The organism is Stenotrophomonas sp. CFBP8994 (assembly GCF_034044835.1).
Classification (GTDB): Bacteria; Pseudomonadota; Gammaproteobacteria; order Xanthomonadales; family Xanthomonadaceae; genus Stenotrophomonas; species Stenotrophomonas rhizophila_A.
This window is the reverse complement of sequence record NZ_JAXCWT010000004.1, coordinates 225,290-282,960: the sequence shown is the minus strand read 5'-3', so window position 1 is coordinate 282,960 and position 57,671 is coordinate 225,290. Positions and strand designations below refer to the sequence as shown.

Annotated in this window: 49 protein-coding genes (1 of these 49 cut by a window edge); 15 read left to right on the top strand and 34 right to left on the bottom strand. The window is 67.4% G+C overall.

Going from position 1 to position 57,671, the window contains the following annotated elements; genetic code table 11:
- Positions 1–69: 69 nt before the first annotated feature.
- From SOM39_RS13320 to SOM39_RS13310, 3 genes are read right to left on the bottom strand one after another with little or no spacing between them, the layout of a single operon-like run.
- Positions 70–324 (bottom strand): DUF6587 family protein, encoded by a 255-nt coding sequence (locus tag SOM39_RS13320; protein WP_320458589.1) that lies wholly within the window; start codon positions 322–324, stop codon positions 70–72.
- Positions 324–2,180, bottom strand: coding sequence for a ferrous iron transporter B (gene feoB / locus SOM39_RS13315; RefSeq protein ID WP_320458588.1), 1,857 nt, complete (start codon positions 2,178–2,180; stop codon positions 324–326). The genes SOM39_RS13320 and feoB overlap by 1 nt, the downstream gene beginning before the upstream one ends.
- Positions 2,177–2,431, bottom strand: a complete 255-nt coding sequence (locus SOM39_RS13310; RefSeq protein WP_068851506.1) for a FeoA family protein — start codon at positions 2,429–2,431, stop codon at positions 2,177–2,179. The genes feoB and SOM39_RS13310 overlap by 4 nt, the downstream gene beginning before the upstream one ends.
- Before the next feature lie 117 nt (positions 2,432–2,548).
- On the opposite strand from SOM39_RS13310, the gene SOM39_RS13305 reads away from it, so the two are divergent.
- The 5 genes from SOM39_RS13305 (at position 2,549) to yeiP (ending at position 8,419) form a co-directional block, all read left to right on the top strand.
- The gene (locus SOM39_RS13305) at positions 2,549–3,337 is read left to right on the top strand and encodes an enoyl-CoA hydratase-related protein (RefSeq protein ID WP_320458587.1); all 789 of its coding nucleotides are present in this window, start codon (positions 2,549–2,551) and stop codon (positions 3,335–3,337) included.
- 172 nt (positions 3,338–3,509) lie between these two features.
- Complete coding sequence (locus SOM39_RS13300; RefSeq protein WP_320458586.1) at positions 3,510–4,403, top strand: hydroxymethylglutaryl-CoA lyase; 894 nt, start codon at positions 3,510–3,512, stop codon at positions 4,401–4,403.
- The gene (locus SOM39_RS13295; protein WP_320458585.1) at positions 4,400–6,964 is read left to right on the top strand and encodes a sensor domain-containing protein; all 2,565 of its coding nucleotides are present in this window, start codon (positions 4,400–4,402) and stop codon (positions 6,962–6,964) included. Before SOM39_RS13300 ends, SOM39_RS13295 begins: the two co-directional genes overlap by 4 nt.
- 79 nt (positions 6,965–7,043) lie before the next feature.
- Positions 7,044–7,814, top strand: a complete 771-nt coding sequence (locus SOM39_RS13290) for an SDR family NAD(P)-dependent oxidoreductase (RefSeq protein ID WP_184123753.1) — start codon at positions 7,044–7,046, stop codon at positions 7,812–7,814.
- Positions 7,815–7,852: 38 nt separating this feature from the next.
- Positions 7,853–8,419 (top strand): elongation factor P-like protein YeiP, encoded by a 567-nt coding sequence (gene yeiP, locus SOM39_RS13285; RefSeq protein ID WP_068851495.1) that lies wholly within the window; start codon positions 7,853–7,855, stop codon positions 8,417–8,419.
- A gap of 14 nt (positions 8,420–8,433) precedes the next feature.
- On the opposite strand, the gene SOM39_RS13280 is transcribed toward yeiP, so the two are convergent.
- The 4 genes from SOM39_RS13280 to SOM39_RS13265 all read right to left on the bottom strand — a co-directional run bounded on the left by SOM39_RS13280 (position 8,434) and on the right by SOM39_RS13265 (position 12,791).
- Entirely contained in the window at positions 8,434–9,171 is a 738-nt protein-coding gene (locus tag SOM39_RS13280; RefSeq protein ID WP_320458584.1) for an MliC family protein, read from the bottom strand.
- A 79-nt stretch (positions 9,172–9,250) separates the two neighbouring features.
- The gene (locus SOM39_RS13275; protein WP_320458583.1) at positions 9,251–11,044 is read right to left on the bottom strand and encodes a DUF4105 domain-containing protein; all 1,794 of its coding nucleotides are present in this window, start codon (positions 11,042–11,044) and stop codon (positions 9,251–9,253) included.
- Positions 11,044–11,340 carry a DUF2388 domain-containing protein gene (locus tag SOM39_RS13270; protein WP_068851491.1) on the bottom strand — a complete coding sequence of 99 codons (297 nt, stop codon included), beginning with the start codon at positions 11,338–11,340 and terminating at the stop codon, positions 11,044–11,046. Before SOM39_RS13270 ends, SOM39_RS13275 begins: the two co-directional genes overlap by 1 nt.
- 62 nt (positions 11,341–11,402) lie before the next feature.
- Complete coding sequence (locus SOM39_RS13265) at positions 11,403–12,791, bottom strand: FAD-binding oxidoreductase (protein WP_320458582.1); 1,389 nt, start codon at positions 12,789–12,791, stop codon at positions 11,403–11,405.
- 173 nt (positions 12,792–12,964) lie between these two features.
- On the opposite strand from SOM39_RS13265, the gene serA reads away from it, so the two are divergent.
- The gene (gene serA / locus SOM39_RS13260) at positions 12,965–14,206 is read left to right on the top strand and encodes a phosphoglycerate dehydrogenase (RefSeq protein ID WP_095363846.1); all 1,242 of its coding nucleotides are present in this window, start codon (positions 12,965–12,967) and stop codon (positions 14,204–14,206) included.
- Between the two features lie 177 nt (positions 14,207–14,383).
- Here the strand turns inward: serA and SOM39_RS13255 are convergent, their stop codons facing one another.
- Positions 14,384–14,683: a hypothetical protein gene (locus SOM39_RS13255; protein ID WP_184123758.1), complete on the bottom strand. Its 300-nt coding sequence runs from the start codon at positions 14,681–14,683 to the stop codon at positions 14,384–14,386.
- Between the two features lie 175 nt (positions 14,684–14,858).
- On the opposite strand from SOM39_RS13255, the gene SOM39_RS13250 reads away from it, so the two are divergent.
- Positions 14,859–14,999 carry a hypothetical protein gene (locus SOM39_RS13250; RefSeq protein WP_320458581.1) on the top strand — a complete coding sequence of 47 codons (141 nt, stop codon included), beginning with the start codon at positions 14,859–14,861 and terminating at the stop codon, positions 14,997–14,999.
- Between the two features lie 732 nt (positions 15,000–15,731).
- On the opposite strand, the gene SOM39_RS13245 is transcribed toward SOM39_RS13250, so the two are convergent.
- Positions 15,732–16,361 (bottom strand): NUDIX hydrolase, encoded by a 630-nt coding sequence (locus SOM39_RS13245; RefSeq protein ID WP_320458580.1) that lies wholly within the window; start codon positions 16,359–16,361, stop codon positions 15,732–15,734.
- A gap of 163 nt (positions 16,362–16,524) precedes the next feature.
- Here SOM39_RS13245 and SOM39_RS13240 point away from each other — a divergent pair, with 163 nt between their 5' ends.
- From SOM39_RS13240 to mtnC, 5 genes are all read left to right on the top strand, one after another.
- Positions 16,525–18,000, top strand: coding sequence for an amino acid permease (locus SOM39_RS13240; protein ID WP_320458579.1), 1,476 nt, complete (start codon positions 16,525–16,527; stop codon positions 17,998–18,000).
- 4 nt (positions 18,001–18,004) lie between these two features.
- Positions 18,005–19,429 carry an amino acid permease gene (locus tag SOM39_RS13235; protein ID WP_093536223.1) on the top strand — a complete coding sequence of 475 codons (1,425 nt, stop codon included), beginning with the start codon at positions 18,005–18,007 and terminating at the stop codon, positions 19,427–19,429.
- A gap of 281 nt (positions 19,430–19,710) precedes the next feature.
- Positions 19,711–20,349: a methylthioribulose 1-phosphate dehydratase gene (locus tag SOM39_RS13230; protein WP_320458578.1), complete on the top strand. Its 639-nt coding sequence runs from the start codon at positions 19,711–19,713 to the stop codon at positions 20,347–20,349.
- 91 nt (positions 20,350–20,440) lie between these two features.
- Positions 20,441–20,998 (top strand): acireductone dioxygenase, encoded by a 558-nt coding sequence (locus SOM39_RS13225; protein ID WP_320458577.1) that lies wholly within the window; start codon positions 20,441–20,443, stop codon positions 20,996–20,998.
- A gap of 3 nt (positions 20,999–21,001) precedes the next feature.
- Positions 21,002–21,700 (top strand): acireductone synthase, encoded by a 699-nt coding sequence (mtnC, locus tag SOM39_RS13220; RefSeq protein WP_249834203.1) that lies wholly within the window; start codon positions 21,002–21,004, stop codon positions 21,698–21,700.
- A 240-nt stretch (positions 21,701–21,940) separates the two neighbouring features.
- On the opposite strand, the gene SOM39_RS13215 is transcribed toward mtnC, so the two are convergent.
- From SOM39_RS13215 to SOM39_RS13190, 6 genes are all read right to left on the bottom strand, one after another.
- The gene (locus SOM39_RS13215) at positions 21,941–24,568 is read right to left on the bottom strand and encodes a beta-mannosidase (RefSeq protein WP_320458576.1); all 2,628 of its coding nucleotides are present in this window, start codon (positions 24,566–24,568) and stop codon (positions 21,941–21,943) included.
- 24 nt (positions 24,569–24,592) lie between these two features.
- On the bottom strand, positions 24,593–25,786 hold the full coding sequence (locus SOM39_RS13210; RefSeq protein ID WP_320458575.1) for an AGE family epimerase/isomerase: 1,194 nt from the start codon (positions 25,784–25,786) through the stop codon (positions 24,593–24,595).
- On the bottom strand, positions 25,783–26,781 hold the full coding sequence (locus SOM39_RS13205) for a carbohydrate kinase family protein (RefSeq protein WP_093534499.1): 999 nt from the start codon (positions 26,779–26,781) through the stop codon (positions 25,783–25,785). The genes SOM39_RS13210 and SOM39_RS13205 overlap by 4 nt, the downstream gene beginning before the upstream one ends.
- 7 nt (positions 26,782–26,788) lie before the next feature.
- Positions 26,789–28,099: an L-fucose:H+ symporter permease gene (fucP, locus tag SOM39_RS13200; protein ID WP_068851456.1), complete on the bottom strand. Its 1,311-nt coding sequence runs from the start codon at positions 28,097–28,099 to the stop codon at positions 26,789–26,791.
- A gap of 43 nt (positions 28,100–28,142) precedes the next feature.
- Positions 28,143–29,210, bottom strand: coding sequence for a LacI family DNA-binding transcriptional regulator (locus SOM39_RS13195; protein WP_093534539.1), 1,068 nt, complete (start codon positions 29,208–29,210; stop codon positions 28,143–28,145).
- A gap of 72 nt (positions 29,211–29,282) precedes the next feature.
- Positions 29,283–31,745 carry a GH92 family glycosyl hydrolase gene (locus SOM39_RS13190; RefSeq protein ID WP_320458574.1) on the bottom strand — a complete coding sequence of 821 codons (2,463 nt, stop codon included), beginning with the start codon at positions 31,743–31,745 and terminating at the stop codon, positions 29,283–29,285.
- 353 nt (positions 31,746–32,098) lie between these two features.
- Here SOM39_RS13190 and SOM39_RS13185 point away from each other — a divergent pair, with 353 nt between their 5' ends.
- Positions 32,099–35,179 carry a TonB-dependent receptor gene (locus tag SOM39_RS13185; RefSeq protein ID WP_320458573.1) on the top strand — a complete coding sequence of 1,027 codons (3,081 nt, stop codon included), beginning with the start codon at positions 32,099–32,101 and terminating at the stop codon, positions 35,177–35,179.
- Between the two features lie 385 nt (positions 35,180–35,564).
- Here SOM39_RS13185 and SOM39_RS13180 read toward each other — a convergent pair whose 3' ends face one another.
- From SOM39_RS13180 to hisS, 14 genes are all read right to left on the bottom strand, one after another.
- Entirely contained in the window at positions 35,565–36,302 is a 738-nt protein-coding gene (locus tag SOM39_RS13180) for a copper homeostasis protein CutC (RefSeq protein ID WP_320458572.1), read from the bottom strand.
- A 2-nt stretch (positions 36,303–36,304) separates the two neighbouring features.
- On the bottom strand, positions 36,305–37,303 hold the full coding sequence (locus tag SOM39_RS13175) for a N(4)-(beta-N-acetylglucosaminyl)-L-asparaginase (RefSeq protein WP_320458571.1): 999 nt from the start codon (positions 37,301–37,303) through the stop codon (positions 36,305–36,307).
- A 50-nt stretch (positions 37,304–37,353) separates the two neighbouring features.
- Positions 37,354–38,370 (bottom strand): glucokinase, encoded by a 1,017-nt coding sequence (locus tag SOM39_RS13170; protein WP_320458696.1) that lies wholly within the window; start codon positions 38,368–38,370, stop codon positions 37,354–37,356.
- Between the two features lie 125 nt (positions 38,371–38,495).
- Positions 38,496–40,094, bottom strand: coding sequence for a calcineurin-like phosphoesterase family protein (locus SOM39_RS13165; protein ID WP_320458570.1), 1,599 nt, complete (start codon positions 40,092–40,094; stop codon positions 38,496–38,498).
- Between the two features lie 89 nt (positions 40,095–40,183).
- Complete coding sequence (hisIE, locus tag SOM39_RS13160) at positions 40,184–40,807, bottom strand: bifunctional phosphoribosyl-AMP cyclohydrolase/phosphoribosyl-ATP diphosphatase HisIE (RefSeq protein ID WP_320458569.1); 624 nt, start codon at positions 40,805–40,807, stop codon at positions 40,184–40,186.
- Entirely contained in the window at positions 40,797–41,573 is a 777-nt protein-coding gene (hisF, locus tag SOM39_RS13155) for an imidazole glycerol phosphate synthase subunit HisF (RefSeq protein WP_093534485.1), read from the bottom strand. Before hisF ends, hisIE begins: the two co-directional genes overlap by 11 nt.
- On the bottom strand, positions 41,567–42,301 hold the full coding sequence (hisA, locus tag SOM39_RS13150; protein ID WP_320458568.1) for a 1-(5-phosphoribosyl)-5-[(5-phosphoribosylamino)methylideneamino]imidazole-4-carboxamide isomerase: 735 nt from the start codon (positions 42,299–42,301) through the stop codon (positions 41,567–41,569). The genes hisF and hisA overlap by 7 nt, the downstream gene beginning before the upstream one ends.
- The gene (hisH, locus tag SOM39_RS13145; protein ID WP_320458567.1) at positions 42,298–42,900 is read right to left on the bottom strand and encodes an imidazole glycerol phosphate synthase subunit HisH; all 603 of its coding nucleotides are present in this window, start codon (positions 42,898–42,900) and stop codon (positions 42,298–42,300) included. The genes hisA and hisH overlap by 4 nt, the downstream gene beginning before the upstream one ends.
- Positions 42,897–43,970 (bottom strand): bifunctional histidinol-phosphatase/imidazoleglycerol-phosphate dehydratase HisB, encoded by a 1,074-nt coding sequence (gene hisB, locus SOM39_RS13140; protein WP_184123782.1) that lies wholly within the window; start codon positions 43,968–43,970, stop codon positions 42,897–42,899. Before hisB ends, hisH begins: the two co-directional genes overlap by 4 nt.
- Complete coding sequence (gene hisC / locus SOM39_RS13135; protein WP_320458566.1) at positions 43,967–45,055, bottom strand: histidinol-phosphate transaminase; 1,089 nt, start codon at positions 45,053–45,055, stop codon at positions 43,967–43,969. The genes hisB and hisC overlap by 4 nt, the downstream gene beginning before the upstream one ends.
- On the bottom strand, positions 45,052–46,347 hold the full coding sequence (hisD, locus tag SOM39_RS13130) for a histidinol dehydrogenase (protein WP_320458565.1): 1,296 nt from the start codon (positions 46,345–46,347) through the stop codon (positions 45,052–45,054). The genes hisC and hisD overlap by 4 nt, the downstream gene beginning before the upstream one ends.
- On the bottom strand, positions 46,344–47,255 hold the full coding sequence (gene hisG / locus SOM39_RS13125; RefSeq protein ID WP_217538852.1) for an ATP phosphoribosyltransferase: 912 nt from the start codon (positions 47,253–47,255) through the stop codon (positions 46,344–46,346). Before hisG ends, hisD begins: the two co-directional genes overlap by 4 nt.
- A gap of 11 nt (positions 47,256–47,266) precedes the next feature.
- Positions 47,267–47,593, bottom strand: a complete 327-nt coding sequence (locus SOM39_RS13120) for a YerC/YecD family TrpR-related protein (protein WP_068851414.1) — start codon at positions 47,591–47,593, stop codon at positions 47,267–47,269.
- A gap of 800 nt (positions 47,594–48,393) precedes the next feature.
- On the bottom strand, positions 48,394–49,791 hold the full coding sequence (hisS, locus tag SOM39_RS13115; RefSeq protein ID WP_320458564.1) for a histidine--tRNA ligase: 1,398 nt from the start codon (positions 49,789–49,791) through the stop codon (positions 48,394–48,396).
- Between the two features lie 145 nt (positions 49,792–49,936).
- Between hisS and SOM39_RS13110 the strand changes: the two genes are divergently transcribed.
- Entirely contained in the window at positions 49,937–50,686 is a 750-nt protein-coding gene (locus tag SOM39_RS13110) for a Crp/Fnr family transcriptional regulator (RefSeq protein WP_068851409.1), read from the top strand.
- A gap of 147 nt (positions 50,687–50,833) precedes the next feature.
- On the opposite strand, the gene thrC is transcribed toward SOM39_RS13110, so the two are convergent.
- The 3 genes from thrC to thrA are packed head-to-tail and all read right to left on the bottom strand — an operon-like array spanning position 50,834 to position 55,607.
- Positions 50,834–52,123, bottom strand: coding sequence for a threonine synthase (gene thrC, locus SOM39_RS13105; RefSeq protein ID WP_320458563.1), 1,290 nt, complete (start codon positions 52,121–52,123; stop codon positions 50,834–50,836).
- Between the two features lie 32 nt (positions 52,124–52,155).
- Positions 52,156–53,070, bottom strand: coding sequence for a homoserine kinase (locus SOM39_RS13100; protein WP_320458695.1), 915 nt, complete (start codon positions 53,068–53,070; stop codon positions 52,156–52,158).
- A gap of 14 nt (positions 53,071–53,084) precedes the next feature.
- Complete coding sequence (gene thrA / locus SOM39_RS13095; RefSeq protein ID WP_320458562.1) at positions 53,085–55,607, bottom strand: bifunctional aspartate kinase/homoserine dehydrogenase I; 2,523 nt, start codon at positions 55,605–55,607, stop codon at positions 53,085–53,087.
- Between thrA and SOM39_RS13090 the strand changes: the two genes are divergently transcribed.
- Positions 55,606–55,896, top strand: coding sequence for a hypothetical protein (locus SOM39_RS13090; protein ID WP_320458561.1), 291 nt, complete (start codon positions 55,606–55,608; stop codon positions 55,894–55,896). The genes thrA and SOM39_RS13090 overlap by 2 nt on opposite strands.
- Before the next feature lie 62 nt (positions 55,897–55,958).
- On the opposite strand, the gene SOM39_RS13085 is transcribed toward SOM39_RS13090, so the two are convergent.
- Both SOM39_RS13085 and SOM39_RS13080 read right to left on the bottom strand, forming a co-directional pair.
- A complete protein-coding gene (locus tag SOM39_RS13085; RefSeq protein ID WP_095363865.1) occupies positions 55,959–56,906 on the bottom strand; it encodes a DMT family transporter in 948 nt (315 codons plus the stop codon).
- Positions 56,907–56,979: 73 nt separating this feature from the next.
- A protein-coding gene (locus tag SOM39_RS13080; RefSeq protein WP_320458560.1) for an AraC family transcriptional regulator crosses the window boundary here: on the bottom strand, positions 56,980–57,671 show its 3' portion. 37 nt of this gene lie beyond the right edge of the window; the window shows 692 of its 729 coding nt (coding positions 38–729); its start codon lies beyond the right edge, outside the window; it ends in the stop codon at positions 56,980–56,982.

Below are 57,671 nucleotides of genomic sequence, written 5' to 3'. Positions count from 1 at the left end.
AAACCTGCCCCGGCCCCGCCCTCGACAGGTTGTCGGTGACGGAGAGCAAGAGCGTAGAGCCCCGATCAATCAATGCTGCTTTGGCGGTGTCGGGCCACAACTGTCGCAACCACCACAGGCGCCGCCACTGCCGGTGGCCGGCGGTGCTATGCGGCGGCCCAGCGCCTGCAGCCAGGTGGCACGCTGTGGCTTGATCAGCCCCAATGCTATTGCGCCACGCGCTTTGCGCACGGTGCCGGGGAACTGCTTCTTCAGCACTACCCAGGCGCTGACCAGGACGATCAGCGCGACCAAGATGTACTGCAGGAGCAGGCCGGTGCTCATCAGCCGCCGCCCAGGGCCACGGTCACCTGGTAGGTGACCAGCGCGGCGACGTAGGCGGCCGCGAACAGGTAGAAGGTGGCAAAGCCGACCTGCTTCCAGGAGTTGGTTTCGCGCTTGATGGTGGCCAGGGTGGAAATGCACATCGGGGCGTAGATGAACCACACCAGCAGGGACAGGCCGGTAGCCAGCGACCAGCCGTTGGCGACCACCGGGGTCAGGGCCTGGATGGCGGCGTCATCGTCGGCGGCGGACAGGGCGTAGATGGTGGCGAGCGAGGACACAGCCACTTCGCGGGCGCCCATGCCGGGGATCAGTGCGATGCAGATCTGCCAGTTGAAGCCCAGCGGGGCGAAGAACACGGCCATGGCATGGCCGATCTGGCCGGCGAAGCTGTAGTCGATGGCCGGCATGGTGGCGTTTTCGGGGGCACCCGGGAACGACAGCAGCACCCACAGCAGGATGGTCAGCGAGAGGATGATGCCGCCCACGCGCTTTAGGAAGATCATGCCGCGCTCGTACAGGCCCACAGCCAGGTCGCGCGGGTGCGGAATGCGGTAGGACGGCAGTTCGAGCATCAGCGGGTGTTCGCTCTTGTCGCGGCGCCACTTCTTCATCACCCACGACATCGCCAGTGCGCTGAAGATGCCGGCCGCATACAGGGCAAACAGGATCAGGCCCTGCTGGCTGACGAAGCCCCACAGGGTCTTCTGCGGGATGAACGCGCCGATCAGCAGGGCGTACACCGGCAGGCGTGCCGAGCAGGTCATCAGCGGGGCGACCAGGATGGTGGCGAGGCGGTCACGCGGGTCCTGGATGCTGCGGGTGGCCATGATGCCGGGCACCGCGCAGGCGAAGCTGGACAGCAGCGGGATGAACGAGCGGCCAGACAGGCCGGCCGAGGCCATCATGCGGTCGAGCAGGAACGCGGCACGCGGGAGGTAGCCCGACTCTTCCAGGGCCAGGATGAAGGCGAACAGGATCAGGATCTGCGGCAGGAACACCACCACCCCGCCCACGCCGGCGATGATGCCGTCGGTGAGCAGGCTGGTCAGCGGGCCGGGCGGAAGGTTGGCGCCCACCACCTCGCCCAGCCAGCCGAAGCCGGCTTCGATGCCGTCCATCAAGGGCGTGGCCCAGGCGAATACCGCCTGGAAGATCAGGAACATCACCACGATCAGGGTCATCAACCCGAACACCGGGTGCAGCAGCCAGCGGTCCAGTGCGTCGTCGATCTTCGCAGTGCGGGTGGGCATGCTGACCGCGGCGGCGAGGATGCCGCGCACCTGGGCGTGGTAGTCCGTTTCCCCGGCGACCGCCGCCACCAGCGGGGCATCCAGGTGCGGCACCATCGCATCCAGGCGTTCGACCAGCGCCTGGGCGCCGTTGCGGCGCACGGCCACGGTTTCCACCACGGGCACGCCCAGGGCCTGCTCCAGCGCCGGCACGTCGATCTTGATGCCACGGCGCTCGGCCGCATCCACCATGTTCAGCGCCACGATCATCGGCTTGCCCAGCTCGCGCAGTTCCAGCGCGAAGCGCAGGTGCAGGCGCAGGTTGGTGGCGTCGATCACGCACAGCAGCACGTCGGGGGCGGCCTCGCCCGGGTAGAAACCCCGGCACAGGTCGCGGGTGATTGCTTCGTCCAGGCTGGCCGGCTGCAGGCTGTAGGCGCCCGGCAGGTCGAGCACGGCGAATTCACGGCCAGATGGCGCGCGCAGGCGGCCTTCCTTGCGCTCCACGGTCACGCCGGTGTAGTTGGCGACCTTCTGGCGGCTGCCGGTGAGCTGGTTGAACAGCGCGGTCTTGCCGCTGTTGGGGTTGCCGACCAGGGCAATGCGCAGGGTGGCGGCGCTCATGCGGCCGCTCCGTCTGCAACGGCAGTGATGTCGATGCGCCTGGCTTCGGAAATCCGCAGGGCGAAACGGGTGAACCCGACCTGCACCAGCAGCGGTTCGCCGCCGATGGGACCACGGGCTACCAGACGCACATCTTCACCCTTGACGAAGCCCAGTTCCCTGAGCCGACGGGCGATGGCGTCGTTTGCATGGAGGTCGCGCACCGATTCCACCAGAGCGGAGCCGTGCAGCGGCAGATCGGACAACGTCACAGGTCGCCTTCGGTCGATAAGAATGGTTATCAATTCTAGCATCGCCGCGCCGCGTCATGGCCCGGGCCGCATGGGCCGCTATGATCCATACATGTATGGAGCAGGCGCAGGCCCCCGATGAGTGACGCTTTACGAATTGAACGCAGCGCGGCCGTGCTGACCCTGTGGCTGAACCGCCCTACCCTGCACAACGCCTTCGACGCCGGGCTGATCGCGCAGCTCACCGCCGCGCTGGAAGCGGCCGGCCGCGACGCGCAGGTCCGCGCGGTGGTGCTGGCCGCCACCGGGGCTTCTTTCTCGGCCGGCGCGGACATGCAGTGGATGCGCGGCATGGCTGCGGCCAGCGAGGAGGACAACCGCCAGGATTCGCTGGCGCTGGCCCGGCTGATGCGCACCCTGGATGAGCTGCCCAAGCCGACCATCGCCCGCGTGCACGGGGCGGCGTTCGGCGGCGGGGTCGGCCTGGTGGCCTGCTGCGATATCGCCATTGCCAGCACCACCGCGCGCTTCGGCCTGACCGAAAGCCGGCTGGGCCTGCTGCCGGCGGTAATCTCGCCTTATGTGATCGATGCGATCGGCCCGCGCCAGGCGCGGCGCTGGTTCGCCACCGGCGAGCATTTCGACGCCGACACCGCCCTGCGCATCGGCCTGGTCCACCAGCTGATCGAACCTGAACGGATCGACGAAGCGGTCCAGCGCCAGCTGGGCCTGCTCGACAAGGCCGGCCCGATCGCCTCGTCGTCGGCCAAGGAACTGGTGCGCCGGGTCACCCTGGGTCGCGACCGCGACGCAACCGACCGCGACAATGCCGCCCTGATCGCCCGCCTGCGGGTGTCCGAGGAAGGCCAGGAGGGCCTCGGCGCTTTCCTGGACAAGCGCGCGCCCCATTGGGTTACCCAGGACTGAAGGGCCCCGGCCCCACCCGCGGGCTGGCCGCTTTGCCGCCCATCCCGCGTATCCCCCTTTCATGGCCCACAGGGAAACCTGGGTCGCTCCACTTCGCCAGGAACGTTCGTGACTCCATCCCCCACCCGTCCACTGCAGGCTGTGCGTCTTCCCTCCCATGGGGAGCATCGGCATGGATGATTTCGTACGCATTGTCGAAGTCGGTCCGCGCGACGGACTGCAGAACGAAGCCCAGCCGGTGGCCACCGCCGACAAGATCGAGCTGATCCGCCAGCTCTCGCTGACCGGCCTGCGCACCATCGAAGCCACCAGTTTCGTCAGCCCGCGCTGGGTACCGCAGCTGGCCGACGCCGCCGAGGTTTATGCCGGCATCGAACGCCGCGCGGGTATTGCTTACCCGGTGCTGGTGCCCAACGAGCAGGGCTACGACCGGGCCCGCGCGGTGGGCGTGGAGGAAGTGGCGGTGTTCACCGCCGCCTCGGAAACGTTCAACCGTACCAACACCAATGCCGGCATCGACGAGTCGCTGGCGCGCTTCGCACCGATCCTCGATCGCGCCCGCGTCGACGGGGTGAAAGTGCGCGGCTACGTGTCCACCGTGCTCGGCTGCCCTTACCAGGGCGAGGTCGCCGTCAGCGAAGTGGTGCGCGTCGCACGCGCGCTGCACGAGATGGGCTGTTACGAAATTTCGCTGGGCGACACCATCGGCGTGGGCACGCCGCGCAAGGCCCGCGCCATGCTGCGCGCGGTGGCCAGCGAAGTGCCGATGCCGGCCCTGGCCGTGCATTTCCACGATACCTACGGCCAGGCGCTGGCCAACATCGATGCATGCCTGGAGGAAGGCGTGCGCGTGGTCGATTCGGCCGTGTCCGGTGCCGGCGGCTGCCCTTATGCCAAGGGTGCCAGCGGCAACGTGGCCAGCGAAGACGTCGTGTACCTGCTGCATGGCATCGGCATGCGCACCGGCATCGATCTGCCGGCGCTGGCCGCCACCGGCCGCTGGCTGGCCGCGCGGCTCGGCCGCGAAACCGGCAGCAAGGCCGGCAGGGCCCTGGCCGCGACATGAGCCGACGCCGCCCGCGCACGGATGCAGCGGTCGGTGATCACCTCACCGGGCACGTCGACGCGCTGGCGGCCCTGGAAGAGGCGCTGGCGCAGCCGCCCGGCGACGACCTGCACGCCCTGCTGCGCGATGTGCAGCAGGCGCTGCAGGAAGCGATGGACGACCGCCAGCTGGCGCTGCGCCGCTACGCGGCCCTGTTTGATGCGGTACCTGATCCGGTCAGCATCCTCAGCGAATCCGGCGTGGTGCTGGATCTCAACAAGGCCGGCATCCGCGCCTATGGCCGGACCCGCGAAGACATCATCGGCCAGCCGATCGAACTGCTGAATCCGGACCTGCCCAGCGATCACCTTGATCCGGTCTGGGAAGCGTTGCGCCGGGGCGAAACCTACGTTATCGAAGTCACCAACATGCGCGGTGACGGCAGCCGCTTCCCGGTGGAAGTGCATTCGGCCGGCTTCGAGCACCAGGGCGAGCACTGCATCGTGGCGGTGGCGCGCGACCTGAGCAGCCGCTGGCAGGCCGAATCGCGCTACCGGCTGCTGATGGAATCCATCGACAAGGGGGTGATCCTGTTCGACCGCGACCTGCGCGTGATCTCGGCCAACCCGGCCGCGCACCGCATCCTGGGCACGCAGGGCAATGGCGGCAGCCTGGCCGCCATGCTGAGCCCGGACGACTGGATCAGCGTGGACGAACACGGCCATCCGCTCACCCGCGACCAGTGGCCGGCAGCAGAAGCACTGCTGCGCGGGCGCATCGTCCGCAGCACCATTGTCGGCCTGTACCACCGCCCACGCGGGCGGATGATCTGGATTTCCACCACCAACGTGCCGGTGTATGGCAATGGACGCGACTGCCCCGATCACGTGTTCGGGCTGTTCAGCGACATCACCGAACTCAAGCGCAACAACACCCTGTTCGACCGCGCCCAGTCGCTGGCCCACATCGGCGGCTGGGAATGGGACCGCGGCCTGCAGCGCCTGTACCTCACCGATGAAGCCGCGCGCATTCTTGGCCAGGAGCTGCCGCTGCAGGACATGGCGCACCTGATGGACTGCCTGCGCCTGGACGACCGCGCGCAGCTGCAGCAGGCGCTGCTGGACGTGATCGACCGCCAGGTACCTTTCGAGCTGGAGCTGCAGGGCCAGCGCAGCGACGGGCATTCGTTCTGGGTGCGCATGATCGGCGAGGCCGAGGCCGGCGACGTCAATGCCGCGCGCATCGCCGGCACCGTGCAGGACATCACCTCGCGCAAGCATGCCGAGGAAACCCTGCGCATCCAGGCCCGGACCGACCCGCTCACCGGCATCATGAACCGCGATGCGGTGCTCACCGACCTGGCCGCCCGCATGGGCAGCCCCACCCACTGCAAGGTGGGCGTGCTGTACATCGACCTGGACCGCTTCAAGACCGTCAACGACCTGCTCGGCCATAACGCCGGTGATGAACTGCTGATCGATGCCACCCGGCGCATTTCCACCGCGATCGGCACCGAGGGGCTGGTGGCGCGGTTTGGCGGCGACGAATTCCTGGTGGTGTGCGATACCCGCGACCAGCCCGACCAGCCCGAGCGCCTGGCCGAGGCGATCACCCGCGCCTTCTCCACCCCGTTCCGGTTCGGCAGCGACGAGTTCTCGGTCACCACCAGCATCGGCATCGCCCGCGCGCCACAGGACGGGCTGCGCCCGCAGCAGCTGATCCAGAACGCGGACATCGCCATGTATGACTGCAAGCGGCGCACCCGCAACGGCTGGCAGGTGTTTTCCCCGGAGCTGGCGCAGCGCCAGCACGACCGCCTGCAGATCGAAAGCCGCCTGCACCGCGCGCTGGACGACGACGAGTTCCACCTGGTCTACCAGCCGCAGGTGAACCTGCATACCGGCCAGCTGGTGGCCGCCGAAGCGCTGATCCGCTGGCGCAACTCGCAGCTGGGCGAACTGCGCCCGGACATCTTCATCGGCCACGCCGAAAGCACCGGCGACATCGTGCGGATCGGGCTGTGGGTGCTCAACGAGGCCTGCCGCCAGGTACGCCAGTGGCAGGACGATGGCCTGGGCATCGTGCGGGTGGCGGTGAACGTGTCCTACCGCCAGTTCGTCGGCGAGGACCTGGCCCGCAACGTGCGCCAGGCGCTGGACCAGTACGGCCTGCCCGGCAGCGCGCTGGAGCTGGAATTCACCGAGCGGGTATTGATCGAGGACGCGCCCGATACCCTGCAGACCTTTGCGCGGCTGCGCGAGATGGGGGTGCTGCTGACCATCGACGATTTCGGCGAAGGCTACAGCGCGCTCAACTACCTGCGGCGGTTGCCCATCCACGGGCTCAAGCTCAGCCAGATGTTCGTCGAGGGCGTGCCCGGCAACCGCTCGGACGTGGCGGTGTGCGAGGCCGTTTGCGGCATCGCCCGCAGCCTGGGACTGGGGCTGGTCGCCGAAGGCATCGAATCGGAGGAGCAGCGCCGCTTCCTGCACGGCATGGGGGTCACCGTCGGCCAGGGCTTCCTGTTCGCGCCCGGACTGTCCCCGGACGAGTTCGCCCGCCGCCTGCCGCCGCGCCGCTGAGCGCCCGTCTGCGCTGCACAACGGCGAACGGGCCGGCATCCGCTAGAATCGGCGGCTCTTGAACCTGCGGGATCGTGCAATGCAGCTGTCTTCCGTCCGCGCCGTCGTCACCGGCGGTGTTTCCGGCCTCGGCCTTTCGGTGGCCCAGCACCTCGTCGCCCAGGGCGCCAAGGTGGCCCTGTTCGACCTCAATGACGACAAGGGCGCCGCCGCCGTTGCCGAGCTGGGCGCTGCCAACGCCCGCTACTTCAGCACCAATGTCAGCGACGAAGCCGCCGTGGCCGCGCAGATCGACGCCGCGCACGACTTCCTGGGCGGCCTGAACGCCGTGGTCAGCTGCGCCGGCATCCTCGGCGCGGGCCGCGTGCTCGGCAAGGAAGCGCCGATGCCGCTGGCCACCTTCCAGAACACCGTCATGGTCAACCTGGTCGGCAGCTTCAACGTGGCCAAGGCCGCGGCCAACCGCATGCAGCACAACGCCGCCGGCGACGATGGCGAGCGCGGCGTGATCATCAACACCGCCAGCGTGGCCGCGTATGAAGGCCAGATCGGCCAGGCCGCCTATGCCGCCTCGAAGGGTGGCGTGGTCGGCATGACCCTGCCGATGGCGCGCGAGTTGTCGCGCTTCGGCATCCGCGTGATGACCATCGCCCCGGGCATTTTCTGGACCCCGATGGTCGATGGCATGCCGCCGGCCGTGCAGGAATCGCTGGCCGCCTCCATCCCGTTCCCGCCGCGCCTGGGCAAGCCGGAAGATTTCGCCGGCCTGGTCGGCCACATCCTGACCAACACCTACCTCAACGGCGAGACCATCCGCCTCGACGGTGCGGTGCGCCTGGCACCCAAGTAAGCAAGCACCACTACCTCCCACGAACCGACCTTCATTACATGAAAGCCAACGACATCAAGAAAGGCAACGTCGTCGAATACAACAACGGCGTGTACCAGATCCGCGACATCGAGCGCAGCTCGCCGCAGGGTCGCGGCGGCAACGTCCGCTTCCGTTTCATCATGTACAGCGTGCCGGGTGGCAACAAGCTGGACGCCAGCTTCGACGCCGACGACAACCTGCCGGAAGTCGAACTGCTGCGCCGCCAGTCCACCTATTCCTACAAGGACGGCGATGCGTTCGTGTTCATGGACGATGAGGATTACACCCCGTACACCCTCGATGCCGATGTCATCGGCGATGACGCCGGGTACATCACCGATGGCCTGACCGGCATCTACGTGCAGGTCATCGATGACCAGCCGGTGGCCGTGCAGCTGCCGAGCAGCGTGGTACTGGAAGTGGTCGAGACCCCGCCGGAACTGAAGGGCGGCACCGCCACCAAGCGCCCGAAGCCGGCCAAGCTCAACACCGGCATTGAAATCATGGTGCCGGAGTACATCTCCAACGGCGAGCGCGTACTGGTCAATACCGCGACCGGCGAATTCGCCGGCCGCGCGGATTGACGTAGCGCGCTGAATCAGGGGCGCTCGGCCAAGGCCGGCGCCCCGGCGAAATCGCCACAGCCGTGGTACTGGCGTGCGCCCACCGTGAGCATCACGGTAGCGCCGAATGCCTGCCCGCTCATGTCGTCATGGCAGACCGTGCGCTGGAAGCTGACCTTGATGTCGGTGCCATCGGCGGCCTTGCCCGACCAGCCATCCTTGCCCTGGGTCGGCGCGACCACTTCAAACTTCTGCTCGCCGTAACCGGTCTCCACGCGCAGCACCGGTTTCTCGCCTGCGCTCACCTGGGCCAGCCAGCCCGGCTCGTTGCCGGTGGCACGGAACTCAGGCGGTGCTGCTGCGCTCGCGGCGGCGGCAGCGATCTCGCCTTCCTTGCCCGATCCGGTGCAGCTGCGGTCCGGCTCGCCCTTGAGGGTCAGCGTGCCTTCGGTGGTGCCCTTGGTCCAGAACACGTTGCCCTGCCCGTCGCTGAACTTCGCGCCGGAGGCGGCCGTGTCCGAGGCCATCACGAAAGTACGCCCGCCGACGACCACCGTGGCCGAATCCTGGCCGCGATAGGTGGCCTGCACCGGCAGATCGCCGCACTGGAAGGCATAGACGCGTTCGTCGGAAGTCGGCGCGGCCGCCGGCGGCGGGGTTTCATTCCCGGCCGCAACGGGATCGGGTGCCGCGCTGTCGGCCTGCTGCGCCGGCTGGCACGCGGCCAGGCAGGTCGCGATGGCCAGGCTGAGAATAAGGGGAGATGCGCGCATGTTCGACTCCTTGCCGATGTTCTGGTTCAACCGGGGATCCTAGCCCTGCACGTGTGAGCGAAGGTGAAACGCGGCCGTTTTACGCCTGTTCGCGTGCCAGTTGGCGCATACGGTTCCCCAGCCGGGCCAGCGTGTCGTCGATCGTGGCCAGTTCCTGCTGCTGCGCCGCAGGCAATCGCGCGCGCATCTGCGCCTGCAACGCCGTCCATGCCGGAACGCCGCGTGCGCTGATCTGTTTTGCAGCCTCGGCCGCAATGATGCGCTCCTCCGGGCTCGGCAAGCCATAGCCGTCACCGCCCACCAACCGGGCCGGATTCACCAGCTGCCCGGCATCGTCCAGCAGCGCGAGCAACGCCGCATGCGCTGCATCATCGCCCGCATCCGAACCGCCCAGCGCCCGTTTCAACCCATCGCGCGCACGCAGTTCTTCGCGGTACCGCGCCGCCTGCTCCAGCAACAACAATGCCGAAGTGGCACGCAATCCGCCACGGTCCGCCCATTGCGCACGCTGCGCCGCCGGCAATGCCAACCACGCGGTCACTTTCGCCGTCGGCAATGCCAGTTCCGCGCGCGCCACATCAAACAGCTGCTGGTAATGCGACTGCGCCGACGGGAAGTAGTAGCCCATGCGCATCGCTTCGCGCCTGTCCTCCAACACCGCGCCATCCGCACGGCCCTGCCGCTCCAGCCGACGCAGCAGGCCACCGGGGCTGAGCCGGTTCAGGCCGGGATCGGCCCAGCGCGGCACGCCTTCCTGCAGCAGCTTGCCGGTTTCCACCGCGCAGTTGTTGCTGACAAAGCGATACCGCCCGTCATAGCTCCAGTGCACCTGGCCTGCGCGTTCCAGCAGACCCGCGATGTCGCTTTCATCAAGCGCCAGCGGTACCGACTTCAGCCCGCGCAGCTCCAGCTGGGTGTACTCGTTGATCACCTGGTTGAGCGGCAGCACGAACAGCCGCGACGGATACGCGCCGGTCAGCCCGCGCCAGCTGGAAATCTGCACATCGCCGACGAACGCGCGGAACGACAGTACCCGGTGATGGGCCAGATCCAGCCGGCACGCCGGGCCGCGCGGACGCCCCGGCGCGCAGATCACCAGCCGCAGCATGCTGTGGCCCCAGCGGCTCATCAGCTGGTCGTTGCCCTCGGCCAGCAGGTAGTCCACCGCATATACCCGTTGCGGATCCAGCTCCAGCAACGAGGCTTCGCCGGTGACATCACCGGCCTGCACCAGCGCCACGCGCGGGTCGCATGTGGCCTGCGGCCCGGGGCCAACATGATCTGCAAACCACGCCGCCAGCGCCGGGCGGCGACACGCGAACCCGGTGTCGAGCAGGTAGTGCTCGGCATTCACCGCCAGGTATTCGGCCGGGCTGTGGCGCTCGTACGGGTCGGGGCTGCGTTCGGTGAACGCGTTGTCACCACGCCCCCAACGCCACGGGTGCTGCTGCCAGCCGGCCAGGTCACGCCAGCGGTCGCTGTACGACCAGCGGCCATCAACGGCGCGGTCCAGCACGTGGGTCAATTCATGGATCAGCGCCGCCTGCACCGCGCGTGGCAGTGGTTGGCCGGGTTGTACCTCGTCCAGCAGGCTGCGCCGCAGGGTGATCGCATTCCTGCGGGTGCGGCCATGCACCGTGTCGGGAAGCTGGTCCGACCAGGACAGGGTCACCGGGGCGACGAAGCGCGCCTGCCATGACGCAGGCAGCAACGCAGGCGCCTGCTGCAGCACCTGCTCGGCGTTCGCCCGCTGACCAGGATCGAGTCCGTCCGCCTGCAGCTGAAGCTGCAGGGCGGCATGGGCGGCCGGGGCGGCCAGCAACGCCGCCAGGGCCGCCGCGCATCGGCGCAGGGCCCTGCGGCGCAGTTGCATCAGCGGGCCAGCAGGGCCTGGGCCAGCTGCATGTCGCTGGCGTCGCGCTGGGCGGCACCGGTTTCGCGCAGGTGCAGGAGCGCCGCTTCCAGGCGGGCGCCACGGATGGCGCCGTCGGTGGCCACGAACGCCGCTGCGTCTTCGCGGGCGTCCACCACCACCTTGTCATCGTCCGAGCTGGACGAACCGGCCGAGGAGGCACCGGACGCCGAACCCGCCGAGGAGCCGGCGAAGCTGGAGGCGAATGCCGAAAGCGGCAGGGCGAGCACGGCAAACAGCAGGATCGATCGCTTCATCTTGGGTTCGTTGAGGACAGGAAGAGGCAAAGCGTATCGGCTGCGTGAAATTCTGTCGCCTGCTACAGGTCGAATACCTTGCCCGGATTCAGCAACCCTTGGGGATCAAACGCTCGTTTGACCGCCTTCATCAGCGCGATTTCCGCCTCGCCGCGGGTGCTGTCCAGGTAGCCCTTCTTGACCAGGCCGATGCCATGTTCGGCAGAAATGCTGCCATCGAAGTCCTTCAGCACCTGCGCCAGCAGCTTGGTCACGTGCTCGCACTGCTGCAGGAACTGCGCATCGTCGGTGGCATCGGGCTTGAGCACGTTGATGTGCAGGTTGCCGTCGCCGATATGGCCGAACCAGACCACGTCGAAGTGCGGGTACGCCTGCCCGATCAGCGCCTGGGTGCGCGCCATGAACGCCGGCATGGCCGAAATCCGCACCGACACATCGTTCTTGTACGGCTTGTAGCGCGCCACCGCCTCGGTGATCCCTTCGCGCAGGCGCCACAGCTGGGCGGCCTGCGCATCGCTCTGGCTGACCACGCCGTCGCTGACCCAGCCCTGCTCCATGCAGGCCTCGAACGCGGCCATCGCCGCAGCCTCCTGCACCTCATCGCCGGCGGCGAACTCGGTCACCACGTAGAACGGATGCACCTCGGCGAACGGCGCCTGCGCGCCATGCGCCAGCACGTGTTCCAGCGCCCGGTCGGTGAAGAATTCGAAGGCCTGCAGCTGCATGCGTTCGCGGAACGCGGCAAACACCTGCATCAGCACCTCGAACGACGGCAACGCCAGCAGCATCACGTTGCTGGCCGGCGGCGGATCGGTGAGCTTGAGCGTGGCTTCCACGATCACGCCCAGCGTCCCCTCGGAGGCGATCAGCAGCTGGCGGAAATCGTAACCGCTGGAATTCTTGATCAGCCCCTTGTTCAGCTCGAGCAGCTCACCGCTGGCGGTGACCACCTTCAGGCCGGCAATCCACTCGCGGGTGTTGCCGTAGCGGATCACCCGGATGCCACCGGCATTGGTGGCGATATTGCCGCCGATCGAGCAGGAGCCGCGTGCGGCGAAGTCGACCGGATAGATCAGGCCGTGCTCAAGCGCTGCGTTGTGGACGGCTTCCAGCGCCATGCCGGCCTGCACGGTCAGCGTGCGGTCCACGGCATCGAAGGCCAGCGCCTTGTTCATCCGCTCCAGGCTGAGCACCAGCTCGCCGTTGGCCGCGACCGCGCCGCCGCTCAGGCCGGTACGGCCCCCGGAGGGCACCACCGCCACGCCCTGGGCACTGGCCCAGCGCAGGATGGCCTGCACCTCTTCCACGTTGCCCGGCAGCGCAATGGCCAGCGGTGCCGGCGTCCAACGCCGCGTCCAATCGCGCCCGTAATGCTCCAGCTCGGCCGGCTCGGTGGTGAGCCGCAGCCCGGGGCAGTCCTGCAACAGCAAATCAAGGCGCGGATCAGTCATATGAACAGAGAGGCCAAGGCAATCCCAAAGGGTAGCGCACGACTGTTAGTCGTGCGACCTCGCCAACAATTGGTCGCATCTGAAACCGTCAAACCGCCCCATGGCGCACCGCACCATCCCCGCCCCGATCTGGCATAGTGGGCAGCTCCCGCCCAACATGCTGCCGCTTGCCCATGTCGCCGAAGAAGACCTCATTCCCGAAGCAGGATATCCGCGTGCTGTTGCTGGAGGGGGTGAGCCAGACGGCCATCGACGTGTTCAGTGCGGCCGGCTATTCGCAGATAGAACTGCACAGCAAGGCCCTGCCCGAAGACGAACTGAAGGCGCGCATCGCCGAAGCGCACATCGTCGGCATCCGCTCGCGCACCCAGCTCAGCGCCGACGTGCTGGCCCATGCCAAGCGCCTGATGGCGGTGGGCTGCTTCTGCATCGGCACCAACCAGGTGGACCTGGAGGCAGCCGAGCTGGCCGGCATTCCGGTGTTCAATGCGCCCTACTCCAACACCCGCAGCGTGGCGGAGCTGGTGATCGCCGAAGCGATCATGCTGACCCGTGGCATTCCGCAGAAGAACGCCGAATGCCATCGTGGCGGCTGGTCCAAATCGGCCGCCGGCAGCCATGAAGTGCGCGGCAAGACCCTGGGCATCATCGGCTATGGCCATATCGGCACCCAGGTCGGCGTGATGGCCGAAGCCATGGGCATGCAGGTGATCTTCCACGACATCGAAACCAAGCTGTCGCTGGGCAACGCCCGCGCTGCCATCGACCTGGACGACCTGCTCGCCCGCGCCGATATCGTCACCGTGCACGTGCCCGAAACGCCGGCCACCCAGTGGCTGATCGGCGCGCCGCAGCTGGCCCGCATGCGCCCGGGCGCGCACCTGATCAATGCCGCACGCGGCACCGTGGTCGACATCGATGCGCTGGATGCGGCGTTGCGCTCGGGCCACATCGGTGGCGCGGCGCTGGACGTGTTCCCGGTGGAGCCCAAGGGCAACGGCGATGCCTTCGTGTCGCCGCTGACCGCGCACGACAACGTCATCCTCACCCCGCACGTGGGCGGCAGCACCCTGGAAGCGCAGGACAACATCGGCGTGGAAGTGGCGGCCAAGCTGGTGCGTTACAGCGACAACGGCAGCACCCTGTCGGCGGTCAACTTCCCCGAAGTGACCCTGCCCGAGCACGAAGACAGCCTGCGCCTGCTGCACATCCACCAGAACGTGCCGGGCGTGCTGTCGAAGGTCAACGAGATCTTCTCGCGCCACAACGTCAACATCGATGGCCAGTTCCTGCGAACCGACCCGAAGGTCGGCTACGTGGTGATCGACATCACCGCCAGCGAGGAGCAGGCCACTGCTGTGCGCGAAGAGCTGGCGGCGATTCCGGGCACGCTGCGTACGCGCGTTCTGTATTGAAGCGATAGCCGGCCCACGGGTAGGGTCGCATCCCAATTGACTGCCGATAACGGTGATCGGCGCGATGGCGGCATGACCTCTGGGGGAAACGCGCTTCTTCGCCAAATGGTCATGCCCTACCGAACGTGGAAACAGGGCCGGTGGTCGATCGGGATGCGACCCTACCAGGGCGGGGACTTATCGCGCGCGCTTGGGCACGTGGTCCTGGTAGCGGTACGGCACCGGGATGGGCGTTTCATCCAGCGTCAGCGTGATCCGCTTCGGTTCCACCTGCACCATCACGCGCCCGCCTACGGGCAGTTCAAAGCGGTCCAGCCACATGCCGCGCAGCACCACGCACGGGATGCGCCCGCCGTCGGGCAGCCGATGACCACCGGGATGCTTGAACGAGCCGATCCGCAGATGTTCCGGCGCGTGCAGGCCGATGCCGGTTTTGGGTTGTTCGTTTAACGGTAAGTCCGAGTTTGAGCGACGCATTTGCCACCTCCAAGGAAGTCTCCCTCGCCGGAATGGCGAGGGAGTCGGGAGGCTGAAACCGTTTAGAACATCGGCATGGCGTATTCCCGCGAGGGTGTTTTATTCCACCACCCTCCCGACAAAGGACTTCCACATTGCGTTCGTTCTAAGGAGATTTCAGGCTCCTGAGCAAACCATGCGCGATATCGAACGCGATGGGAAATTGCTTGTTCCGAAGGATATTGGAGTTTCAGTAGGCTGTGCCTACTGCATGTCGCAATCGGTGCGGTTGCACGCGCATTTCTTCGCCAACGGTCATGCCGCAACCGAACGCTGAAACACCGTCGGCAGTCGATTGGGATGCGACTCTACCGGTGCATTGCGTGCTGGTCGATCACGTTCGGCGACTCATTGGTAGGGTCGCATCCCTATCGACCGCCGATAACGGTGATCGGCGCGACGAAGGCATGACCTCCGAACGAAACGCGTTGTTTCCGCCAACGGCCATGCCACAACCGAACGTTGCACCACGGTCGGCGGTCGATCGGGATGCGCCCCTACCGATGCGTGCCGATGGATTTCGTGCGATTACCCGAAGGCGGCGCAACGATGATTCGTGCGATGACGCGAACGGGACGGAACGACGGTTCGTGCGATGACGCATTGGTAGGGTCGCATCCCTATCGACCGCCGATAACGGTGATCGGCGCGACAAAGGCATGACCTCCGAACGAAACGCGTTGTTTCCGCCAACGGTCATGCCACAACCGAACGTTGCACCACGGTCGGCAGTCGATCGGGATGCGACCCTACCGATGCGTGCCGATGGATTTCGTGCGATTACCCAAAGGCGGCGCAACGATGATTCGTGCGATGACGCGAACGGGACGGAACGACGGTTCGTGCGATGACGCATTGGTAGGGTCGCATCCCTATCGACCGCCGATAACGGTGATCGGCGCGACGAAGGCATCACCTCCGATCGAAACGCGTTGTTTCCGCCAACGGTCATGCCACAACCGGACGCTCGAACACGGTCGGCGGTCGATCGGGATGCGACCCTACCGGGTCACCGTGCGAGCCAGCGCTTGGCCATTCGCGGCAACGAATCGTCCCCGTCCGGCGTCTCGATTGCGGCATTGGCCACGTCGGCGACGTCGCGCCAGGCCAGCGCCAGCGACTCCTCGCTGATCGCGAAAACCTCACTCCCCACCGCCCGCACCACGTAGCGGGCGTCGTAGTGCCAGTGGCCGGGCACGTCATGCCGTTCCGGAATCCAGTGTTTGTCGATATCGAACAGCACCGCCCCGTCCTCCAGCACCAACCCGGTCAGCCCGGATTCCTCCTCGGCCTCGGTCAGCGCCACCCTGGCCAGGTCGCGGACGCCATCGGCGTGCCCGCCCAGCTGCAGCCAGCGGTTCAACTTCCGGTGGTGGGTCAGCAACACCCGCGCCCCATCGGCGCTGACCAGCCAGGCGCTGCCGGTGAAATGGCCGGCCAGGCGGTCGCGCAGGAACGGGTTTTCCGGGTCGTCCAGCAATGTGCTGAATTCGTCAGCCAAGTCGGCGTGTTCGGGGTGCCGGCGGGCGTAATCGGCCAGTTGGCCGCGCAGGGCGGCGTCAAGTGCTACAACGGATTCAGGGTTTGACGACATGGCAACCGGGCAATCGGACGGATTTGGCAGATTATCGCCCGGCATGCTGCATTTGCGCTTGTGCGCAGGCTTCAGCTTTGGCTAAGGTACAGCGGGCCGTTCCTTTGGGGCGGCCGGTCACCACTCAAGGGCGCGGCAACGTATCGCGCACTTGCCTTTCGATTTCGCGGGGCCCGCCCCGCACCAACGTCCACCTGGGAAGCACTGCATGCTGAAGTCTCTGTTGAGGGTCAAACCGGTCGAGCCGGCCGGGCACGTCGATGCCGGCGAACCGATTGAAGGCAGCCTGGACGGCGAAGCCTCGCTGAAAAGGACCCTCACGGCGAAACATCTCATCATGCTGGGTATTGGCGCCGTGATCGGCGCGGGTATCTTCGTGCTGACCGGCCAGGCGGCCGCCAATCACGCCGGCCCGGCGGTGATGCTGTCGTTCGTGATCGCCGGCTTCGCCTGCGCCCTGGCGGGCCTGTGCTACGCCGAGTTCGCGGCGATGATGCCGGTCTCGGGCAGCGCTTACTCCTACTCCTACGCCACCTTGGGCGAAGGCATGGCCTGGTTCATCGGCTGGTGCCTGGTGCTGGAATACCTGTTCGCTTCGGCCTCGGTCGCGGTGGGCTGGTCGGCGTACCTCATCAGCTTCATCACCACCACGCTGCACATGCCATTCCCGGACGCGCTCAGCGCGGCGCCGATCAGCTGGACCGGGCAGGAGTTCATCTCCTCCGGCAAGCTGTTCAACCTGCCGGCGGTGCTGATCGTGGCGGCGGTGTCGGGCCTGCTGTACGTGGGCGTGACCCAGTCGGCGTTCGTCAACGCGATCATCGTGGCGATCAAGGTCACGGTGATCTGCCTGTTCATCGGCTTCGGCGCGCAGCACATCGACATGGCCAACTGGACCCCGTTCATTCCGGAAAACACCGGCGTGCCGGGCGAGTTCGGCTGGAGCGGCGTGTTCCGTGCGGCCACCATCGTGTTCTTCGCCTACATCGGCTTCGATGCGGTTTCCACTGCGGCCGGTGAAACCAAGGACCCACAGCGCAACATGCCGATCGGCCTGCTTGGCTCGCTGGCGGTCTGCACCATCGTCTACATCATCGTGTGCGCGGTGCTGACCGGCATGATGCCGTACCACCTGCTGGGCACCGACAAGCCGGTGGCGACCGCGCTGGAGCCGTATGCCAGCCTGTCCTGGCTGAAGACCGCCGTGGAGATCGGCGCCATCGCCGGCCTGTCCTCGGTGGTGCTGGTGATGATGATGGGCCAGACCCGCATCGCCTACACGATCTCGCGCGACGGCCTGATTCCGAAGCTGTTCGGCAAGGTCCACCCGCGCTTCCGTACCCCGTACTGGGCCACGATCGTGGTGGGCGTGCTGGCTGCTGCGCTGGCGGGCCTGATGCCGCTGAACGTGCTGGGCGAGCTGGTCTCGATGGGCACCCTGCTGGCCTTCGCCACGGTCTGCATCGGCGTGCTGGTGCTGCGCTACACGCGCCCGGAGCTGACCCGGCCGTTCCGGGTGCCGCTGGTGTGGGTGATCTGCCCGGTGGGCGCGCTGTCGTGCCTGTTCCTGTTCTGGCAGGCGTTCGTGGTGCATTGGCACCTGTTCGTGGGCTGGACGGTGCTGGGCCTGCTGATCTATTTCGGCTACGGCATCCGCCACAGCAAGCTCAACAAGGTGTCGTGATCCCATGCTGAAGCAACTGTGGGCCACCAAGCACCCGCACGCCGCCCATGAAGATGCGAACGGGCTGAGCCTGAAGCGCACGCTGGGGCCCTGGGGCCTGACCGCGCTGGGCATCGGCGCGGTGATCGGCGGCGGCATTTTCGTCATCACCGGGCAGGCGGCGGCCAACCATGCGGGCCCGGCGATCATGCTGAGCTTCGTGCTGGCGGCGATCTGCTGCGCATTCTGCGCGATGGCGTATGCGGAGTTCGCGTCGATGGTGCCGGTCTCCGGCAGCGCCTATACCTATACCTATGCAACCTTCGGCGAGCTGGCGGCGTGGTTCATCGGCTGGATGCTGGTGCTGGAATACGGGGTGTCGGCGTCGGCGGTGGCGGTCAGCTGGACCGGTTACTTCCTGAGCCTGCTGAGTCATTTCGACATCTACCTGCCATCGGCGCTGGTCAGTGCGCCGCTGGATGGGCAGTTGCGCCCCACGGGGGCGATCGCGAACCTGCCGGCGGCGATCCTGGTGCTGCTGCTGACGTGGCTGTGCTACGTGGGCATCAGCAAGTCGTCGGCGATGAACATGGCGATGGTGGTGCTGAAAACGGGCCTGATCATTCTGGTGATCGTGGTCGGCTGGAAGTACGTGGACCCGGCCAACTGGACGCCGTTCATTCCGGCCAACGAAGGTCCGGGAAAGTTCGGGTTCGAAGGCGTGCTGCGCGGTGCGGCGATGGTGTTCTTTGCCTACATCGGCTTCGAGGCGGTGTCGGTGGCGGCGCAGGAATCGCACCGGCCGCAGCGCGACATGCCGATCGGCATGCTGCTGTCGCTGGTGATCTGCACGATCCTGTACATCGCGATGGCGGCGGTGATGACCGGGCTGGTGCCGTACACGCTGCTGGGCACGGACGAGCCGGTGGTGACGGCGGTGGCGGCGCACCCGACGCTGGGCTGGTTGCGGGTGGTAGTGGAAATCGGTGCGTTGATCGGGCTGTCGTCGGTGGTGCTGGTGATGGTGATCGCGCAGCCGCGCATCTTCATGATCATGGCCAACGACGGTCTGTTGCCGAAGGTGTTCACGACGATCCACCCGAAGTACCGCACGCCGCACATCAATACGGTGATCACGGGCATCGGCATTGCGCTGCTGGCGGCGCTGTTCCCGTTGGACGTGCTGGGCGAGCTGACCTCGATGGGGACGCTGATCGCGTTCGCGGCGGTCTGCGCGGGCGTGCTGATCCTGCGCCGCACGCAGCCGGACCTGCCGCGCCCGTTCCGCATTCCGGCGGCCTGGCTGATCTGCAGCCTGGGCGTGCTGAGCTGCCTGGCCCTGCTGTCGGCGATGACGATGCACAACTGGATGCTGATGGGGATCTGGACCGTGATCGGGTTCGCCATCTACTTCGGTTACAGCTACAAGCACAGCCGCCTGCGCGGCTGAACGTCCGGTGCAACGGCCAGAGCCAGAGCGTCGGCTCTGCCGTTTCCGTCGTTCTGGGCGGGTCGGGTTGGGTTTGCGGGGGACGCCGTAAACCCATCCATGGGGGCTTGGTCGCCGCATCCATGCGGCTCACACCCCCGCAAACCCAACCCGCCCCACCCTTCGACACGCTACGGGTGACGGCGCCAAGGGCCAAAGCGGTAGGTCACGACCGTTGGTCGTGACGTCCTGACCGGCCCGGGAACCTGCTTTTAACGCCAGACGCCGTTAAAATGCCCGCCATGAACGACACCCCTTACGACACGGCTCGTCTGAGCGAACTGGCCCAGGTGCTGATCGACAACATCCGCGAACTGGCCCACGCCGGGTGGACGCCGGCGACCAGCAGCAATTTCTCGCACCGCCTGGATGACCAGCATGCGGCGATCACGGTGTCCGGCAAGGACAAGGGCCGGCTGATCGAGGACGACATCATGGTGGTGGACTTCGACGGCAAGGCCGTGGGCCGACCGCTGCGTCCGTCTGCCGAGACGCTGCTGCATACCCAGCTGTATCGCCGGTTCCCGGAGATTGGCTGCGTACTGCATACCCATTCGCCGGTGCAGACCATTGCCTCGCGGCTGTATGCGGCCAATGGGCATATCCGGTTGGAGGGGTATGAGCTGCTGAAGGCCTTCCACGGCAACAGCACCCATGAAACCGCCGTGGACGTGCCGGTGTTCGCCAACACCCAGGACATGGACGAGCTGGCCGCCAAGGTCGAGCAGAAGCTCGACGAGGGCTGCATGTGGGGCTATCTGATCGACGGGCATGGGCTGTACGCCTGGGGCCGGGACATGGCCGAAGCACGTCGGCACATGGAGGCGTTCGAGTTCCTGCTGCATTGCGAGCTGGAGCTGCGCAAGCTGCGCGGGCCCTGAGCTACATGCTCCAGCGTCATCAGGTCGCGCCCCCATTCAGGGCCGGCCGCTGATACTCTTTGAGGTCCCCCTCGCCGTTCAAGCTGCCGCCATGAGCCGACTGCGCATTTACGATCACGATGAACCCCAATCCCCGGTGCTGGATACCCAGGACGGCGCGCTGATTGCCGCCGAGCTGGAGAAGATCGGGGTGACCTTCGAACGCTGGCAGGCAGCCCATGAGGTTTTGCCGGGCGCGAGCCAGGACGAGGTGTTCGCTGCCTACCGCAGCGACATCGACCGGCTGGTGGCCCAGCACGGCTTCAAGAGCGTGGACGTGGCCTCGATCGCGCCGGACAACCCCAACCGCGCCGAGCTGCGGAAGAAGTTCCTGGACGAGCACTTCCACAAGGAAGACGAGGTCCGCTTCTTCGTGGCCGGCTCGGGGCTGTTCACGCTGCACGTGGACGACAAGGTCTATGAGATCGAGTGCGTGAAGAACGACCTGATCGCGGTGCCGGATGGCACTACGCACTGGTTCGACATGGGCGATGAGCCCAGCTTCGTGGCGATCCGCTTCTTCACCGAGCCGGATGGCTGGGTCGGGCACTTCACCGGCACGGACATCGCCCAGAAATTCCCCCGTTACGTTCCGACCAAGGCGTCCTGATCCATGCCCCACCCCACTGTCATCCTCACCGACATCGAAGGCACCACCAGCAGCATTTCGTTCGTGAAGAACGTGCTGTTTCCGTATGCGCGCAAGGCGTTGCCGGCGTTTGTCGCCGCGCATGGCCAGCAGCCGGAGGTGCGTCGCTGGCTGGATGCGGTGGCGGTGGAGATCGGCGGTGCCTGCCAGGACAGCCTCATCGTGGAAACCCTGCAGGGCTGGATCGACCAGGATCGCAAGCACACGGCGCTGAAGGCGCTGCAGGGCATGATCTGGGAAGATGGATACCGCAACGGCGAGTACAAGGCGCACTTCTATCCTGAAGTGGCGGCAGTGCTGAGCGGCTGGCATGCCGAGGGCAAGCCGCTGTATGTGTACTCGTCCGGCTCGGTGCCGGCGCAGAAGCAGTTCTTTGGCTTCAGCGAGGCCGGCGACCTGACCGGGCTGGTGTCGGGCTGGTTCGATACCGAGATCGGCGGCAAGCGCGAGGCGGAAAGTTACCGCAACATCGTCAAGGCCATCGGCGTGCCGGCCGGGCAGATCGTGTTCCTGTCGGACGTGGTCGAAGAGCTGGATGCAGCCCGTGAAGCCGGCCTGCAGACCCGTCTGCTGGACCGCCTGGACGATTACCCGCTGCCGCGTACCGGCGAAGCCACGCACGGCCACGACCGCGTGGAAAATTTCCAGCAGATCACGCTGTAATCCAGGCCACGCGATCAGTATCGGAATATCGCACGAACGATTTCGGTAGGGTCGGTTCCCAAACGACTGCCGATAGCGGTCGTGACTTCTTTAACGCATGACCTCCGGCGAAAACGTCTCTCCGTTTGAGGTCATGCGTCCCAGCGCCGATCATCGTTACGTGCAGTCGTTTGGGAACCGACCCTACCGATCCCCAGCCCCAAATCCATCACGCCGCCCATCCCGCACGATGCCGGATGGTCACTGAACCGCCATCGCGTCGGCTACTGAGCGGATCCGCAGCGCGTTGCGCAGCGTTTCGAGCTCGGCATCGGCCTTCACCTTGATCCGCACCGGCTCGCCCGGCACCAGGTCGATGGCGTTGTCGTCCAGGGTGGCGTCCATTCCGTCGAAATCCACCCACACGCCGCGTGCCAGCTGCGCCGCGCGCAGCTCCAGCACGATGGCATCGCCGTCCTGGGTCCAGCGGCTGTCGATCTGTACCTTCGGCAGCTGCATGTCCTTGGCGGCCGCGAAGTAGACCACCTGGCGCGACAGCACACGCTTGCCCTCCAGCAGTTCCACCACCGCGACGGTTCGCGCGGGAGCCGCCTTGCCCAGCAGCTGCGCATCGGTGAAACGCCCGACCTCCAGCGCCGACAGTGCCGGCACCGTCACTGCATGCTGCTGTTGCGAAACCTGGCGACCATCCACATCCATCACCCGCAACCGCCACTGCGCTTCCAGCGGCTGCTGCAGGTCATTGAGCAGGCTGACGCGGGTGACGCCATCGTCACGCAATGCCGCCACCGCATGGTCCGCAAAGAACCGCTTCGCATGGAAATGCAGCGCCTTCCAGCGCCCGGCGTAATCGATGCTGGACCAGGACGCACCCGGCCACACGTCATTGAGCTGCCAGTACAGCGAACCCATCGTGTAAGGGCGTGAGGCACGGTGGTGCAGCGCGGCCAGCGCGATGCCTTCGGCCTGCATGACCTGGCTCAGGTAGACGAAGTCGGGGAAATCACGCGGCGTGCCGAACTCGCGCTCGACGTACTGCAGCAGGCGCTGGTTGCCCTCGCCTGCCATGAACTTCTGGTGCGCGCGCACGGTGTCGCTGTCCACGCGCAGCTCATCCGCCGGAATGATGCCCTCCAGCGTGCGCAGCACCGGCCACGCCTGCAGGCCGTATTCGGACATGAAACGCGGGGTCTCACGCAGGTAGGCCTGCACCGGCAGCGCCGGATTGCCCCATACCTGCCAATAGTGCTTGTCGCCGCGGGTGGAGTCGTTGGCCACGGTATCGAGGTCGTTGCTCGGCGAGCTGGACCAGTACGGCACGCCCAACCCTTCCTCGGCCACCACCTTGCGCAGGTCGTTGCCGAACAGGTCGACGTAGCCCTGCCAGACACGTCCGGCAAACGCCGGATCGGCCGCCTTCAGGTCGCGGCCATGGCCCCAGTCCTTCCACGCGGTCTCTTCTTCATTGTTGCCACACCACAGCACCACGCTGGGATGCGCGCGCAGCCGGCGCACATTGTCGCGCGCCTCGGCCACCACGTTGGCGCGGAACGCCGGATCGTAACCCGGCTGCATGCCGCCGCCGAACATGAAGTCCTGCCATACCAGCAGGCCCAGTTCGTCGGCGATGTCGAAGAACACCTGATCCTCGTAATAGCCACCGCCCCAGTTGCGCAGCATGTTCATGTTGGCGTCGCGCGCGGCGGTCAGTTCGCGGCGGATGCGCGCCGGATCGACCCGCGCGGGGAACATGTCGAACGGAATGACGTTGGCGCCCTTGGCGAAGATCGGCACGCCGTTGATGACGAAGGCGAAGCCCTGCCCGCCCTTGGCATCGTTCTCGCGGCGCAGCTCCACCGTGCGCAGCCCGGTGCGCATGCGGTATTCGGACTCATCGGCGGTTCCCGCGTCGGCAACCACGCGCACGGTGTAGCGCGCCTGTTCGCCATGGCCTGCCGGCCACCAGCGCCGCGGCCGGTCCAGCGTCACCGGCACCGACAGCACCTGCTGGCCTGCACGCAGCGACGCCGTCTGCTTCACCGTCGCCGCCACCTGCCCATCCGGATCAAGCAGCGACACACTGAGCGGCAGGTTGCGCGGTGCCGCGCTGTCCACCTCCACCGCCACCGTCAGATCCGCGCGGCGCGCATCCAGCGCCAGCGTCTGCACGGCCACGTCGGTGATCCTCTGCGCGTTCCAGCTCTCCAGCTGCACCGGGCGCCAGATCCCGGCAGTCACGTAACGCGGGCCCCAATCCCAGCCGAAGTGGTAACCGGGCTTGCGCACGAAGTTGCCGACCATCGCATCGCGCGGCTCATCGCCATACGGCGAGGGGTAGTTGCCGGCGATCTTGTGCGGCATTGCCTCCACGCCGGGCAGCAGCGTGGTGATCGGCGAACGGAACACGATCCGCAATACGTTGCCGGTGGCCTTCAGTTGACCATCCACCCGTGCCCGCCAGGTGCGGTGACTGTTGTCGGCGCGCAGCAGCGCCCGATCGTTGAGGCTCACTTCCGCAAAGGTATCCAGGCCTTCAAACGCCAGTTCGGCATGCGCGTCGGCCAGGGTGGCGGCGTCCACGTCGAAACGGGCCTGGTACTCCCAGTCGGCCAGCCCGATCCACTGCAGCCCGGCTTCGGGCGCACCGGCATACGGGTCCGGAATGAGCTTGTGGGCCAGCAGGTCGGTATGCACCGACCCCGGCACCGACGCGGGCCGCCATTGGCCCGCCTCGGGATGCGCCTTGAGCTGCGCGTTGCCCGGCAGCAGCCGGAACGACCACTGCGCCTGCAGCTGCGCCGCGCCCGCGGGGAGCGCATGAAGCGCAAGCAACAGAACCACTCCAACGCTCCACGCCCAACGCTTCATGCATCGCCTCACTGTAAGGTCAACTCAACGCACCACGTTGAGCACTTCGTAGCACGCGCCCATGGTGTGGTAGTCGGTCTTGCCGGCCGGGCTCTTTTCGTTGCTGTACTTGCGGTTGTCCGCATCCAGGATGCGGTACCAGGCGCCGTACTGGTGGTCGATCATGTGCTGCCAGGCGTACGCCCAGAGCTTGTCGTACCAGTCCCAGTAGACCGCGTCACCGGTACGCGCGGCCAGCAGCGCCGCGGTGGCCAGCGATTCGGCCTGCACCCAGAAGTACTTGTCGTCGTCGCACACCGTGCCATCCGGCGCGAAGCCGTAGTACAGGCCGCCGCGCGCTTCGTCCCAGCTGCGCGCCACCGCGGTATCGAACAGGTGGCGCGCGGTTGGCACCAGCCAGTCGGCCTGCACATGGCGGTCGAGGATCAGCAGCAGCTTGGCCCACTCGGTCTGGTGGCCGGGCTGGAAACCCCACGGGCGGAACAGGTGCTTGGGGTTGTCGAGGTTGTAGTTCCAGTCGATCTGCCAGTTGCGGTCGTAGTGCTCCCAGACCAGCCCGTTGCCCTGCGCCGCCTGGCGGCGGGTCATGTGGTCGGCCAGCAACAGCGCACGGTCGCGGTAGCGGGCTTCGCCACTGGCCTCGAACGCAGCCAGCATCGCCTCGCACATGTGCATGTTGGCGTTCTGGCCGCGATAGTCGCTGAAGTTCCACTCGGCGTCCGCTTCGTCCTTGTAGAGGCCGAATTCGGGTTCCCAGAAGCGCGTTTCCAGCAGCGCCCAGGTTTCATCCATCCACGCACGGGCTTCGCCGATGCCGGCCTTCAACGCGCAGCTGTAGGCCAGCAGCACGAAGGCCACGCCGTAGCAGTGGTTGGTGGCATCTTCGACCACGCCGTCGCGCAGGGTCCAGGCGTAGCCGCCGGTGACGGGGTTGCGGTGCACCTCACGCAGGTAGCGGATGCCGTGTTCCACCGCCTTCAGGTCGTCTGCCTTGCCGAATTCGCGGTAGGCCATGGCGTGGTTGAACACGAAGCGGGTGCTGCTCACCAGGTGGCGGTGGCTGGCGTCGTAGACCGTGCCATCGTCCAGGTAGTAGTGGAAGAAGCCGCCGTTGGGGTCGATCTCGTGCGGCTGGTAGAACGCCATGCTCTGCGCGATGTGCGCGCGCAGGAATTCCGGCGAACGGAAATCAGGCTGGGCGGGAATAGCGGTGGTCATGCGGCGGTTTCCTGTTGTTGCTGCAGCAGTGTCTGGACATCGGCCAGGCTGGGCATCGCGGCGAACGCGCCCTTGCGGGTCACGGCCAGCGCGCCAACGGCGGCACCGAAACGGATGGCGTCCTGCAGCCCGGCCGCGTCGCGGCAGAAGTCGACGAACGCATCGCCATCGGCACCGCGCTCACCGAGCGCGAACAGCAGCCCGCCCACGAACGCATCGCCTGCGGCGGTGGTGTCCACGGCAGGCACCTGGAAGCCGGTGACCACGCCGCTGCCATGGCGGGTGTGCCAACGCATCGGGGCGGCGCCATCGGTGACCACCACGGCCTGCGCATGGGCCGCCAGCAGGCGCTGGATGACCAGGGCATTGCCGTCGGCGCCCAGCGGCGCGGCCAGGTAGTCAAGTTCCTCGCGCGAGAGCTTGACCAGGTCGGCCAGCACCAGCGCTTCCCACAGCTGCGCCGTGGGGTCGACTTCAGCCGGCCACAGCGCGGGGCGCAGATTGAGGTCCAGGCTGACCATCGCACCGGCCGCACGTGCGCGCTGCATGCCGTCGAGCGTGGCCTGGGCGATGGCCGCTTCAGTCAGGCTGTTGGAGCACACGTGGAAGCTGCGGGTGCCGTCGAAACAGGCCGGGCTGAAGTGCTCGGCGCGGAACAGCAGGTCCGCGGCCGGCGGCCGGTAGAAGCTGAAACTACGCTCGCCGTGCGCGTCCAGCGCCACGAACGCCAGCGCGGTCTTGGCCGCGTCGGTGCGCACGATGCAGTCGGTGGCGACCCCGGCACCGGCCAGGCTCTCGGCAAGGAAGTCGCCGAACATGTCCTGGCCGAGCATGCCGGCGAAATGGGTGTCCGCCCCAAGCCGCGCGGCGGCCACGGCAACGTTGGCCGGGGCACCGCCGGCGTACTGCAGGAACGCGCGCGGCGTATCCGGCGTGGCCGGCGGCTGCGCAAGTAGATCGATCAAAATTTCGCCGAAACAAACAATCTTGGTCATGACGCGCTCAGCCCCCCTGGCTGAAACCGGCGCGCGGGCGCGAGCCCCACACGCCGTAGAAGAGGATGTAGCCGTAGCACAGCAACGGCAGGATGAAAGACAGGTGCAGGCCGATGCGGTCGGCCAGCAGGCCCTGCAGGAACGGGATGATCGCGCCACCGACGATGGCCATGATCAGCAGGCTGGAGGCCTTGTTGGTCAGCGCGCCCAGGCGCTCGATGCTGAGCGCGAAGATGGTCGGGAACATGATCGAGTTGAACAGGCCGATGGCCACCACCGAGTACATCGCCACCTGCCCTTCGCTGGCCATGGTCACTGCCAGCAACACGGCATTGGCGGTGGCAAACAGGGTAAGCAGGAGGCGCGGGGAGAAGCGGGTCATGATCGCCGAACCGGCGAAGCGGCCGATCATCGCCATCGTCCAGTAGGCCGACACGTAGCCGGTGGCCTGCTGTTCGGTCAGGCCGCCGATGTTCGGCATCGACAGGTAATTGACCAGGAAGCTGCCGATCGAGACTTCCGCACCGACGTAGAAGAAGATGCCCAGCACCCCGAAGGTCACGTGGCGGTGGCGCAGCGCATCCATCAGGGTGTGCTTGACCGGGTCGGCCTGTTCGGTGGTTTCATTCAACGCCGGCAGGCGGAACAGGTAGACGAACACCGCCAGCAGCGCCAGCGCGATCGCCAGGCCCACGTACGGGCCCTGCACCGACTGTGCTTCCTGGGTGCGGTAGGCCAGCTGTTCGGCCGCGCCGAGTGCGGCCAGTTCATCGGCACTCTTGACCGTGTTGCCGAGGATCAGCAGGCCGCCGAAGATCGGCGCGATCGCCGTACCCAGCGAGTTCAGCGCCTGCGCCAGGGTCAGGCGGCTCGAGGCGGTCTGTTCCGGGCCGAGCAGCGCCACGTACGGATTGGCCGCCACCTGCAGCACGGTGATGCCGGTGGCGAGCACGAACAGCGCGCCAAGGAAGGCTTCATACACCCGCAGTTCGGCGGCCGGCCAGAAGCCGAGCGCGCCAACGGCGGCGATGGCCAGCCCGGCCACGATGCCCTTCTTGTAGCCCAGGTGCGCCACCAGCCGACCGGCCGGCAGCGACATCAGGAAGTACGCGCCGAAGAAGGTGAACTGCACCAGCATCGCCTTGGCGTAGTTCAGTTCGAACACCGCCTTCAGGTGCGGAATCAGGATGTCGTTGAGGCAGGTCAGGAACCCCCACATGAAGAAGATCGTGGTGGCCACCGCCAGCGCCATGCGCGTGTTGACCACGGGCGCGGTGGATGACGATGTGGGCAGGCGATGCGTTGGAGAAATGGGCATGCGTAACGCGCCTCAGTGTGCGGGCAGGTGAAAGGGAACGGAATCAGCCGACGGCGGGGCCGCTGCTGTCACGGATACGGAGCTGCACCGGGGCCACGGTATGGCGCGGTGCGGCGGTGGGATCGTCCAGCCGCTGCAGCAGCAGTTCGGCCGCCTGGCGGCCGCGCTCGCGCGGATTGACGGTAAGCGTGGTCAGCGGCGGCAACGCCACCGCTGCTTCGGAGATGTCATCGAACCCGGTCACCGCGAAATCGCGGCCCGGCTGCACGCCGCGCGACGCCAGGCCCAGCATCAGGCCCAGGGCCACGGTGTCGTTGTAGCAGACCGCCGCGGTGGGCACGTCACCGGCGAACAGTTCGCCCGAACGCGCCGCGGCTTCCAACCGGTTGGGCGCTGATTCAATCAGCCAGTCCGGCTTCACCGACAACCCGGCCTCTGCCAGGGCCTGCGCGTAGCCAGTACGGCGCTGGTGGCAGGAGCTGGACTCGGCATGGCCGCCGAAGAAGGCGATGCGGCGATGGCCCTGCTCGATCAGGTGGCGGGTGGCCAGGTAAGCGCCCTGCTGGTTGTCCAGGGTGAGGAAATCCCAGTCACCGCCCTTGAGCTCGCGGTTGAACAGCAGCACGTTGGCGTAACCCACGGCCTGGCGCACTTCGGTGGCATCGCTGCCTTCGGCCGGCGACAGGATCAGGCCGGCCGGGGTGTGTTCCATCAGCGTGGTCAACACCGCCTGCTGCCGCACCGGCGATTCACCGGTGCTGCCCAGCAGGGTCACGTAGCCCTTCGCGCCAAGCGCCTCGTCTACACCGGAAGCGAATTCGGCGAAGAATGGGTTGGACAGGTCGTTGATGACCAGTGCCACGCTGGTCGAGGTCCGGCGGCGCAGGTTGGCTGCGCCGCGGTTGTACACATAGCGCTGCCGGCGCAGTTCGGCTTCCACCCGCGCGCGGGTGTCGACATTGACCAGCGGGCTGCCCCGCAGCACCAGCGACACCGTGGCGCGCGACACGCCGATGGCATCGGCGATGTCGGTCACGGTGACCGCACGTGCGGCGCCGGCACGGGGCGTGCTGGCGCGGGTTCCCTTGGCAGCGGAAGTGTCCTTTTTCATCGTGGCGTCGGCGTCCTCATGGTCCTGCAAGCCTAAACGATCACATCGGTCAACGGATCGCGGCCTGCGGGCTCATTCCAGCGCGGCCCCCGGGGTGGCGCAGTACGACACCGGCAGGGCGTCGACCTGGGTACCCCAGCCGCCTTCCGGTGCGGTATCGCCCAGGGTGAAGGCGATGGTGCCGCCCTGCTGCAGGCGGCTCCAGTCCACCCACACCGGGGCATGCGCCTGGCCATCAACCTGCACGCCCTGCACGTACTGCAGCTTGCGGCCGTCGGCACCGGGAGCCTGCAGACGCAGCGTGCGGCCCTGGCCGAGGTCGACCTCGACCTTGGCAAAGCGCGGGGTATGCAGCAGGAACTCGCCGCTTCCCGGCACCGCCGGGTACAGGCCCAGCGCACTGAACAGGTACCAGGCCGACATGGTGCCCAGGTCATCGTTGCCGGTGACGCCATTGGGCGCGTTGGTGAACAGCTGCTGCGCGGCGCGCACCACCGTGGCGGTCTTCCACGGCTGGCCGATCAGCGTGTACATCCACGGTGCATGCAGGTCCGGTTCGTTGTTGGGGTTGTAGCGGTACTGGTTGTAGTAGCTGTACGGGCCCACCACCCACTCCTTGCGGGCGGCCTGCAGCGGCGACTGCAGCAGGGCGTCGTAGGCAAAGAACGCATCCAGGCGCTTGCCGGCGTTCTCGCGGCCGTGCATGGCCTGGACCAGGCCGGGGATGTCCTGCTGGGCCAGCCACTGGTACTGCCACGCCGTGCCTTCATGGAACCCATGGTGCGAGCGCGGGCTGTAGTGGCCGTCGGCCGGCAGGTACCACTTGCCATCGTCCATGCGCGGGCGCGGGAAGCCGCTCATGCCGGTTTCCTCGTCACGCACGCTCGGGTCCCACACCTTCTGCCAGTTGCGGCCGCGCTGGCGCAGCACGCCGGCATCGTCGGCATGGCCCAGGCCATCGGCCATCTGCGCCAGCGCGCAGTCGGCCAGGGCGTACTCCAGGGTGGCCGAGCCGCCGTGGTGCGGATCGACATCCATGCCCTTGGACGGGAAGGCGCGGTCGTAGGCGACGTAGCCATTCTCCACATAGCCCGGGTTGCCCGAGCGGCCGGCATGCCGCGAGTTCATCGGCGGCAGTTCGAACGCGTTGCGGCGCAGTGCGGTGTAGGCCTCGCCTTCGCGCCCGGCCAGCGCGCCGAAGCGCCACAGGTCAACCATGAAGGGGGTGACCGGGTCGCCGGTCATGATGTTGGTTTCGAAGTTCGCGTAGCCCCAGCGCGGCAGCCAGCCGCCCTGCTCGTTGATCGCCAGCAGGCTGCGGCCGATATCCCTGGTCACCTGCGGGCGGGTCAGCGCCAGCCACTGGTTCTGCGCACGGTAGGTATCCCACAGCGAGAAATACTCGTAATAGGTCCAGCCCTCGGCGCGGTGGATGTTGTCGTCGTAGCCACGGTAGCGGCCGTCGGCATCGCTGCCGGTCAGCGGCTGCAGCAGCGCGTGGTACAGCGCGGTGTAGAGCACGGTGCGGTCGTCGGCATGCTTGCTGTCCACGCGCACGGTGGACAGTTCCTTGCGCCACTGCTGCTGCGACAGGCTGCGCATGCGCTCGAAGCCAAGCAGGCGCCCATCCTGCATGCCATCGCTGCGCAGGTTGGCGCGTGCGCCTTCGGCATCCACGTGCGAAATGGCGCTGACCGCGGTTACCGCGCGGCCCTTGGACAGGTCGAAGCTCAGCCACGCGCCGCTGGGCTTGAGCTCGCCTTCCATGCCATGGCGGGCGCCGGGCAGGCCACCGCCCTCGCCCCAGGTGCCATGGGCCTTGAACGGGCGGTCGAATTCGATGCGGAACCAGGTGGTGTACTGGTGGCCACCGCAGAAGCTCTTGGTGACCAGCTTGCCTTCGACCACGCGGTCGCCGACCACGTCGATCACGCTGCCGATCACCGAATGGCGCTCGTTGGCCTGGCCCACGTTGACCAGCACGTGGCCGGTACCGGCGTCGGCCGGGAAGGTGTAGCGCTCGGCGGCGGCACGGGTGCGTGCGGTAGCTTCGGCGTCGATGCCGCCGTAGCTGGTCAGGCGCACCTTGTAGTAGCCGGCCTGGCCGACTTCGCCTTCGTGGGTGTAACCGGAGGCGTAGGCCTTGTGGTCGAAGCTCTTGGCGTTGTCGGTATCGAAATCACCGCCCGGGCCGATGGTGCCGGTCACCGGCAGCACCGAGACCTGGCCGCCCTGCTCCCAGCAGCCTGCGCCGGACAGGAAGGAATGGCCGAACCCGCGGATCTTGGGATCGTCATAGCGCCAGCCGGCATAGTGTTCGCCGATGGGGCTCACCTGGATCAGGCCGAACGGGGCCGAGGCGCCCGGGAACGTATTGCCGTCATCCTTGCTGCCGATGAAGGTGTTGACCTCCCGCTCGAGCGCGGCCGGGGCGGCCTGCAGCATCGGGGTGAAGGCCAGCACGGCCAGGCAGGCCAGGCCCGCCAGCGGGCGGCGCAGGGGCGGAAGGGCAAGGCGGGACGGCAATCGGCGCATGCAGTGGGTCCTATGGTTTGGATCGCTCCAAAGTCACGACGACGTGAATTTAGATCGATTTAAGTAAACCATGGACAAATTGCGGGATGCATTCTGCGGCGCAACATAACAGACCACCCACCAGGGGCCATAGGCACATCTGCCCCCTTCCCGTCCATATTGCGCAGCAGCATGCGTCCCGGGCCCGGCCGTGTTAAAAATTCGCCGCCAGCGGTTTAGATCGATCCAACTCCAAACCGTCACAGAACCGGCCACGGCGGGCGTGGAACCCTGTAACCCCACGCCATTCGGCCTCCGAATTTAGATCGATACAACGTGTCAGCCATACGCTTCAATCCAAGGGAGAGAGTGGAATGAACCAGATGTCCCGCAAACACGGCCGCGACGCGTTGTCGGCCGCCATCACCTTCGCATTGGCCGCCGCCGCCTTCGTGCCGGCCGCCGCGTTCGCCCAGCAGGCCACCACCCCGTCCGAGACCCCCTCGGCGACCACGCTCGACAGCGTGCAGGTGACCGGCTACCGCTACGCCATCGAGAAGAGCCTGCAGCAGAAGCGCGACGCCAACGCCGTGGTCGAAGTGATCACGGCCGAAGACGTGGGCAAGTTCCCCGACAAGAACGTCGCCGATTCGCTGCAGCGCGTGCCGGGCGTGGTGATCACCCGTGACGGCGGCGAAGGCAAGAGCGTCAGCGTGCGCGGCCTGGACCCGGACCTGACCCTGACCCAGTTGAACGGCAATTACATCGCCACCTCGGAAACCAATGACGAGGCGAGCCGTTCGTTCAATTACACCCTGCTGCCGTCGAACATGCTGTCCAGCGCCGAGCTGTTCAAGTCGCCCGAAGCGCGCATCGACGAAGGCGGCATCGGCGGCACGGTCATCCTGCACACCCGCCGCCCGCTGGAGATGGAGTCCAACTCCGGCTACGTGACCCTGGAAGGCACCTCCTCGGACAACAGCCGCGACGTCGACCCGCAGGCGTCGGCGCTCTACTCCTGGCACAGCGACGACGAGCGCTTCGGCGTGCTGGTCGGCGTGACCCAGCAGAAGCGCACCAGCCGCACCATGGAAGCCACCACGGAAAACTACCAGTGGTATGGCACCGACACCACCGCGCGCGACGTGTTCGGCAATGACATGAACCAGGGGGGCGTCAACTACTGGTGGGGCAACTCCGGCTTCAACGACCAGAACGGCCGCAACTACACCGACTTCTACATGCCGACCTCGGTGAACTTCGCGGTCAAGGAAGAAGAGCGCCAGCGCAAGGGCGGTCAGCTGACCTTCCAGTTCAAGCCGACCGACAACGTAACGCTGACGGCGAACTACTTCCGCTTCGAGCTGGAGGGTGACTACACCCAGAACATGCTCAAGATTCCGGAATGGAACATGGCCCGCTACAACCAGGACGGCAACTGGGCCGGCGGTCGCCTGCTCAACGGCCTGACCATGGATCCCAGCGGCTCCATCGTCACCGGCGCGCAGTTCGAGAAGATCCCGGGCAAGACCTACTACTGCAGTGAAGACGAAGCTGCCGCCGCCGGCCTGCCGCCGGGTGGCTGGGGTCCGGACGATTGCACCATCCCCACCCCGCAGCTGACCGGCGATTACAGCCGCGAAAAGGCGCTGTCGCAGACCGCCGACCTGAGCGTCGACTGGGACATCAGCCCGCTGTGGAAGGCGTCCTTCAGCGGCGGCCGCACCTGGTCCGAGGGTGGCCCGTCGATGAAGTTCCGCATGTCGGCCAAGCCGCGCCGCCGTGTCGATGGCGTGTGGCAGACCGGCAACCAGTACTCGGCCTGGGACCTGACCGGCACGCCGTCGGCCACGTTCTCGCCCGACCTGCAGCAGCAGCTGATGAACGGCATTGCTGAAGTGGACACCGGCTCGACCGATTCGTCCTGGATGCAGACCGAGATCAAGCAGAACCACTTCCAGGCCGACTTCACCAAACTGTTCGAGACCGGCTGGCTGGATTCGTTCCAGTTCGGCGCCAAGTACAGCGATGGCAAGGTCCACCGCAATACCGGCAACACGTACTGGGTCTGCCCGGGCACCGACCCCGCCGACTATGACAACAACCGCTACCAGGCGGGCTGCGACAACACGGCCGGTATCGCGCAGCCGGGCTTCTTCCTGTCCAACCCGATCAGCGGCATCAACGGCGGTTTCGACGCCAACGTGTTCCCGGGCATCAACTACCCGGCGTACATCAACTACCTCAACGACCGCTACGGCGGTTCGCACAACCGCACCGAAGAAGATTTCGTCTACAACGTCAACGAGAAGGTGTACGCCGGCTACTTCCAGGCCAACTTCCGTACCGACCGCCTGCGCGGTAACGTCGGCCTGCGCGTGGTGCGTACCGAGCAGTTCGCACAGTCCAGCGATGCGATCGAACGCTTCAATGACTACTTCCTCGACAACGCGTCCGGTGCGCCGATGTCGTGTACCGACCCGGCGGCGGCGGCGTTCCCGACCTACGGTTGCGAAAGCGGCTTCGTCCGCCTGCCTGACAGCCTGGCGCGGCAGAAGTCGTTCGAGCTGATCGGCACCGACAAGACCTACACCGACTTCCTGCCGAGCTTCAACATCGCCTGGGACATCACCGAGAACCTGGTGCTGCGCGGCGCGGCGTCGAAGGTGATCGCGCGCCCGAGCTACACCAGCATTGCTGCGCCGGGTGCACTGAGCTACTACAGCGCCGAGTACGTCAACGACCGTCGCGTCGCCGGTGGCGCGCCGCAGGAAGGCTGGCAGGGCCACGGCAGCAACAAGAACCTGGAGCCGTTCGAGGCCACCCAGTTCGACGTGGGCCTGGAGTGGTACTTCAAGCCGGGCGCGGTCGCGGGTATCGGCCTGTTCCGCAAGAACGTCGACAACTTCACCGTGCCAGTGGTGCGTGACGTGCAGATGGTGGTCGGCGGCGAGTCGGTCACGGTGCAGGATTACGAGACCCAGGCCAACGGCCGCGATGGCGTGTCGCAGGGCGTGGAACTGTACGGTCAGTACACGTTCGACATGGGCTTCGGTGTGCAGGCCAACTACACCTACAACGACACCAACCTGGCCTCGATCGTGCTCGATGGTGAGAGCATCGGTTCGTCGCCGCTGGTCGGCAGCGCCAAGAACCAGGCCAACGTGACGGTGTTCTACGAGAACGAGAAGTTCCTGGCACGTGCCTCGTACAACCGTCGCGGTGAAGTGGTCGGTGGCCTGAACGGCGGCATGACCGAATACACCGAGCCGTACGCACAGCTCGATCTGAACGTGGCCTACAACTTCACCGACGCGCTGACCTTCACCGCCTCCGTGTTGAATGCCACCAAGGAAGAACAGCGCATCCACCTCGGCAACGATACCGATGCCCGTCTGATCTCCAGCCTGTACTCGGGCCGCCAGCTGTACTTCGGCGCGACCTACAAGTTCTAAGCGTCAACCCAACCCTGCCTTCGGGCAGGGGAAACGCTCCTCCACGGCAACCGCGCTTTCATAGGCGGTTGTCGTTTTTTTTGGGCGTCGGCTTCGATTATTTTCATGCGTTACTGGGCGCGGCGGGTTTCACGGCAGTCGTTTGGGAACCGACCCTACCCCGCCGTAGCGGCTTGCACCCTCGTAGAGCCACGCCCTGCGTGGCTGCTTGAGCCAACCGCACACGCAATCCGTCGGGGAGGCAGGCGGGTGGCCCCTGTAGGGACTGTCAAAAACATGGATGTTTTTGCCAAGCCCCCAAGGATGGGTTTACGGCGTGTCCCGTAAGGGGCTGCCCGACTGCCTCCCTGCTCGTAGCATTGAAGACGCTGCTGTTGCTGTTGCCTTACGAGACGATACCGTCCAGCGCAGCGCGCAACCCAGCCACGGTGTTGGCATCCGTCTGCGTCCAGTCGTTGTCCAGCCCGCGCAGGTCAGCATTGCGATAACGCATGCCCGAGACGCGGACCGCCTTTGCAGAGGCGTGCAGTTCACGGCATCCGGTTGCCGTGGCGATGCCCGCGACATTGCCCGGACCAATACCCGCTCCGGCCATTACGGAAAGGCGATCACCTGCCTGGGCGACCAGCCTGGCCAGCATGTCGCTGCCCGCTTCCGCGCTGGCCTGGCCACCGGAACTCAGCACCCGCTGGCAGCCCAGCGCGACCACCTGCTCCAACGCGGTCGGCAGGTCGCGCGCAGCGTCGAATGCCCGATGGAAGGTGACGCCCAGCGGCCCGGCGGCCGCGACCAGTTCGCGGCACAGCGCGGTGTCGATGTTGCCGTCGGCATCCAGGGCGCCGATCACCACCCCGTCGCACCCCAGCTGCCGGCACTGTGCGATATCGCGCAGCATGATGTCGGTTTCCAGGGCGTCGTAACGGAAGTCGCCCGGGCGCGGGCGGATCAGCACGAACAGCGGAATCCGTAGCTGGTCCCTCGCCACCGCGATGCTGCCGTGGGACGGCGTGGTGCCGCCCTCGGCCAGGTTGTCGAACAGTTCGATGCGGTCGGCGCCGCCCTGCTGCGCCGCCAGGGCCGATGCAACGGAGTTCGAGGCGATCTCGAGGGTGCGCTGCTGCATGCTCAGGTCTGCTCGCTGGTGTAGACCGAGGCCGAATCGCGCAGGTCGTCCTGGCGATCCTTGTCGCATACCGCGTAGACGAAACCGCGATGCAGCGCGTACGCGCCGACCTCGCCATTGCGGTCCATGGCCAGGAAACAGACCTGCAGCGTCCTGCTGGCTTCGGGGCGCTTGCGCACCACCCGTGCGATCGCTTCGCGACAGGCTTCTGCAGGAGAGCGGCCTTGGCGCATCAGTTCCACCACCAGGAACGACGCTGCGTTGCGGATCATTTCCTCGCCTACGCCCGACGCGGTGGCCGCGCCTACCTCGTTGTCCACGTACAGGCCGGCACCGATGATCGGGCTGTCACCCACCCGACCATGCAGCTTCCACGCCATGCCGCTGGTGGTGCAGGCCCCGGCCAGCTGGCCCTGTGTGTCCATGGCGAGGATGCCAAGCGTGTCGTGGTTGCTGCTGTCGCCTGGCCGCGTGCGCCGTTCGGCGTTGATCTCCGGGGTGTACTGCGCGGTCTTCAACCACTCGCGCCAGGCTTTTTCCGCAGCCGGAGTGAGCAGCTTTTCGCGCTTGAAGCCCTGCTGCACCGCGAACTGCCGGGCACCCTCGCCTACCAGCATCACGTGCGGGGTCTGTTCCATCACTTTGCGGGCCACCGATACCGGGTGCAGGATCTCGCTCAGCGCCGCCACCGAACCGCAGCGGCCGTCGCCGGCCATGATGCTGGCATCCAGGCTCAGCACCCCGTCGCGGTCCGGGTTGCCGCAGCGCCCCACGGTCGGATTGCACAGTTCGCTTTCCGCCCAGCGCGCTCCGGTTTCCACCGCATCCAACGCACTGCCGCCGGTGGACAACACCTTCCACGCGGCCTGGTTGGCGCCTACGCCGAAATCCCAGGTGGACACCACCCGCGCGCGCCCGCTGGCCTGGGCCTGCACGCGCGGAAACGCCATCACGCCTGCGGCCAATGCACCGGCCTGTAGGAACTGTCTACGATCTGTCACTGGTTGCTCTCCCAACGCCGTGAACCAGCCCGGGAGGGCCGGGAAAATGCTTATGCGGCCGCGCAGCGATGTTCGGCGTGCCATACGGCCGCGCCCACCACGCCCAGCTCGCCATGTTCCACCCGCCACACCGGCACCTGCTCCAGCACCCGGCGCATCACGCCCTTGGCCAGGAAACGGGTGCGGAAGTGGCCATCGTCGAGGAAACGGGCCACGTGGCTGGAGATGCCGCCGGCCAGGTACACCGAGCGCGCCCCGAAGGTCACCGCCAGGTCACCGGCCAGGCTGCCCAGCCAACCGCAGAACACCTCCATCGTCTCGACCGCCAGCGCGTCGTCGCCCGCGTGCGCGGCCGCGATCAAGGCTTCCGGCGTGGTCCACTGCGGTTCCACCCCGCGAATGCCGCACAGGCAGGGATACAGGTTCATCAGGCCGCTGCCGGACAGGATGCGTTCGTTGTCCACGTGGTCCCAGCGCGCCAGCATCTGCTGCAGCACCTGCAGTTCCAGAGCGGTGCCGGCGCCGAGCGCGGCATGCCCGGCTTCGCTCGCCAGCACCGCGCGTGCACCGGCCTCGAAACGCAGTGCGCCGCCCAGCCCCGTGCCGGGGCCCAGCACCAGGGCGGGCCAGCGGTTGCCATCGGCCGGCTCGCCGTTCAACGCCACCAGGGTGTCCGCTGCCACGTGCGGAATCGCATAGGCGACGGCTTCGAAATCGTTGATGAGTTCCAGCGTGGCGAGCCCTGCGTCCCGACGCGTGTCCGCCACCGAGACCGGCCACGGCAGGTTGGTGTTGACCAGGTGGTCGCCTTCCAGCAACCCGGCAATGGCGACCACGGCGCTGGCCGGCGCCAGGTGCTGCGAGGCCCGGAACGCGGCGAGGATGGCCGCCAGGCTGGGGAACTCGGCGCAGGCAAAACGACGCAGGTTGCGGATGCGCGGCGCCTGGCCGGGCACCACGTCGGCCAGGGCGAGGCGTGCGTAGGTACCTCCGACATCGGCGACGATCAACGTGTCGCCTTGGGAACCCGCGCGCGGGTGGACCGGATGCGCGTCCGGGAACGGTATTGCAACGCTCACGCGCAGGCCTTGGGTGGATTCGATGTCATTGCCGGGATTTTCGGTGATCGTGTTGGCTTTGCAAAGCCGGGGTTTGCCGTACCTGGGCGTATTGCGGTGTGCGCCCTGGACCGTTACGGGTTGGCTACCTGCAGGCGGTAGGTGGTACTGGCCGTTGCCGTGGGGCCGTCAGCGTGGACCGCGCGGACGTCCACTTTGTGGGCGCCAGCGGCCAGATCCGTCGGCAGCGCGGCGCGCCAGAGGTGCGGCGAGGGCGTGGCTTCGGGCGAGCGGTCGAAACCGCGCAGGCGTTCGGCGGTGTCGTCGGCGACGTTCTCGACCACCAGGCGGGGGTCCGGCTGCTCCACCCGCTTCATGCTCTGCCACGCGCCATCGTCGACGCGATACTCCACGAGCGTGTCGGCCTGGCCCATGAACACGTTGGCGTACACGCCCCAGGCCGGGTAGGCGCCCTTGCGCAGCACCTTGGGCGCGTGCAGGGCGATCTGGTAATCATCCGGCGCGCGCGCCACGTAATAGCGCAGGCCGTACTCGCCACCCGGCTTCACCGAGAGCACTGCGTACCCGTTCGGGGTGCCGTCGCTCATGGTGGCATCTGGAATGCCGCTGCTGTCTTTCACGCCTGACCAGAACGCACCGCAGGCCGCGCCCACGTTGTACTCATGCAGCGGCTTGCTGCCCTGCCAGCCTTCGGCCGCACCGTGGTAGTAGTGCTGCTGGGTGTGGCTGTGCCCACTGAGGACCAGCACGTTCGGGAAATCCTTGAGCAGGGCGAACAGGCGCGCGCGGTCGGCGTGGCGGAAGGTCTCGCGGCCCGGCGCGGCATCGAACAGCGGAATGTGCATGCCCAGCACCAGCAGGCGGTCACGCGGCACGCTCTTGAGGTAGTTGGCCAGGAAGGTGAACTGGTCCGGGCGGAGGCCGCCGACGTACTTCGGCTTCGCCGGCGGGTCATACACCACGTCATCCAGGAACACGAAGCTGGCGCCGCCCTCCTCCACCGCGTAGGTGTCCGGGCCATAGACCGCGCGCCAGCTGTCCAGCGAATGGCGGTCATCGCCGGCATCCATGTCCAGGTCGTGGTTGCCCGGCACATGGAACCACGGCACCTGCAGCTGTGCGGTGGCCTTGTTGATCTGCGGGTACAGCGACAGATCGTCGTTGACGATGTCGCCCAGCGTGGTGCCCAGCCGCGCCGGATGCTTGCCGATGATCGGTTCGACGATGGCGCGATGGTAATAGCCCACGTCCTGGCGGCTGGCGGTCTGCGAATCGGTGAACGCCAGCATCTCGAAGCCGGCGCGTGCGGCGTCGGCGTCCTTGACCGGCTCCAGCGCGAAATCCCAGTTGCGTACATTGCCGCCGGTGGCGGCGATGCCGTCGTACTTCAACCGCGGCGACCCCTGTGGGGCGTAGTGCCGCCAGTAGCTGGGCATGCCGTTGGCCGCGACGGGGAAGCGGAATTCGTCGGGCTTGATCACGAACACGGTCTGGCCATCGCGCACCGGCAGGCTGTAGCTGCCGTCGGCGGCGGTGCGCACGATCTGCTCACTATTGGAGACCTGCACCCCTGCCAGCGCCGGGTCGGTCGGGCCGCGACCGGGCTTGCCGTCGCGCTCCTGGTAGACCTTGCCGGTCACGGTGGCCTCGCTGGCCCAGGCAGGTGCGGACATCAACAGCAGGCAGGCCAGCCAGGCAGCAGTGCGGGTCATCGAGGCGTTCCGTTGGAGGTGGGCGATTGTAAAGCCGCACATCATCCCCTGTGGCCCGTTTCAACGACGTTAAATGACGTGCTTCCCGCTCAACCGGCGTGGCGGGCCACCAGCACCCCCACCGCATCCTGCAGCGACAGCCCACGGGCGCGCAGCAGCACGGTGAGGTGGAACAGCAGGTCGGCCGATTCGCCCAGCAACGCTCCATCGTCCTGCACCACGCCAGCCAGTGCCGTCTCTACGCCCTCTTCGCCCACTTTCTGCGCGATCCGGCGCAGACCCTGCTCGAACAGGGTGGTGGTGTAGCTGTTGGCCGGGCGCTGCTGTTCGCGTTCGCGCACCAGCGCGTCGAGGCGACCGAGGAAATTGCCAGGCGCCTGGGCGAAGCAGCTTTCGCTGCCGGTATGGCAGGTCGGGCCAGCCGGGCGCGCGCTCACCAGCAGGGTGTCGCGGTCGCAGTCCACGCGCACGGCGACCACCGCCAGCACGTTGCCGGACGATTCGCCCTTGGTCCACAACCGCTGCTTGCTGCGGCTGTAGAAGGTCATGTGCCCGGTTTCCAGGGTCAGCGCCAGCGATTCGGCGTTGGCGTAGCCCAGCATCAGCACCGCGAGCGTGTCGGCGTCCTGCACCACCACGGGCAACAGCCCATCGCCCTTGGCCCAGTCCAGCTGTTCCAGCGAATCACGGGAGGGCAATACTTCAATAGACATCACGAACCTCGATCTGCTGCTCGCGCAGGAACTGCTTGAGCGCGGGAATGGCAATGGCGCCACTGTGGAACACGCTGGCGGCCAGGGCGCCGTCAACATCGGCCTGGTCGAACACATCGGCGAAGTGCTGCATGTCGCCGGCACCGCCGGAGGCGATCAGCGGCACGCTGCACAGCGCCCGCGCCTGGCGTAGCTGGGCCACGTCGTAGCCGCGGCGCACGCCGTCGCTGTCCATGCAGTTGAGCACGATCTCGCCGGCGCCACGGCGCTGGGCTTCCACCAGCCAGTCCAGGGTCCGCACCGGCACCGCCTGGGTCTTGTCCGGGTCGCCGCTGAAGCGGCGCACGCGCCACTCGCCATCAGGCTCGCGCACCGAATCGATGCCGACCACCACGCACTGCACGCCGAAAGCATCGGCCAGCTCTTCGATCAGCGCGGGGCGGCCCAGCGCCGGCGAGTTGATCGATATCTTGTCCGCGCCGGCATACAGCACGCGGCGGGCGGTCTCCACGTCGCTGATGCCACCCGCCACGCAGAACGGAATGTCGATCAGCCGCGCGATCCGCTCGATCCAGCCCACGTCCACCGCGCGCCCTTCCGGGCTGGCGCCGATGTCGTAGAACACCAGCTCGTCGGCGCCCTGGTCGCGGTAGCGCAGCGCCAGTTCGGCGATGTCGCCCATGTCCACGTGATCGCGGAAGCGCACGCCCTTGACCACGCGGCCATCGCGCACGTCCAGGCACGGAATCAGCCGGCGGCTCAACATGCCAGCGCCTCCTGCAGGGTCATGCGGCCTTCCAGCAGCGCCTTGCCGAGGATCGCCCCGCCGCAGCCGACGGCCTTTGCGTCGGCCACGTCTGCGCCACTGCGCACCCCGCCCGAGGCCTGCACCGCTACGCCAGGCAGCAGGTTGGAGAGATGACGGTAGAGGTCGATGTTGGGGCCGGACAGCATGCCGTCACGGGCGATATCGGTGCACAGCAGGTGGCGCATGCCGGCCTGCGCATAGCGCTGGGCCAGCTCGTCCAGAGTCACGTCGGCGGTTTCGGTCCAGCCATGGACCGGCAGCAGCCAGCGGCCGTCGTCGGCCTGGCGCGCGTCCAGTGCGATGGTCAGGCGGTCGGCGCCGAACGCCTGCAGCCAGCCGATCACGGTCTCCGGCTCGCGTACCGACACCGAGCCCACCACCACGCGCGCCGCGCCGGAATCCAGCAGCCGCGCCACATCGTCGCGGTGACGGATGCCGCCACCGGTCTGCACCTTCAGGCCACTTTCGCTGGCAATTGCGCTGAGCAGCGGGGCCAGGGTGTAGCCGCCGGCACGCGCGGCGTCCAGGTCGACCAGGTGCATCCAGCTCGCACCCGCTGCAGCGAACGCCTTCGCGCGCGGCAGCGGATCGTCGCCGTAGGTGGTCTGCTGGGCGTAGTCGCCCTGCAGCAGGCGCACCACGCGCCCCTCACGGATGTCCAACGCGGGATAGACGGTGAAACTCATGCGGGTTCGTTCTCGAGGAAGTTGCGCAGGATCCGCGCGCCGGTGGCGGCGGAACGCTCGGGGTGGAACTGCGCGCCACTGTGGCGGCCGCGCTGCACCACTGCCGCGAACAGGCCGCCGTGGTCGCAGGCGGCCACGGTGTGTTCGTTCAAGGGGGCGGCATAGCTGTGCACGAAGTAGGCGCTGGCGCGGTCGGCCACGCCGTCCATCAACGCGGCCTGGCGCAGCGGGAGCAGCCGGTTCCAGCCCATGTGCGGGACGCGGATGCCGGTGGCCGGGTGCAGGTGACGGACCACGCCCGGCAGCAGGCCCAGGCATTCCACGTTGCCCTCTTCGGAGTGTTCAAACAGCAGCTGCATGCCCAGGCAGATGCCCAGCAGTGGCACCTGCAGCTCACGCAGCGGCTGCACCAGGTCCTGCGCATGCAGGCGTGCCATGCCGTGCGGCGCCGCGCCCACGCCGGGCAGGATCACCCGCGTTGCGCCGCGCAGGCCCGCCGCATCGCGCACCAGTTGCACGCGTGCCCCCAGTCGCTCCAGTGCGTAGCGCACCGAGCCGAGATTGGCGCCGCCGGCATCGATGAGGGCAACGTCGGTCACAGCGCCCCCTTGGTGCTGGGCAGCGCCGTGCCCTGCCGTGGCAGCGCCTGGCGCAGTGCGCGGGCCAGCGCCTTGAAGCAGGCTTCCACCTTGTGGTGGTCGTTGTCGCCGCGCACGCTCAGGTGCAGGTTCAGGCCCGAGGCATCGCACAGCGAGCGGAAGAAGTGCGGCACCAGCTCGGTCGGCATGTCGCCCACGCGCTCGCGTTTGAACTCGCCTTCGAACACGAAGTATGGGCGGCCGCTGAAGTCCAGCGCGGCGCTGGCCAGGGTTTCGTCCATCGGCAGGGTGAAGCCGTAGCGGCCGATCCCGCGCTTGTCGCCCAGTGCTTCGCGCAGGGCCTGGCCCAGCGCCAGCCCGGTATCTTCGATGGTGTGGTGCTCGTCGATGTGCAGGTCGCCTTCGGCCTGCACGCTCAATGCAAAACCGCCGTGCTTGCCGATCTGCTCCAGCATGTGGTCGAAGAACGGCAGCCCGGTGTGCGTCTGCGGTTCGGCGGTGCGGTCCAGGTCGACCTCGACCCGGATGCGGGTTTCCTTGGTGTTGCGCTGTACGGTGGCGCGGCGTGGCGCATCGGCAAGTTCATGGGCGATGCCGTTCCAGTCCCACTCACCACCAAACTGTGCGGTGCGCAGCTGGAAGCCACGAATGTTCATGTTCTGCGCGAACTGGATATCGGTCGGGCGGTCACCGACCATGGCCGAGCGCGCCCAGTCGATGCTGCGGTCCTGCAGGTACGGCAACATCATGCCGATGCCGGGCTTGCGCGTGGGCGCGTTGTCGTGCGGCCAGGTGCCATCGATCAAGACGTCACGGAACACGATGCCTTGGCTGGCGAAGATCTGCAGCATCAGGTCGTTGGGGCCGTCGAAGGAGGCCTGCGGATAGCCTTCGCTGCCCAGCCCGTCCTGGTTGCTGACGATCACGAACTGGTAGCCGGCATCGCGCAGCTTCAGCATCGCGGGGATCACATCGCGCACGAAGCGGATCTTTTCGTACGCGTCGATCTGGAAATCGGCGGGCTCTTCGATCAGGGTGCCGTCGCGGTCGACGAACAGGATGGGGGTCATGCGGCGGCCCTCCGGGCGCTGAGTACCTGGAGCACGCGGTCGTTCTCCTCCGGGCTGCCAACGGTGATGCGCAGTGCATCGTGCAGTTGCGGCGCGGCGCGTTGGTCGCGCACCACCACGCCAGCGGCGAGCAGCGCGTCGAACGCGGCCTGGGCGTCACTGAACCGCACCAGCAGGTAGTTGCCCTGCGAGGGGTACACGCGGACCACGCCGGCAGCCTGCTGCAGGGCCGCCGCCAGGCGGCCACGTTCGGCCTTGATCTGGGCCACGCGGGACGCGGTGACCTCAAGCGCGGCCGGTTCCAGCGCGGCCAGGGCCAGTGCAGTGCACGGCGCGGGCACCGGGTACGGGGCCTGGCAACGGCGCAGCGTCTGGATCAACGCGGGGGCGGCGATCAGGCTGCCGATCCGCGCGGCGGCCAGGGCGTGGGCCTTGGACAAGGTGCGCAGCACCGCTACGTTGTCACGGTGCGCCAGCAGGCTGGTGGCCGATGCCTGCTCCGCGTACTCGCCGTAGGCCTCATCCACCACCACCAGTGCCCTGCCCTGCAGCGCCCGGGCAACGCGTTCGATGTCGTCCAGCGAGATCGTGCTGCCGGCCGGGTTCGACGGCGTGCACAGGAACACCAGCTTGGCATTGCCTGCCAGGGCGGCGGCGATGATGGCGTCGATATCCGCCTCCAACGCATCCCCGGCATCCCGCAGCGGCACTTCCAGCAGCGGTGCATTCTGCAGGCGCGCGCACACCGCATACATGCCAAACACCGGCGGGGTCACCAGCACGGCGTCGCGGCCGGGTTCGCACAGTGCGCGCACCAGCAGGTCGATGGCTTCATCGCTGCCACGGCCGATCAGCAGTTGGTCGGCGGAGCAGCCGTACAGCGCGGCCAGCCGCGCGCGCAGCGCTTCGGGTTGCGGTTCGGGGTAGCGGCGGGCGATGCCCTGCGCGTCGGCAGGATTGGCCCAGGCCGATTCATTGGCGTTGAGCCATACGTCGCCCACCAGCGCGCTGCTGCGCGCCGAGGAATATCCGGCGAACGCGCGCAGGTCGCTGCGCACCAGGTCGAGCACGGTACCGGCGCTCATGCGGCCGTCTCCATGCGCAGTGCCACCGCGTTCTCGTGCGCGTCCAGCCCTTCGGCACGCGCCAGCACGCGCGCGCAGTTGCCGATGGCGGCGATGCCCTGTGCGGTGGCGGCCTGCACGCTGATCATGTTCTGGAAGCTGGCAACGCTCACCCCGCTGTAGGCACGCGCGGCGCCGGCGGTGGGCAGCACGTGGTTGGTGCCGCTGCAGTAATCGCCCAGCGCTTCGGGGGTGTAATCGCCCAGGAACACCGAACCGGCCGCTTCCACCTGCGCCAGCCAGTCGCGCGGTTCGCGCAGCGCCAGGATCAGGTGCTCGGGGGCGTAGCGGTTGCTGATCTGGAAGGCCTGCACCAGCGAATCGACCAGGATCAGGCGCGAGGACTGCAATGCCTGCGCGGCGATGTCGGCGCGCGAGAGCTGCGCCAACTGTGCCTGCACCTGCGCCTCGACCCTGGCCAGCATGTCGGCATCATCGGTAAGCAGCAGCACCTGCGAATCGGGGCCGTGTTCGGCCTGCGATAGCAGATCGGCGGCGACGAAGGCGGGGTTGGCGCCGGCATCGGCGATCACCAGGACTTCGGAAGGGCCGGCCGGCATGTCGATCGCCGCCGCGCCATCCTGGGCGACCTGCTGCTTGGCTTCGGTCACGTAGCTGTTGCCCGGGCCATACAGCTTGTCGCAGGCAGGTACGCTGGCCGTTCCGTAGGCCATGGCGGCAATCGCCTGCGCACCGCCCAGCTTGAACACGCGGTGCACGCCGGTCAGGCGCGCGGCGACCAGCACGGCCGGATCGGCGCTTCCATCTCGGCGTGGCGGGGTGCACAGCACCACTTCACGGCAACCGGCCAGCTGCGCCGGCACGCCGAGCATCAACGCGGTGGACGGCAGCGGCGCGCTGCCCGCCGGAACGTACAGGCCGACGCGGCCAATCGGCCGCACCATGCGTTCGCAGCGCACGCCCGGCGCGGTTTCCACCGCATAACCCTGGCTCATCCCGGCCTTGTGGAACAGGCGGATGCGCTCGGCGGCCTCGGTCATCGCCTGGCGCAGCTCGACCGGTACCGCACGCTCGGCGGCGGCGAACTCCTCATCATTTACTTCAAACGAGGCCGGGGCCACGCCGTCGAAACGCAGGCTGATTTCGCGCAGGGCGGCATCACCATCGTCACGCACCGCCGCGATCAGCGCGGCCACCGATTCGCGGGTACGCGCGGCCACGGCCTGCACCGGACGCTGCAGCGCCTGTGCCTGTTCGCTGTCGCTCAACTGGGACCATTGCAGACGATTCATGCCAGCGACCGCTCCACGCTCAATACCATCAACCCCTGGGCGCCTGCGCGCTCCAGCTCTTCCAACCGCTGCCAGGTCAATGCGCCGTGGCACATGGTCTGCAAACGCAGGTGGCCGCCATCATCGGGCAACTGCACCAGCGGGTCGGCATCGGGCAACAGGCGGGCCAGTTCAGACACGCGGTCCAGTTCGGCGCGGAACATCAGCAGCTTGCTGTCCTGCAGCTTCACCACGCCGTCGAGGCGGCGCAGCAGCATGGCCATCAGGCCAGCGCGGGCATCGTCTGGGGTTTTCACCGGGCCGGCCAGCACGGCTTCGCTTTCCAGCAGCGTTTCCACCGGCTTGAGCTGGTTGGCGGCCAAAGTGGCGCCGCTGGAGACAAGGTCGCAGATCAGGTCGGCGGTGCCCAGCCGCGGAGCGATCTCCACCGAACCGGACAGCTCCACCACCTGGGCATCCACGCCGCGCTCGGCCAGCCAGTCGGCCAGGATCGCGGGGTAGCTGGTGGCGATGCGCTTGCCGGCCAGCTGCTGCACGCCCTGCCAGTCCCATTCCTCGGGCACGGCCAGCATCAGCCGGCACTGGCCGAAGTTCAGGCCGCGCAGCGCCTGGTAGGCATCGGGCAGGCCGACGCGGCGGCGCGCGGCGCCCTGCTCGTCCAGTTCATTGCGGCCGACGATGCCGAAATCGCAGACGCCGTCGGCGATCAGGCCGGGGATGTCGTCATCGCGCACCAGCAGCAGGTCCACCGGCAGCGATTCGCCGTAGCAGAACAGCTTGTCGCGGCTCTGCCGCCAGCTCAGCCCGCAGGCGGTCAACAGGCTGCGCGCCGGTTCGGCCAGGCGCCCGCTCTTCTGGATGGCAATACGCAGCCGGTCACGTGCCGGGGCGGTCTGGGTTGCACTCATGGGGGAGGTCTCTACTCGGATTCGGGGGCTGCAGGCGTGGCGGTCGCGGCAATGGCGGCGGCATAGCCGCCGTGGCCATGGTCCAGCGAGCGCGCCACGCGCCCGGTGGTGGTCACGCTGACACCGGTCAATTCATGGATTTCGCGATACGGCACGCCCTGCCGCAGCAGCGGCACTACCTTCCAGCGGTCGGACAGCGCCTCCAACTCGGCCGGGGTGCACAGGTCGCGCAGGAACGCAGTCACCTGCCCGGCGCTGGACAGGCCGGCAAAGGCGCCAGCCAGGCTGTCCAGGTCGGCCTGGGGATCTTTCTCACGGGGAACAGGGCGGATTTTCATCGTATCAATGTAATAGCGTGCTATTACATTAGCGCAAAAGCGGGCTGGTGCCAAATCGGCTTCCACTCCCCGTTTCCTCCGTTCAGGTTAAGGCCACCGTTCCAGCGGGGATCGAGCTACCCGATCCGTCGCCGGGCGGTGCCCGGCTGGTGATGGATCTGCGCGAACAGCTGGCGGCCCTTGCATGGCCCGGGCTGGGCCGGCGGGTGCGGGTATGCGGGACACGCCGTGAACCCGTCCATGGGGGCTCGTAGAAAACATCCATGTTTTCTACGGTCCCGCATACCCGCCCCCGCCGTCCCTCGACGGTGTGCTGGTGGCCATGGAACGTCAAAGGCCGGGTTCGATGTTTTTTCATGCGTTACCGGGCGTTGAGTTGTTCCGTGCGGCCGTCTGGAAACCGACCCTGCCGCTGCTATCCATGACGTCCGCAGCGGTAGGGTCGGTCGTAAGACGACTGCCAGGAAACCATCCACATGCGATAACGCATGACCCGGAAACGAAGACGCTTTCGCTGTTACCCCTGGCCACCAGCCACCCGTCGAAGGTGGGACGGGGCGGGTTTGCGGGACTGTCAAAAACATGGATGTTTTTGCCAAGCCTCCAAGGACGGATTCACGGCGTGTCCCGCAAACCCGCACCGTCCCGCCAAACCAGGGATAGCGTGCAAACAGGCTGTTCGGCTGGATGCATGGAAGCACCGGGCAACGCCCGGTGCACAGTGAAATCCCGCAATCAGACACCCAGAAACAACAACGGCACCCGAAGGTGCCGTTGTTGTCATCAGGCAGTAGCGAACGTCACGCCATCGCGCGCGTCTGCTCCAGCTCCACCTGCAATGCACTAGCCAGCTCGTCGCGGGCAACCTCGAACTGCTGCTCGCGCAGCAGATCCTTCACCGCCACCACGCCGCGCGCCAGCTCGTCTTCACCGGCCAGCACCACGAAGCGGATGCCTGCCTTGGCCGCGTACTGGAACTGCTTGCCGATCTTCTTCGGCTCCATCTGCACTTCAGCGTTGATCCCGCCCACGCGCAGGCGACGGGCGATATCCAGCGAATCGGCCAGGCCGTTGTCGTCCATCAGCGCCACCAGCGCGTGCACGCTGCTGTCTTCGATGCCCGCGATCAGCCCCGCCTCGCGCAGCTGCCAGAACAGGCGGGTCAGGCCGATGGAAATGCCCACGCCCGGCAGCTTGGACTTGCTGTAGTGGCTGGCCAGGTCTTCGTAACGGCCGCCCGAACAGATCGACCCGATCTGCGGGTGGTCGGTCAGCGTGGTTTCGTACACCGTGCCGGTGTAGTAATCCAGGCCGCGGGCGATCGAGAAGTTCAGGCAGTACGCGGTTTCCGGCACGCCCAGCGCCTTCACCAGCTGCAGCACCTCGCGCAGCTCGGCCACACCGAGTTTCAGCGTCTCGCTCGCAGTGCCGTCGGCGATCAGCGCGTCCAGCTGCGCCAGCGCGTCAGCGTGGCTGCTCGAGCGCACCGCCACGAACGCCAGGATCCGGTCCACCTGTTCGGCCGGAATCGCAAAGCCTTCGCCGGTCAGCGTTTCGCGCACGTAATCCGGGCCGCGCTTGTCGAGCTTGTCGACCTCGCGCAGCACCGCCATCTGGCGCTCGCCGTCGGCCACGCCCAGGCTTTCGAAGAAACCGCGCATCAGCTTGCGGTTGTTCAGCTGGACCGAGAAATCACCGATGCGCAGCTCCGCGAACACCGCATGGATGACCGCCAGCACTTCGGCGTCATAGCGGGTGCTCAGGCTGTCCTTGCCGATCACGTCGATGTCGCACTGGTAGAACTCGCGGAACCGGCCGCGCTGGGCGCGCTCGCCGCGGTACACCCGCTGCATCTGGTAACGGCGGAAGGGGAAGGTCAGGTCGTGTTCGTGCTCGGCCACGTAGCGCGCCAGCGGCACGGTCAGGTCGAAGCGCAGCGCCAGCTCCGGCAGGCTCTTGTCACCCGCTTCGGCCGCGTTGGCCAGCGCGCCGGTCGACTGCACGAAATACACCTGGCGCTCGGTCTCGCCACCGGACTTGGTCAGCAGCACGTCGGACAGCTCGAACACCGGGGTCTCCACCGGCAGGAACCCGAACCGCTCGTAATTGCGGCGGATGACGTCCAGCATGCGCTGGAACGCGATCTGCTCGCGCGGCAGCAGTTCCATGATGCCGGGCGGCGTACGGGGCTTGATCACTTGCGGGACTCCTGCGGGGGAACTTGGGGGAAGAGCGAGCTGCATATTCTAGCCGCAGCCGGGCCGCGCGGCCGTCATCGGCCGCGTCGAACTTGGCCAACGGCCGCATGACGTATCATAGGCAGGCCCCGCTCCCTGGTTCGACATGACCCGGCCCCACTCCGGAACCGCCGTTGCCGCTGTAGAAGATCCCGCACCGGGCTGCTCGCCGCTGCGTGACTGCCTGCACTGCTCGGTGCGCCACCTGGCCGTGTGTTCGGCGCTGTCGCCCGATGAAGTCCAGGCCCTGGAACGGGTCACGGTGTCGCAGCCGCTGCCGCTGGGGGCCACCCTGGTCCGCGCTGGCGAGGCCCGCCAACATGTCTATACCTTGACCGAAGGCGCGCTGCGGCTGGTCCGCACCCTGGCAGATGGCCGCCGCCAGGTCAGCGGATTCGTGCTGCCCGGTGATTATCTCGGGCTGACCGGCAGCGACCATCACCGCTACGACATCGAAGCCATTGCCGACAGCCGGGTCTGCCGCGTGGGCCTGGCCCCGATGAAGGACCTGCGCGCACGCTATCCGCACCTGGAGCGCAAGCTGCTGCAGCGCGCCTGCCAGGCGCTGGACGAAGCAGCCGATGCCGCGCTGGCGCTGGGCCGCCTGCAGCCCGCCGAAAAGCTGGCTGATTTCCTGCTGCGGCTGGCCGCGCGTGAAGCGCGGCTGGGCGGGGATGGGTTGCGGGTGATCTTGCCGATGGGGCGCAGCGACATTGCCGACCATCTTGGCCTGACCATGGAAACGGTGAGCCGCACATTCACCAAGCTCCGGCAGCAGGGCTTGATTGCCCTGCCCCACCTGAACACCGTCGAGATTCTGGATGAGGCCGGGTTGCAGGTGCTGTGCGGGGGCTGAGGGGTAGCTTCGGTCACCTTTAAACTCCGGCTGGGTGTGCATCAGCCGAAACAGTGCGGTTTTTGAGGCTTGCGCCGCGCGTTGCGCGGTGGTCGACCAACGGTCGACCCTACGAATTGCTACGTCCCGGGTTGGGATCTGGATACATCAGGACAGCAGGAATTCGCGCAGCGCCGTGTAATGCGGTGGGCAGGGTTCGGCGTGCGCGGGGCGTTCCAACAGCGCCGACAGTGCTGGCGGTACCTCGATGGGGCGGCCGATCAGCGGTTCGACCACTGATTCGAACTTGGCTGGATGTGCGGTTGCGGCGACTGCCCAATGGCCCTGCACGCCTTCGGCGCGCAGGTGTTCTAGCAGCTTCACCGCCGTGGCGGTATGCGGGCAGAAGACCTCGCCCGCTGCCGCATGGCGCCGGGCGATCAGTTCGCGGATCGCCGCATCGTCAGCCGCCTCGACGCGGAACGCCGCGCGCAGTGCATCATCGTCGTCTTCATACAGCCAGCGCAGCCGCTCGAAGTTGCTGGGCGCGCCGACGTCCATCGCGTTGGCCAGGGTGGCTACGCTGTGCAGCGGCCGGTATCCACCGCCGTGGAAAAAGCGCGGCAGCACGTCGTTGGCATTGGTGGCCAGTGCGATCTGCCCCAGCGGCAGGCCCATCGCGCGGGCAAGTACCGCTGCCATCGCGTTGCCGAGGTTGCCGGTGGGCACCACCAGGTTCAGTACCTCGCCGGTCGCCTCATGGTGGGTCAGCGCCGCGTCGGCGTAGTAGCTCATCTGGGGCAGCCATCGGCCGAGGCTGATGCTGTTGGCCGAGCTCAGGGGAACCTCTGCCTGCAGCTCGCGGTCGCCCAGGGCCTGCTTCACCATCGCCTGGCAGTCGTCGAACGAACCGGCCACGCGCAGCGCGTGGATGTTGTCGCCGAAGCAGCCCAGCTGGTGCGCTTGGCGCGGCGATACCCGGCCATCGGGATACAGCACCACCACGCGGATGCCCGGCTGGCGATGGAACGCGGCCGCGACGGCCGCGCCGGTGTCGCCCGAGGTGGCCACCACGATGGTCAGCGGGCGGGCACGGTCACGCTGTAGCTGGGCCAGGCTGGCCGCAAGGAAACGCGCGCCGAAATCCTTGAACGCGGCGGTCGGCCCATGGAACAACTCCAACACGTGGTCGCCCGGGGTGGCCAGCGCACGCAGCGGTGCCGGGAAATTGAAGGCCTCCGCGCACAACGTGGCCAGGTGCGGCGCAAGCGCGTCACCGGCGAAGAACGGCGCCAGCACCGCTTCGGCGTTGCGCGCCAGGCTGCCCTGCGCCTGCCAGCGCTGCGCCTGGGGTCGCTGCTGCGGAACATACAGCCCGCCATCGGGGGCCAGGCCGGCGGCGATGGCCGCACTCAGGGTGGCTGCAGGTGCGGCGTGACGGGTCGAAACGAATTGCATGGAAGATCCTGGCAGAAGAGTGGAAAGCGCGCTCACAGCAGGCATGCCCCGGGCGCGTTCAACGGCGATACCCAGCCCTGGCTGTCGAAACCAGCAACGGCAAAAGCGGCCTGCACGGCGTGTTGCGCGGCGTGCGCCGCCGCTTGGCTGTCAAACCACGCGAACACGCTGGGGCCGGCCCCCGAAATGCTGGCGCCCAGTGCACCGGCCGCCAACGCAGCGTCGCGCGCCGCGGCAAACCCCTCGATGAGGCCGGCGCGACGCGGTTCCACCAGCACGTCGCGCAGGCCGGCGCGCACCAGCTCGGCATCTCCGCGGAAGCAGCCGCTCAACACCAGCGCCAGGTTCGCGCTTTGCGTGACGAATTCGGAAAGGTGGTAGTTGCCTTGCAGTGCCGCGCGCGCACGACGGGTTTCCAGGACGGCGTCTGGATGCACCAGCAGGCTGTACCACCCGGCGGGCACCGGGATGCTCACCAGCCGGTCCGCCGTGCTGAGCACCAACCCGCCCAGCAGCATCGGCCCGAGGTTGTCGCCATGCCGGCCGCCACTGGCCACCGCCTCACCGCTCAGCGCGAACGGATACAACGCCTCGCGCGACAGCGGCGTATCCAGCAGCGCATTGGCCGCCACCAGCGCGGCCACGCACGACGCCGCCGAGCCGCCCATGCCCGAGCCCAGCGCGATGCCCTTGTCGATCTCCAGTTCAAAGCCGAACGGCAACCCAAGCGCGTCGATCATCTCCAGCAGCGCTGCCCCTGCGGTGTTGTCGGCCGCCACCAGCGGCAGATCCACCGTGGTGCCGCGGATCGCGAGGATCCGCACGCCCGGCGCGTCAGTGCGGCGCACGGTCACGGTGTCGCCCACCCCCGCGATGACATGGCCGAGGATGTCGAACCCCACCGCGACATTCCCCACCGATGCCGGCGAGAACGCGCGCGCCTCCAGCACGTCGTCTGGATTCACAGGCGCGCTCCTTCACCCGCCGCGACCCGCAGCACATCGGCAAACACGCCCGCAGCGGTCACTTCCGGGCCCGCACCGGGGCCCTGCACCACCAGCGGGTTCTCGCAGTAGCGACGCGTGGTGAACTGCACCACATTGTCGGTCAGGCGCAGGTTGGCAAACGCATGGCCAATCGGCAGCTCCACCAGCCCCACCTGCGCTGCATCCGCCGACAGCCGCGCCACGTAACGCAGCACCGCGCCGCGTGCACGCGCCTGTTCCAGCCGTTCGGCGAACACGCTGTCCACCGATGCCAGCCCGCGCATGAAGTCGTCCACGCTGGCCTGGCGCAGGGCTTCGGGCACCAGGCTTTCCACGCTGACCTGTTCCAGGCTGAGTTCACGGCCGGCCTCACGCGCGAGGATGACCAGCTTGCGCGCCACATCCACGCCGGACAGATCGTCGCGCGGGTCCGGTTCGGTGTAGCCCATGCCGCGCGCCTGCGCGACCAGATCGGAGAACGGCACCTGACCGTCGTACTTGTTGAACAGCCAGGCCAGCGTGCCGGAGAAGATGCCATCGACGGCCAGCACTTCATCACCGGTATCAACCAGGTCGCGCAACGTGGTGATCACCGGCAGCCCCGCGCCGACTGTCGCTTCGTAGCGGAACCGCGCGCCGGTGGCAGCGGCCGCCTCGCGGATGGCGTGGTAGCGCTGCAACGGGCCGGCGCCGGCCTGCTTGTTGGGAGTGACCACATGGATGCCGGCCGCCAGCCAGCCGGCATAGCGGTCGGCGACATCGGCACTGCCGCTGCAGTCGACGATCAAGGCGTGCGGCAGGTGCGCCGACAGCAGGTGCTCGGTGAACTGGTCCAGGTCTGTCGCCTGGGCCTGCCCGGCGAGCGCAGCGCGCCAATCGCCCTGCACGCCCCGCGCATCCAGGTGCATGCGGCTGCGCGATGCCACCGCACGCACGCGAAGGTCCACGTTGGCACGCGTCAGCAGGGTGGGCTGGGCGACCAGCAACTGGTCAAGCAATGCCGCGCCCACGTTGCCAGGGCCAATCACGCCGACCGAGAAGGTCTGCGGCGACAGCCAGAACCCGGCGTGCGCCGCGCGCAGCGCCTTGGTCGCGTGGCGGCTGTCCACTGCCACCGAGATGTTGCGTTCGGAGGAGCCCTGCGCGATGGCGAGGATGTTCACCTGCGCACGTCCCAGCGATTCGAACAGGCGCGCGGCCACGCCTGGCTGCCCGGCCATGCCATCGCCCACCGCCGCCAGCACGCTGACATTGTCGGTGAGCTGCACGCGCTGCACCTGGCCCAGGCCGAGTTCGTGCGCGAACGCCTGCAGCAGCGCATCGCGCGCCCGCTGCGCTTCAGCCTGGCGCACCACGCAGCAGATGGAATGTTCCGATGAGCCCTGCGAAATCATCACCACCGACACGTGCGCGTTGCGCAGCGCGGCGAACACACGCTCGGCCGTGCCGGGCACGCCGATCAGGCCGGTGCCTTCCAGGTTCAGCAGCGCCAGCTCCGGGCTCAGGGTGAGGCCCTTGATCGGGCCGGAACTGGTGCGTTCGGCGGTGATCCGGGTGCCGGGATGGTCCGGATGGAAAGTATTGCGGATGATGATCGGCAGGCCGCGCTCGATGGCGGGTGACATGGTCTGCGGGTGCACCACCTTGGCCCCGAAATAGGCGAGTTCGCAGGCCTCATCGTAGCTCAGCGCTTCCAGCTGCACGGCTTCGGGCACCACCCGCGGGTCGGCCGAAAGCACGCCGTCTACATCGGTCCAGATATGCAGCTCATCGGCGTTGAACAGCGCGGCAAAGATCGCACCGGAGTAGTCACTGCCGTTGCGCCCCAGGGTGGTCACCCGGTCGCGGCGGTCGCGGGCCACGAACCCGGTGGCCACCACGCGCGCCGCCGGGTGCGCGTCGCGCCATACCGCCAGACGCTGCGCGCTCTGCACCCAGTCCACGTCCACGCCCAGTTCGCCACGGTCCACCACCAGCACCTCGCGCGCATCCAGCACGGCGCAGTCCTCGCCGATGCTGCGCAGGTAGTGGCCCAGCAGATGCGCCGAATACACCTCCCCCAGGCCCTGCACGCGGTCGAGTACCTCGCTGGGCAGCTCACCGATCACCGCCAGCGCGCCCAGCACCTCGGCCAGGTGGTCGAAGCGCGCATCCAGCCATTCCACCGTGTCACCTGCATGCTCGCCCAGCAGCGCAACGGCGGCACCGCGATGGCGGGCGCGCAGCGCATGCCAGTCGTCGCGCCACTGCGGCGCGTTGTCGGCAGCGGCACCGGCCAGCGCGATCAGCGCATCGGTTACGCCCTTCATCGCCGATACCACGGTGACCTGCACCGCTTCGTCACGGGCCAGCAGCAGCTGGGCCACGTGGCGATAGCGGTCGGCGTCAGCCACGGAGGTGCCGCCGAACTTGTGCACGACCGTCGAGGTGGCCGCGCGCAGCGGCGCGGAGGAGGCAGGCGATGCAGGGGCATCGGGTGAAGCGGCGACAGAAGACATGCTGACCTCGATTCGAGGCCCCGCGTCAATCAGGCTGAAGGAGATCCCCCGCAACCTGATCTGGTGCGGGGCCGTTGTTTTCGGAAATTACGCGAAGACGACGGGCCGCACCAGGCGAGTGGTGACGGTGGTAATGGTGGTGGTACCGGTGGCCAGGGCAACGCTGCGCATGCCGCCGGTGAGGGCGGTGGAGCGAAGCGTGACGGTGGCGGCGGCAAGGACCATGGACCAAGAAAACTACGCCGACCGGGTGCTTGTCAAGTGTTGCACCGCAAAAAGTCAAACGTGACGAACAGCAGGCATCATCGGCCAAAAAGTTGCGAATGTGACCATCCAGGCCGCGCAACGGAATCAGCCAGCGTGCTCGGCCACCGCGCGTGGCGGCCGGTGTGCATGCGCGCACAACAGCACCCCGGAGACCAGGCAGACGATCGCCAGTGATTCCATCAGGGTCGGCCAGCGCCGCTGCCAGCCGAATCCATACAGCAGCGCGAACAGCGTCTCGAACACGATCATCTGCCCGGTCAAGGTCAGCGGCAGGTTGCGGCTGGCCCGGTTCCAACAGGCGTTGCCGAACACCGAGGCAACCACGGCCACACCCGCGCTGATGACCCAGAACCACATCCAGTCGACTGGCGCGTGTGCGGGACCTGGGACGACAAACGCGCTGGGCACCAGCAGCAGCGCCAGCGCACCGGTGGCCACGCCGGTCAACAAGGACCAGTCGTGGCCGGAAATGTCCGGGCGCCGCGCCAGCCAGCGGCTGTTGCCGATGGAGTACAGCGCCCACGAAAACAGCGCACCAAACGCGCACAGCAGGCCGAGCAGGCGCTGGTTGGCCGAGCCCTGCGCATGCTCGGACTGCAGCGCCTCATAGCCCACCAGGCCTACCCCGAACAGGCACAGCGTCAGTGCGGGCGCAAGCTGGCGCAACGGCACTGCGCCCTGCTCGCGCACGCCCGCCACCGTCACCACTACGGGAATCAGCCCAACGATCAGCGACGCCGCCGCCCCGCCCGCCCACTGCACCGCATGGGCCAGCAGCACGAAGTACACCAGGTTGCCGGCCAGGCTGAGCCACAGCAGGCCACGCCATTCGGCCATGCCGATCCGCTCGCGCAGCTCACGCCAGCGGGGCGCCAGCAGCACCACGGCAATCAGTCCATAGACCAGATAGCGCCCGGCCGACAGCTGCACGGCACTGAAATGGCTGAGCACCGCCGGCGCCAGGAACACCACGCCCCACAGCGCCCCGGCAGCCACGCCATTGGCGATACCTACGCCCATCGAACGATTCATCAGCAGCCATGCGCCCGGCAACAAAAAGACTGCGCCAGTGTAGGCGCGACGCGGCGGACGATCTTGACCCAGGCTACTGCGAGTACCGGAAGCGACGGCGGTAATCGGCCGGGGTCATGCCCCACTCCCGGCGCAGTGCGCGGGTCAATGCGCTCTGCTCGGAATAACCGGCGTGCTGGGCGATGTCGGCAATGGACGCATCACTCGCAGCCAGCTGCCCGCGCGCCCAACGCAACCGGCTGGCGCTCAACCAGGCCTGCGGGCTGAGCCCGAACGCCTGGCGGAACACGGCATGCAACCGGCTGCTGCTGACCCCGACCTCACTGGCGATGCGCTCCACCGGCCACGCCTGTCCGGGTGCGCGTTCAATGCGCGCACAGACCGCCTGCAGCCGTGTTGCACTGCCGGCCAGCGAGAACGCCTGCAGCAGTCCGGGCAATTCGCATCGGACCGTGTCGTCGTTGACCCGCTCGTGTGCAGCGCCCGCCACCCGCTGTGCCATCGCGCGCACCTGCACTGGCAAGGCCAGCACGGGCTGGCGATGCAGGCGTTCGAGCGTGTCGTCGTCGAACATCTCCGCCGGGCAGTCCACGATCAGGAAGCGGTCGTCATCACCGGCGGTCTGGGCATGCCCGGCCATGGGCGCCACGAAGGCGCCCTGCATGGGGTCCAAGCGTGCGCCATGTCCTTGCAGCTCGAACGCCAGTTCACCCCGCACCGGCACTACCCACTGCGCGAACGCGTGATGGTCCACGCTGGACGAGC

Coding starts and splice junctions, on each gene's coding strand:
- SOM39_RS13320 (WP_320458589.1), bottom strand. CDS start 324: ATGAGCACCGGCCTGCTCCTGCAGTACATCTTGGTCGCGCTGATCGTC.
- feoB (WP_320458588.1), bottom strand. CDS start 2,180: ATGAGCGCCGCCACCCTGCGCATTGCCCTGGTCGGCAACCCCAACAGC.
- SOM39_RS13305 (WP_320458587.1), top strand. CDS start 2,549: ATGAGTGACGCTTTACGAATTGAACGCAGCGCGGCCGTGCTGACCCTG.
- SOM39_RS13300 (WP_320458586.1), top strand. CDS start 3,510: ATGGATGATTTCGTACGCATTGTCGAAGTCGGTCCGCGCGACGGACTG.
- SOM39_RS13295 (WP_320458585.1), top strand. CDS start 4,400: ATGAGCCGACGCCGCCCGCGCACGGATGCAGCGGTCGGTGATCACCTC.
- SOM39_RS13290 (WP_184123753.1), top strand. CDS start 7,044: ATGCAGCTGTCTTCCGTCCGCGCCGTCGTCACCGGCGGTGTTTCCGGC.
- yeiP (WP_068851495.1), top strand. CDS start 7,853: ATGAAAGCCAACGACATCAAGAAAGGCAACGTCGTCGAATACAACAAC.
- SOM39_RS13280 (WP_320458584.1), bottom strand. CDS start 9,171: ATGCGCGCATCTCCCCTTATTCTCAGCCTGGCCATCGCGACCTGCCTG.
- SOM39_RS13275 (WP_320458583.1), bottom strand. CDS start 11,044: ATGCAACTGCGCCGCAGGGCCCTGCGCCGATGCGCGGCGGCCCTGGCG.
- SOM39_RS13270 (WP_068851491.1), bottom strand. CDS start 11,340: ATGAAGCGATCGATCCTGCTGTTTGCCGTGCTCGCCCTGCCGCTTTCG.
- SOM39_RS13265 (WP_320458582.1), bottom strand. CDS start 12,791: ATGACTGATCCGCGCCTTGATTTGCTGTTGCAGGACTGCCCCGGGCTG.
- serA (WP_095363846.1), top strand. CDS start 12,965: ATGTCGCCGAAGAAGACCTCATTCCCGAAGCAGGATATCCGCGTGCTG.
- SOM39_RS13255 (WP_184123758.1), bottom strand. CDS start 14,683: ATGCGTCGCTCAAACTCGGACTTACCGTTAAACGAACAACCCAAAACC.
- SOM39_RS13250 (WP_320458581.1), top strand. CDS start 14,859: ATGCGCGATATCGAACGCGATGGGAAATTGCTTGTTCCGAAGGATATT.
- SOM39_RS13245 (WP_320458580.1), bottom strand. CDS start 16,361: ATGCCGGGCGATAATCTGCCAAATCCGTCCGATTGCCCGGTTGCCATG.
- SOM39_RS13240 (WP_320458579.1), top strand. CDS start 16,525: ATGCTGAAGTCTCTGTTGAGGGTCAAACCGGTCGAGCCGGCCGGGCAC.
- SOM39_RS13235 (WP_093536223.1), top strand. CDS start 18,005: ATGCTGAAGCAACTGTGGGCCACCAAGCACCCGCACGCCGCCCATGAA.
- SOM39_RS13230 (WP_320458578.1), top strand. CDS start 19,711: ATGAACGACACCCCTTACGACACGGCTCGTCTGAGCGAACTGGCCCAG.
- SOM39_RS13225 (WP_320458577.1), top strand. CDS start 20,441: ATGAGCCGACTGCGCATTTACGATCACGATGAACCCCAATCCCCGGTG.
- mtnC (WP_249834203.1), top strand. CDS start 21,002: ATGCCCCACCCCACTGTCATCCTCACCGACATCGAAGGCACCACCAGC.
- SOM39_RS13215 (WP_320458576.1), bottom strand. CDS start 24,568: ATGAAGCGTTGGGCGTGGAGCGTTGGAGTGGTTCTGTTGCTTGCGCTT.
- SOM39_RS13210 (WP_320458575.1), bottom strand. CDS start 25,786: ATGACCACCGCTATTCCCGCCCAGCCTGATTTCCGTTCGCCGGAATTC.
- SOM39_RS13205 (WP_093534499.1), bottom strand. CDS start 26,781: ATGACCAAGATTGTTTGTTTCGGCGAAATTTTGATCGATCTACTTGCG.
- fucP (WP_068851456.1), bottom strand. CDS start 28,099: ATGCCCATTTCTCCAACGCATCGCCTGCCCACATCGTCATCCACCGCG.
- SOM39_RS13195 (WP_093534539.1), bottom strand. CDS start 29,210: ATGAAAAAGGACACTTCCGCTGCCAAGGGAACCCGCGCCAGCACGCCC.
- SOM39_RS13190 (WP_320458574.1), bottom strand. CDS start 31,745: ATGCGCCGATTGCCGTCCCGCCTTGCCCTTCCGCCCCTGCGCCGCCCG.
- SOM39_RS13185 (WP_320458573.1), top strand. CDS start 32,099: ATGAACCAGATGTCCCGCAAACACGGCCGCGACGCGTTGTCGGCCGCC.
- SOM39_RS13180 (WP_320458572.1), bottom strand. CDS start 36,302: ATGCAGCAGCGCACCCTCGAGATCGCCTCGAACTCCGTTGCATCGGCC.
- SOM39_RS13165 (WP_320458570.1), bottom strand. CDS start 40,094: ATGACCCGCACTGCTGCCTGGCTGGCCTGCCTGCTGTTGATGTCCGCA.
- hisIE (WP_320458569.1), bottom strand. CDS start 40,807: ATGTCTATTGAAGTATTGCCCTCCCGTGATTCGCTGGAACAGCTGGAC.
- hisF (WP_093534485.1), bottom strand. CDS start 41,573: ATGTTGAGCCGCCGGCTGATTCCGTGCCTGGACGTGCGCGATGGCCGC.
- hisA (WP_320458568.1), bottom strand. CDS start 42,301: ATGAGTTTCACCGTCTATCCCGCGTTGGACATCCGTGAGGGGCGCGTG.
- hisB (WP_184123782.1), bottom strand. CDS start 43,970: ATGACCCCCATCCTGTTCGTCGACCGCGACGGCACCCTGATCGAAGAG.
- hisC (WP_320458566.1), bottom strand. CDS start 45,055: ATGAGCGCCGGTACCGTGCTCGACCTGGTGCGCAGCGACCTGCGCGCG.
- hisD (WP_320458565.1), bottom strand. CDS start 46,347: ATGAATCGTCTGCAATGGTCCCAGTTGAGCGACAGCGAACAGGCACAG.
- hisG (WP_217538852.1), bottom strand. CDS start 47,255: ATGAGTGCAACCCAGACCGCCCCGGCACGTGACCGGCTGCGTATTGCC.
- SOM39_RS13120 (WP_068851414.1), bottom strand. CDS start 47,593: ATGAAAATCCGCCCTGTTCCCCGTGAGAAAGATCCCCAGGCCGACCTG.
- SOM39_RS13110 (WP_068851409.1), top strand. CDS start 49,937: ATGACCCGGCCCCACTCCGGAACCGCCGTTGCCGCTGTAGAAGATCCC.
- thrC (WP_320458563.1), bottom strand. CDS start 52,123: ATGCAATTCGTTTCGACCCGTCACGCCGCACCTGCAGCCACCCTGAGT.
- SOM39_RS13090 (WP_320458561.1), top strand. CDS start 55,606: ATGCTGACCTCGATTCGAGGCCCCGCGTCAATCAGGCTGAAGGAGATC.
- thrA (WP_320458562.1), bottom strand. CDS start 55,607: ATGTCTTCTGTCGCCGCTTCACCCGATGCCCCTGCATCGCCTGCCTCC.
- SOM39_RS13085 (WP_095363865.1), bottom strand. CDS start 56,906: ATGAATCGTTCGATGGGCGTAGGTATCGCCAATGGCGTGGCTGCCGGG.